This window comes from Streptomyces sp. NPDC002467, from assembly GCF_042889825.1.
Classification (GTDB): Bacteria; Actinomycetota; Actinomycetes; order Streptomycetales; family Streptomycetaceae; genus Streptomyces.
Genome location: NZ_JBIARJ010000007.1, coordinates 339513 through 383440 on the forward strand (window position 1 = coordinate 339513; position 43928 = coordinate 383440).

Consider the following 43928-nt stretch of genomic DNA (forward strand, 5'->3'; position numbering starts at 1 on the left):
GGATCCCGGGAGGGGGACGTGGAGGGGCCGGGTCCAGTGGGCGGGGATCGCGTCGAACCCGTAGTACGCCCCCGCGAGGCCTCCGGTCACCGCGGCGACGGTGTCGGTGTCACCGCCGAGGTCGATCGCCGCGCGTATCGCGTCCTCGAAGCCGGTGGTGGTGCGCAGCGCCCAGACGGCGGAGCCCAGACAGGGCCAGACGGCGCCGTTGAACTCGGTGGCCTGGTCGGGGTGCCAATCGGGAGCGAGGACCGTGGCGTAGCGGTCGCGGTGGTCGGGATGTACCAGAGCCAGGATGCCCGGGAGTGCGCTGAGGGGGTCGGTGTCCTGGAGCGTGACGCGGATGAGCTCGTGGAAGATCGCGGTGCCTTCCCAGGCGGCGCGGTCGCCGTGGGTGAGGGCGGCGATGCGGCGGGCCGCGTCCATGGTGGCTTCTTGGCCGGCGGGCGCGAAGTGGACGGCTGAGGTCGATGCCCGCATCAAGGAGCCGTTTCCCGCCGCTCGCTGGTTGACCTGGAAATGGATCGTGGCGGCGAGGTCCCAGGGCATGCCGTTGGTCAGGACGTCCTCGGTCTGCAAACCGATGTCCTTCGGCTCCGATGCCGCCCACCGCTGGAAGCGCGCGAAGATGTCGGGCAGGTCCAGTCCGCCCCGATCCAGAAGGGACTCCGCGACCAGGACGGCCATCTGCGTGTCGTCCGTGGCCTCGCCGGGGTCCCAGCCGCCGCCACCGCACATCTCGCCACCGGCACCGGGCGCCGGAAACCGCGCGGAGAACGCTCCCCGCGGACCGAACTCGAACGGGCCGCCCAGAGCGTCGCCCACCGCTGATCCGACGACCGTGCCGGCGGCCCGCTGCATCCGCTTCATGCGCGCAGGCTATCCGCGCCACGCCGGTCGCCGCGCGGCGCTATTCCTGCTGCGGCTCCCCGAGCCATCGGCGGCGAACGCGTCCCTACGCCGCGCATCCCCCCTGGGGTCATCCCCGCGCGCACGGGGGGCAGTTGGGGGTCTCCGTGTCAGCCCCGTCTCAGATCACCGGCGGCCGCCCCAGCCGCGTCATCCGCCACACCGTCCGCCACCGCATCGGCCTCCGCGGCGGGCACGGGACCCGGAGGCCCTCGAAGAAGCCCGCCCACCACGCCCTGAGCCCGTGCAGCGGCGGGCGTTGCGTCAGCGTGTATGCCGCCCACGTGGCCAGGTAGATCGGTACGAGCACCGCCGGCAAGTGGCGCTTGGCCAGCCAGACCCGGTTGCGGGCGGTCATCCGGTAGTAGACCGCGTGCCGGGCGGGCGAGGTCTTGGGGTGCTGGAGCACGAGCGCGGGCTCGTAGAGGATCTCCCACCCGGCGTCGAGCGCCCGCCAGGCGAGGTCGGTCTCCTCGTGGGTGAAGAAGAACGCGTCGGGCCAGCCGCCCGTCCGCTCCAGCATCGGCATCGACAGGGCGTGGCCACCGCCGAGGAACGTGGTGACCGGTCCGCGCCGCATCGGATCCTTCGCCCGGAGCCGCGGAATGTGCCGCCGCTGCGTCTCGCCCCTCTCGTCGGCGATCCGGAAGCTGACGATGCCCAGCCGCCCCGCCCCGGCCTCGTACAGGTCGGCGATCCGCCGCACGACACCGGCGTCGACGAGCAACCCGTCGTCGTCCAGATCCACCAGCACGTCGACGTCCCCGAACTCCCGCAGCCGCCGCCAGGCGACGTTGCGCCCGCCCGCGACACCGAGGTTCTCGTCGAGCTCCACCCCGACCACGCCCTCCGGCAGACCGGGCAGAGCGCATCCGTTTCCGACCACGACGATCCGTACGGCGGCCTCGTCCTGCTTGGCCACCGAATCCAGCAGGGCCCGCAGTTCGGGCATCCGGTCGCCCCTCGTCAGCACGGCCACGCCCACGCGCGGTCGGGTCACACCCATCACGTCCTTCCCTGCACCAGGTAAACGGCGAGCGTACCCGCCGCCCAACCCGCGGCCCACTCTCCGAAACCCCGTACGGCAGCCTCGACGCCCACGACCTCGCCGACCTCCTTGCCCACCGGCCGAGCTCCACCGCGAGGCGCTCGCCGCCTCGGGGAGGCGGCCCGTATCCACCCGACGGCACTCGTCCGCCCCCGGGCGATCGTCGGGGACGACGTGATCAGATCGCCGGCGCGCGGGCGCACCTGTCCGCGGCAATCAGAGTGGCCGCGATCAACCTGTGCGACGACATGCGCACCCCGGACCACGAGGTCATCACCCGCACCAGTACTGGCCTACACCGCTGCGGCACCGCGCAGTTCGGTGACGGCACCAGACCGACAACAGCATCAGCCTCGGCCCAGGCGGAGCCATCGGCCGCCACACCAGCATCGCTCGGCCTCGGACGCGGTCGGTGTGTGGGGCGTTCCGTTGCACACGCCGCGCCGCGGCGAACACACCGAGGGCACCACCGTTCGAGCTCACGCAGCGGAACCCGAGCCGCGAGACCGCCTGGGTCGAGAGACGGCTCCCTCCCGTTGTCAGTGGCGATCACTAGGCTCGGCGCACTTGATCAACTGAGGAGCGCGGACCCATGAGATCTCCGGCCGAACTGGACGACGTGCCGTGGCACACCCTGACCCACGCCTACGGCTCGGCCGAGGACGTGCCCGAGCTGATCAGGGCGCTCTATCAGGACGATGAGGAGACGGTCGACGAGGCGATCCACGAGCTCTACGGCAACATCCACCACCAGGGCACCGTCTACCCGGCCTCCGCCCCCGCCGTCCCCTTCCTCGCCCACGCGGCCCACCACGTCCCGGCCAAGCGCGAGGACCTGCTGATGCTGCTCGCCACCCTCGCCGACAACGCCCCGGGGGACACCGAGTCGCCACGCTGGCCGGGCAGTTCCGTCGCCGCGATCTGCGCGGAGCTCGCCCGGGTCCTCCCCGAGCTGCTGCCCTGCCTCGACGACACCGATCGCGGCGTGCGACGGGCCGTGCTCCGCGTGATCGCCGCCGTGGCCGAGCTGCTCCCCGCCGAACTCCGGGCCGAGGTACTGGCCCGGATCGGCGGTCTGTACGCCACCGACCCCGTCGCAGCGGTACGAGCGGACGCGATGGTGGTGCGGGCCCGGTCCGGCATCAGTGAGGTGGAGGCCCTCGACAGCCCGCTGCCCGAGGTCCGCCTGGCCGCCGCGGTGCTCGCCGCCGAGCGGTCCGGGCCCCCGTACGCACCCCGACTCGTGGAGGTCCTCACCGAGGACGGCGCCGACCCCGACCCCGGGGACGACGGCTTCCCCTGGCCCGGCACCGCCTCACCGGACCAGCACCTCACCGACCTGCTCATCCAGGACCCGGACGCCGCCCTCACCGTCGCGGCCGGCTGGATCGCCAAGGGGGACATCGGATCCCGCGGGTCCTGGATCGCCCGGCGGATCATGGAGACCTGGCGCGACCGCGAGCCCGAATCCCTGGACCTGCTGCTCGCCGCCCTGCCCCACCGGCGCGGGGCGGGCACCCCCGCACACGGCCTGAGCACCATCGGCCGCTGGATCCGGCACGTCCCCGAGCCGCGCACCGAACTCCGCGACGCACTGTACGAGTACGCACGCACCGAGCAGGAGGAGAGCGCCGGACCCGCACTCCTCGCCCTGACGCACTCCCGCGACCCCCGCGCCCTGGATCTGGTACTTCGCCGCCCCGACCCGCAGACGCTGACGGCAGCCGCCCTGTCCTTCGCAGAAGCCGGCGACAGGCTGATACCCGCGATCCGGAGCGCACTGGCGGCAGGCGCGACCGGCAACGAGGCCATCGACCTGATCGGCGCCCTGGAGCGGTTCGGTACGGCGGCCGGGCAGGCCCAGCCCGAAGTGATCGACTGCCTCGACACCGGCCGCGGTGCCGTCGTCGCCGCCCGCCTGCTCGGGCGCATCGGCATCCCTGGCCCGCAGGCCACCACCGTGCTCCTCAGAGCCGCCGCGAGCACCGACCCCTCGCTCAACATCGCGGCGGCCGTGGCCCACTACCGGCTCACCGGCGAGGCCGAGCCGGCGCTGCGCACCTTCGAGACCCTGCTCGCGACGGCGAAGGGCCCGACCCACTGGTACCTGGCCGGCCTCACCCCCCTCGGCCGTGCCGCCGCCCCGCTGCTGCCGGTCATCGAGCCGCTCCTGACCGCCCGCTACGACTGGACCCGCATGGCGGCCGCCGAAGCACACCACGCCATCACCGGATCCCCCGACCGGGCCTTGCCCGTTCTCGCCGACCTGCTCTCCGCCACTCCGGTCGGGCTCAGTGCCCTGAAGGCCCTCGCGGGCATCGGCGAGGTCCCCGAGCACCTCCGCCCCACACTCCGGGCCTTCGCCTTCTCCCCACTCCGCCTGCTGAGCGACACCCCGTTCTCGGAGGACACCCACCCGGACGAGGAACTGCGAGCCCTCGCATGGAGGTTGCTCACCGCCGGGTAGACCGGCCCGACTTTTGTCCGCGGACATGAGTCCGCGCCTCAACCCGGGCTCCACGCGCACGGCGTGCCGCGCTTCAGCGAGCCCCAGAGCCGGCTCACCCCTGACATGCCGGCCGCCGAAGTCCGCGGCACGGTCGACCGGCTGAACGAGCGGCCTGATTCCAGAGGTCGCTGCCTGGCCGCCGTCGATGCCTTCCTCGCCGATCGGACGGAGGACAACCGGGCGGCAGTCCGCGCCGCGTTCCTTGCCATCCCGCTCTCGCGGCGCCGCTCCGCGCTGGGCCCAGGGCCCTCGCGTACTTCGAGGAACGTGCCCGCCGGGTGGCCGAAGTGGAAGAACGTGTCCTGTCAGACGGGCCGGCAACTGCGCATGCTCCGGCAGTCCACCTCTTCCCGTCGTTTCCGAAGGAGCCGGTGGCAGACCCGGGGCTGCTCGGCCTGCGAAACGACTACCCCGCCCCGATCACGGTAGGGAAGGCCACCTACCGCTCGTTCAGCCCGAAGCCCACGACGCGGTCGCAGCGGCGGACGCCGCTGCCGCCGCCCGCGATCTCGCGGCCGGTACACCGCGCCGCCCGCCGGTTCCGTGGCCCTTGGGACGGATCAGGAGAGCACCCATTGGGGTGGGTGTCCCAGGTCAGCCGGGCAGGTGAAGACGTGCAGGTCCCGGTCACGGCCGAAGCGGAGTCGGGTGGGTTGGGCGACGGACTGGCCGCCCCGGATCGAGGCCATCCCCTGTAGTGACGGATCGCGGTCCTCCAGCGGCATCCAGCTGTGCGAGTCGGGGTCCATCTCTTCGCCTCCGGCCGTCAGCAGGAGCCGCATCGGGGTCTCGCACGTCGCGCACGCGATGTCCAGCGGGCCTGTCGACGCCCAACTGGGATAGCCGCCAACCCGCCAGCCGGGCGGGATCGAGAGGGCGCCCTGGTAGTTCGGGGCGTACCGGCCGCCGGCTGCCGTCTGAGCGTCGTCCCAGGCGTCGATGCGGGCGATCAGAGCCGCAGGCAGCGTGTCGTCCTCCGCCCACGGATAGGTGTCCACCTCCTCGGGGTGCACGACACAGGGTTCGGGGAGTTCGTGCTCCCACCGCAGCAAGGGAACTTCAGGCGCTGCAGGAAGGAAGCGGTCGGCACGTTCGGTCTGCGCGGCCGGCCTCCACCTCAGGAGGTACTCCCGCTCCAGGTACGGGCCGTGGGTGCGGGGGCAGCGGAAGAGCTGCACCAGATCCGCACCGCCGGGACCGGCGGCAAGGCCGGGGACGTCCCTGCCGAAGAACTGGGCGAGCCCCACGAAGGGCGTCGGTCCGCCCTCGCCCGGGCCGCCGGCGCCGGGCCATGGACGGCTCCGAGGCCACACCCCCGCCGCCCGGGCGGCGCGGATCTCCTTCGGTGCGTACCCCTCGGTCTCGGGCGCGTGCGGTTCGCGGCAGACCGGCCACGGTTCGTCGATCGGCCACAGCATCGGTCCGCCGACATGACTGTCGTGCCGTCCGGGCCGGCCCGGCCGCGGGTGCAGGCGGGTCGTCCGCCCTCGATACGCCGCCAGCTCCGGGAACACGGCCTCCACGGCAACCGGCCGGGCCGGCGTTGTCCTGGTCATACGCGGAAGGTACGTGGCCGGGGCTTCGTCACGCGAACGGGTTACCGCGGACCCTGTCGCGAGGACGTCACGTCCGGGTCCGATCAGGGCACCCCAAGCCGAGCACAACCACGGCCCTACACGCGCCTGTAGGTGTTCCCCGATCTCGGCGGCATCACTTCCCGGAGGAGGAGAACGTTCGTCATTCATGGGGGCCGACTTTTGTCCGCGGACAAGAGTCGGCCCCCATGAACGTGTGCGTTCCTTGGTCGGAGCGCATTTTCAGGCGAAGGCCGTTTCCACGTACGGCGGATACCGAACCGAGTGATCAAGCGGGACACATCGTTCGAGGAAAAGCGTCTACCGACGGCGCAGAGATCCGGACCCGCAACGAGTGGACCAATCCCCGGCCGGCGAGCGCCGCACGCCACTGGCCTGTACGACTACGAGGTCGCCGTCTTCGAAAGCGACTCGATCGCCGGCAGCGAGGAAGAGCGGGCTCGCCAACTCGAAGGTGTACGCGTCGTCAGTCTCAAGGTCCTTCACCAGCACCAACCGTGAGGTCGGCGTGACTCCGTCAGCTATCAGGCGCATGCCGAGATGATCCCACGCAGCCTCAGAAGACCTCGACCTCATTCAGTGACTGACCCAGGGCGGACGGGGACGAGATCGTGACGGTTTCCACCTCGCCGTACTGGGTCACGACGCCGGACGGGCAGGACGCCTTCACCGTGAGGCGAAGCCGGCTCATCCCGTAAGTGCAAGGTTGTTCACCCTTGCTTGCGACGCCCGACATCGCGTGGCGCACGCCGGCTCGAAGGACAACCGGACCGTTGCTCCGCGGTGGTTGGAGGGCGTGGGTGGCGGGGAAGCGGCCGCGTACCTGCACGTGCGGATTCCGGCGGACGCCCAGGACGTGAAGGGGGCGGGCGTGGACAAACTGGGACGCCGACAACGGCCGAGGCCATCGCCGCCGATCTGCCCCTCGAAGAGCCGTCGAAGGCCACGCCCCACAACCCCCGAAAGACCATCCGTCCCCGGTGTCGTTCGAGCACCTGGGGCTGCCCAGCCCCGAACACCGTGCCGAACGCCCGCACGGGCAGCGTCTGCCCTCCGCGCTTCGGGGACAAGCGCCGGTCCAAGCTCCAGAGCATCGGCATCACCCTCCAGGACCTGGGAGGCGGGATCAGCCGGGTCTACCTCGGGGGGCGGTGAGCGCGAACGACCGTGGTACCGCCGCCAATTCCTGGGGCTCCTGATCTCGCCGGGCACCAACTCTTTCCATGGTGTCCCGACTACGCTTGCCATGATCATGGCCAAGATCGAACGAGGGGGGGCACACCCATGCCGTACGAGACCGGCGCGAAGGTGAAGCTGACCAGGGATGTCCAGGTCACCGCGAACGACACGCCGGGCAGGGTCGGCTTCGCCGGCCCGCTGTGGCTGGCCGAGGGCCTGCAGGGCGTCGTCACGGGCTCGGCAACGGAAGCCGGCAGCATGACCCAGCAAGCGCTGGCGGAATTCGAACAGCAAGTACGCGGCGTCCGGTTCGACGGCTTCACGGCCGGCGTGATCGACAACCTCCGTCAGCAGATCATTCAGCACGGAGGGCTCGGCGCCGGAGTCGGCGCTCAGATCAGGTACAAGGTGCGCTTCGAGAACGGGTTCGTTCTGGGCGGTCTTGAAGAAGGCTGGCTGACCCAAGCCTGAGTACCTGCCACCGCGCCCCCGCCGGCCGGCGGGGGCGTCGTGGTCTCTGTAGCCGGCTACGCGGGAATCGGTCTGGCTGGTGCTGGTCGTACGCAGACCGACTCTGGTCCGGCGATGCCACGTAGACGGATTGCCAGGCTTCTTCGTGAGGAGGGGAGCGTTCCTGCCACCGGGCGAAAGACGTTCTCGAACGCCAGTCCCTGACTCAACTCGCCGGGTGCCGGCCCGAAGCCAAAGCCGTGGCAAGCCGTGCGACGGGATCGCCCGCGAAGTGGTGGACGGAGCCACCGGTCGGCCAGGTCGAGATTCCGTCGTTCATCCACCGCGGCACCACATGGAAGTGCAGGTGGGGCACCGACTGCTCCGACCCCGGACCGCTGGCGCTGAGTATGTTCACGCCTGAAGCGTTCAAGACGGTACGAGAAGACTCGGCCACGCGCTGGACAAGTGCCATGACCTCGGCGAGGACGGCGGCCGGGGTATCGAAGACGCCGGCGTAATGGAGCGTCGGAACGACCAGAGTATGACCCGGCGCCAGCGGGTCCAGCGGCGCAAAGGCACAGGCCACCTGGTCACGCGCCACCCACCTCGCGGTGTCTTCGCGGATGAGCTCGCAGAAGATGCAGTTCATACGACGAACCCTGTCAGAAGCGGGACGCTGCTCGCCTACCGGTTCAGGGCGGGGTCGGTGGCGAGGACGACCCGCAACTTCGCAGAGGCGGAAGTCGTGCCGGAGCGGAAGCCGACCTGCACAGCCACAACGGTTTTCTGATGGTTCGTCGGTGCCTGGTGAGTCGTGGCCGCGTCGAGGCGATGTCGACGGTTGGCCTCGGACGGCGGTCGTCGCTCGTGCGGAGTGGGTGGGGACGGGCACCCCGGGGCGGTTCACTCCTGGGCCGGTGACAGCGCCCCAGGCCGGCACGGACGGCGAGGGCACCGCGGTGGAGAGGTGGAGCCGGTGAGGTGGAGCCGGTGAGGTGGAGCCGGTGAGGTGGAGGCGGGCGACGGCGTCGGACGTGCACGGGTGTACGGCGTCCTCGGCGGCGGCGCGGGCCTGGGAGGTTTCGCTGCCGGATACGAGGCGAAGCCGGGCCGGACGTGCGGGACATAGGACCGTGCGTTGCGCGGACGGCACCGCCGTCGCGCACGCGGAGGGGAAGCCGACCCCACCTTGCCCTCGTGGTTCGGGCGGGCAGATCATCATGGCGACATCTCAGGGAGGTCGTCTGTCCTGAGTGTCGGTCTTCCAGCCACGCGGGTGCTCTTCGACTTCGCGGTCGAGTTGTGGGTGGGCCCGGTGCATGACGGTGCCACCGTCATCGGCCCCCGCCCGGACTGAGGCCGACGGCCGGACCCGTCCGTCTGCGGGTGCGGCCGGCGGGTCAGGGAGCGGGGACGGGCCCGCCGGGGCGGAAGCGTTCCACGCCGACGACGTGTCGCACCTTGACGGGGTTCACGATCACGGCGACCCGCCGTTCCCCGGGCATCATCCACTCGTAGCGTTCGGAGCCCAGGTACTTGCGGGCCAGTCGGTCCATCCGCTCGCGCGCCTCGTCGCCCTCGACGAAGCGGGCCACGACACCGCTGATCTGTACCCGGTCGTACGGATCGGCGGCGTCCGCGTGCGAGAGGTAGACCCGCGGATCGTTGCGGAGGTTCTCCTCCTTCACCCGGCCCACCGACGTGTTGAAGGTCAGCTGCGCCTCGCCCTCCATATCCACCCACATGGGGCTGACCTGGGGTGCGCCGTCGGCGAACACCGTTCCGACGTACCAGATGTTGGGGGCGAGGAGGCGGGCGCGGACTGCTGCGTCGAAGGTCGCGGTCATGCCGCGAGACTACCCACCGCGATGCGAGGACGGGCCTGCCGGATCCGTACCCGACAGGGTCTCAGTACCCGGCAGGGCCTCGATTCTCCGTGGGCATCTCGCCCACCTCCTGGGACAATCACCCGGTGAAACCGGTGAAAGAAGCCCCCGCCTCGCCCGTGCCCGTCGTCCTCGGCATAGATGACCTCCGCCCCCTGCCCCGGGCCACGCGGATCGCCCGCACCAGCCGCGAAGGGGTCAGGCTTCTGGAGGAGCACCGTGACGGCTTCATCGACGAACTGTGGCTCGACCACGACCTCGGCGGCGACGACACCATCATGCCGGTGGTGACCCTGATGGAAGAAGCCGCCTTCGACGGACGGCCCTTTCGGATCGGGGCGGTCTTCGTCCATAGCGCCAACCCCATCGGTGCCGAAACCGTCGTCAGGTCACTCGCCCGCTGGAACTATCCGGTCCGGCGGGCGACGGCTTGAGAGGTTCGCCTATGTCGGTTCACGAGATGAGGCTCGAAGTCACTTGCCGCGGGAGCCGTTCGCGGTGCCGACATCGTCATCGTCTCCATCCCGGCGCGGACCCTGCTCGAGAACCTGACCCGCTGGGCCCCGCTGTTCGCGGAGGACACCGTGGTCGTGAGCCTGATGAAGGGGATCGAGACCGGTACGGGGATGCGGATGAGCCAGGTGATCACGGAGGTGACGGGGATTGCCTCCGACCGCGTGGCCGTCCTGTCGGGTCCGAACCGGGCCCGGGAGGTGGCCGAGCGACAGCCTGCGGCTTGCGCGATCGCCTGCGCCGGCGAAACCGTGGCAGCCCGGCTCCAGGCCCTCACCCGCACGCCGTACTTCCGGTCCCACACCACCACCGACGTCATCGGATGCGAGCTCGGCGGCGCCCTCAAGAACGCGATCGCGCCGGCCGTCGGCCTGGCCACCGGCATGCGCCTGGGCGACAACTCCCGAGCCGTCCTCATCACCCGGGACCTCGCCGAAACCGCTCGCCTGGGCCTCGCCCTCGGGGCCGACCCCCTCACCTTCTCCGGCCTCGCGGGAGTCGGCGACCTCATGGCCACCCGCACTCCGCCCCTCTCCCGGAAACGCACCTTCGGCGAACATCTCGGCCGCGGCCTCACCCTCGCCCAAGCCACAGCCGCCACCCGCCAGACGGCCGAAGGCGTCAAGTCCGCGGAATCAGTGCTCCGACTCGCCCGCCGACATGGCGTCGAGATGCCGATCACCGAGGTGGTCGTCAGCGTCCTGCACGGCCGGATCACCACCATCCAGGCCGCGGGCCCGGCTCATGGAGCGGGGCCCCCGGAGCCGAGCGGTACACCGCGCACCCGGGCGGCGCGGATCCCGGCTGAGGAATTGCCACGACTGCGAGAGGGGACACCCGTCCGAGCCGTGAGCCGGCGGGAGGCTGCTCAGCGCCTCGTCTCGTACCTGGTCAGGACCACGCCGCCGGGAAGCGTCCGCGTCTCCAGCAGGTTCAGGTCCACCCAGCCGTCCAGCGCGCTGAAGTACGGCGTACCGCCGCCCACCAGCACGGGATGGGTGGCGATCACGTACTCGTCGATCAGCCCGGCGCGCATGGCGGCTCCGGCGAGCGTCGCACCACCGATGTTCATCGGGCCGCCGTCTTCGGCCTTGAGTCGGGTGATCTCGGCGATCGCGTCGCCCGTGACCAGGCGGGTGTTCCAGTCGACCTTGTCGATCGTCGACGAGAACACGACCTTCGGCGTGTCCCGCCAGTTCCGCGCGAACTCGACCTGCGCCGGAGTGGCGTTGGGCTGCTGGTCGCCGGTCGGCCAGTAAGAGCTCATCGCCTCCCACAACTTGCGCCCGTACAGCGACAGGCCACTCTCCCGCTCGTGGTCGAGCCACCACTGGAACAGTTCGTCGCTCGGCGATCCGCCCCAGCCGATGTCGCCGCCGGGCGCGGCGATGTAGCCGTCCAGGGTCAGGTTCATGCCGTAGATCAGTTTCCGCACGGGCCGGCCTTTCGTCCGTGGATGTCTTGCACGTCTTGGACGTCTTGGATGTCTCGGATCTCCGGAGTATGGACCAGCGCGGCGCTGGAGACTCGACGGTGCACGATGCGGGCTCGCCGGCACTCCTTGTTCTCGGGGCTCAGCGTGGCGCACTCGGCCGACACGGGCAGGCTGCATGATCTCGACCTCGGCCGCGTGAGGCCGTGGGACTGCGAAGAGCACCCAGGCCGCGCGAGACCGACACGCCACGAGCGGGGAGACCTCACACCGCGCACTCGGCGGACCTGCCCGATACCGAGGTACACCCGGATGGAGGACGGGCTGCCGCTGGCCAATAAATTCGAACAGCTGCTCTAATTAGTGGATGACGTCCATCCGCTTCCCCGACGACCTGCTCGACCTCCAGGCCGCATGGCTGCGCACCTACGCCGACCTGGCCCGTCAGCCCGCACACACCGGTACCACCACACTCCGCCGCCGGCTCATCACCCTCTCCTGCACCATCGCCGCCCACCCCTTCTGGACCGTCCCGGGCCGCTCCACGGCCGCCCGCGTCGAGCTCCGGCGCCGCGCCCGAAGCCGTATCTGGGCGACGGCGGCGTGAGCGCCGACCCGGGCGACCCGCCACCGGCCGCCGGGTTCCCGGACGACCTGGTAGCCCTCCAGTAGCAATGGACGAGGATCTTCAACCGGCTGGCGAGCAGCCCCCGGCGGACGGCCATGCCATGCGCATGGAGCTGCTCCGCCTCAGCCTCCGCCTGGACTCCCACCCGCACTGGGCGACCACCGAGTTGACCGTCACGACGACGACATCGCCCTCGCCGGCGAGTCGCCGGGCGCCGCCATCACCGGCCGCGGCTCGGCGGCGGCGCGTGGGGCGGTGACATTCACGAAGAGGCAGTCCTCGTCGTCGGACCGGCTGCCGACCGGTGGGATCGAGCCGGTCTGGGGGCAGGCGGCTCCCGGCTCGGTGGCATTGCGGATGCCGTGTCACCGTTCGGCGGGCGCCGGGGGCGCCCAGGGCGAGACCGCCGGCGACGGTGGCGTGTGCTGTCCGCCCCAACATGTAGACAACCGTATGAACCCGGTGATCCTTCGAGCATCCGGTCAGCCACCGACCGGGGGGCTACCCCCATCCCTGGCCTCCGTCCGCGCCCGCCGCCTCCCCCGTGTGGGGGAGGCGGATGCCTCCTGTGGGGGACGTATCCGGGCCGCTGAGGCCGGATGCTGGAATTCCTGCTGATGGAGGGGGAGTTCGGGTGGATCGCTGGGATCAGGTCGGGCGGAACGCGGCGTATGGGGCTGCTCTGGCGCTGTCGCCGTACTTGCTGATCAAAGTCTCGTGGGTGGTCGGCTCTCTCGTGGGGGTGCTGCCGATCGGCAATGGGTTCGGACTGACGGAGTGGGTGGTGCTCAACACGGTCACGGTCGGCATGGCGGTGATCGGGATTGCTCTGGCGCTCGCGCTGGTGCGGCCGTGGGGGATGCGGATACCGGGGGTTCTGGTCGCCTTTTGTTCCTGGGTGGGGTCGGGGTTCCTCGTTTCGGTGCTGCCTTTCGGTCTGTTCAGTGCGCTCCTGAACGTGGGCGGTGACGCGCGGGGCGGCGCCGGTGACGACCCGGCCATGCCTGTCTGGGAGGGCGTGCTGGTCGAGTTCGCCTTCGTGGGGATGGGGCTGGGGCTGGCCCTCGCCGTCCCGGCGTATCTGCGGCGCCGCTGGCCGGATGCGTTCATCGGGCGCGTCGGTGACGGGCCGCGCACGGTGCCGCCGTGGGCGGCTGCCGTCGGTGCCGTAGTCGGCCTGGTCTGGCTCTACTGGGCGGCCGGAGGCACTCTGGGAATCGCCCACCCGGCCCAGCGGAACACCGACTGGTACGTGCTGGCCGCTGTCTGGGGATTCTGGGCACTCGCAGGATCAGCCGGCATCTGGACGGTCACCCGGGCGCGTCCCGCCGGGTTGCCGCGCTGGCTCCCGCTGACACTGGGGTGGGTCGGATCAGGCTCACTGTTCGCATGGAGCGCCTGGAAGCTGCCCCTCATGCTCTATGTGGCGATGGCGGATCCGGCCGATGTCACGCCGCCGGAGAACATCACCGTCGCGGTGGTGCTGCATCTCTGCGCCGTGGTGGCAGGCGCGGCGATGATGCGAATACTCGTCCGCACGCGGATGGGCGTCGCCGAGTCCCACGCCCTGAGCGGGATTGCCACTCGATTGAAGGACTGACTGCCTCGAACAGGCCAAGGCTGCTTCCCCGAAGGCCGGCCGTTCTTCGTGCTGGTGGTCGTCTGAAATTGGTCCTGCGGTGATCGTCATGGCGAGGGGTGAGTGCCCCGGTCAGTAGGCGGCCAGTCCCGTCATGTGGTCGGGGTGGTGGGCGGCGACGTCGTGTGCGGCTTGGACGAAGGCGGCGACGGCCGCGGATCGCGAGGTCTCCGGCCAGGCGACCATGACCTCACTGGGACTGAGACCGATCACCGGCCGGTAGACGATGTCCGGACGCTGGTGTCGCTCGGTGGTGGAGCGTGCCAGGAACGCCACTGCCTGCCCCAGCGCGACCACTTCCAGGAGTTGCTCGACGCCGGCCACGATCGGCCCCTCGTGAGTGTTGTCGGCGGACGCCGAGCCCGCGTGGCCATCGCCTGCTTCCGCTCCGTCGTATCCGGTGTAGTAGGCGGTGTCGCGGGGGGCGGCCCCCTGCCAACGCGGGATCGGTTCACCCTTGAGGTCGCTCAGCCGCAGTCGCCGGCGTCCCGCCAGGCGGTGCCCGGCGGGGAGGACGGCCAGTCTCGGCTCGACCACGAGGGTCTGGCAATCCAGCCCTTGACCGTCGAACGGGCTGCGCAGCAGCGCTACGTCGGCACGACCGTCCCGCAGCATGGCGATCGGCTCCCCACTGCCGCCGACGACGACTTCGGGCGGCGGCAGATGCGAACCCGTTCCCCGGTAGGCGGCGAGGATCTCCCGCAGCAGCCCGGCATCGCCTGCCGGCTTGACCGCCACGACGAGCCGGGGTGTCGGCTGACCGGCCCGGCGTGCTCGCCGGGCCGCCGCGTGCACCGCGTCGACCGCGATCCGGGCCTGGTCGAGCAGCACCTGACCGGCGTTGGTCAACCTCACCTGCCGGGTGGTGCGCTCCAACAGGCGTACCCCGAGCCGGGACTCCATCTGCGCGATCGCCTTCGACAGCGGGGGCTGAGCCATACCCAGGCGCCCAGCGGCCCGGCTGAAGTTCAGTTCCTCGGCGACCGCGATGAAGTACCTCAGCTCCCGCACTTCCAGCTCATTCATATCCGTGGACTATAGATCCAGAGCCATCCGGTCTTTCCCTGACGCCCATGGGCGAGGGGAGGGTGGGTGCCATGACGACTTCACAGAAGACCGCTCTGATCACCGGCGCGAACAAGGGCATCGGCAAGGAAACGGCACGCAGGCTCGCGGCCCTCGGCATCACCGTGCTGATCGGTGCACGCAACGCCGAGCGTGGCGAGGCGGCAGCCGAGGAACTCCGCGCGGGCGGCGCCGACGTACGGTTCGTACCGCTGGACGTCACCGACGAGACCTCGGTCCAGGCCGCCGCCCGGCACATCGACGCCACGTTCGGCCGCCTCGACATCCTCGTCAACAACGCCGCGATCGCCCCCGGACCACAAAAGCCGAGCGAAACCGTCGCCACCACGGTCCGGCAGGTCTACGAGACCAACGTGTTCGGCGTCATCGCGGTGACCCACGCGATGCTCCCCCTGCTCCGCCGCTCCACCGCCGGACGCATCGTCAACATGTCCAGCGAACTCGGCTCCCTCACCCACCAGGCCGACCCGGGCAGCCCATGGGCCGACTACACCTCGATCCTCCTCCCCTACTGCACCTCCAAGAGCGCGCTGAATGCCATCACCGTGCTCTACGCCAATGAACTGCGCGCCGAAGGGATCCTCGTCAACGCGGTGAGTCCCGGTTACTGCGCCACCGACCTCAACCGCCACAGCGGGATACGCACGCCGGAAGAGGGCGCGTCCATCGCCGTTGACCTGGCGACGGCGGGCGAGGACGGCCCGACGGGCGCCCTTCTGGCCGAGGACGGGCCGATTCCCTGGTGAGACCACGCCGCTCCGTCTCCGCCCGCAGCCTGACGGGGTGTTCCCCATCCCCCGCCGTTCGGAATCAGAAGCGAGAAACGGCGGGATGCCGTCCACAAGCCTGACACAGGGGTTCAGCAGTCGTAGCGATGGGTGTACGGGGTATCCGGGCAGGTGCGGCAGACGAAGAAGTACATGCCGCCGCCGCCCAGGTACATGTGGTGTCCGAACGTGTCGAGGGCGGCGGGGTCCGCCTCGGCACGCCAGCACGGGGTCGCGGCGTGGTCCTGGCCAGGGTCCCGCTCGTCCAGGGGAAGCCAACGACCCATGCCCACCTCGGTCGCGGTGACGCTGAGCAGGTGCTCCATGCGTGTGCCGCAGCCCGTGCACTCAGGCCAGTTCGGCGGCTGGGTCCAGCTTGGATAGCCGCCGATCTTGCTCTGTTGGGTGGTGGCCACCTCGAAGTAGTCGAATCCGCGTTCCGCCCGCAGGCCTCGAAGCGACCTGAACCCGCTCGGCCGCCACAGCTTCACTGCCGGCGTCCCGGGACCGCCGGCGCCCGGCGCCCGCTGCGCGACCCGGAAGCGCGGGCGGCACGACCCTTCGCTGTCGGCAGCAGCGAAAACGGACGACCGCCCGAGAAGTGATGACCCCCGGGTCCCCAGACAGGGTCCAATCCGCGCGCTCCTCGGCTACGTACGGCCCGGCGACACCGTGCGCATCTCCGACGAGCTCGGCTGCGGGTACGCCTAGCGCGCCCCGGTATCGGTGCCGCGCCGGGCGCGCCGCAGCGCGGAGTGGACCAGCCGGCCCGCGGCGGCGCCGACCGCGTACCAGGCCAGGTCGGGCGCGTTGAAGGTGGAGCCGAGTACGAGCCGGGCGAGGGTGCTGCGCCGCGAGAGCTCTGCGGGCACCGGACTGAGCTGGAGGAACTCGACCGCCCAACTGGCGGCGAGCGCGATCGCGGCGGCCCGCGCGGGCGACAGCCGCGGGGCGGCCGCGACGACGAGCGTCAGGAGCAGGACGGTGTACAGCGCGTCGCCGCCGTACTTGGCCACGTCTCCGGCCGCCACCGCCCTGAGCCCCAGCCCCGCACCGACGGTCAGCGCGGCGGCCGCCACCGCCGCCGCGCGGGTGCTGGCCGGCCGGGCGGTGGCGCGGTCCGGTGTGGCGGGGTCCAGGGTTTCGCGGTCGGGGTTCGTGGGTGTGTAGGCCATCGGGTCATGGTGCCGGATGCCGGGCCCCGGCCGGCCGGGGCCCGGCAGGATCCGAAGGGAGACGGACTGGCCGAGGCCGTTCCCCTCAACCACATTCCCAGTGACGCAGGGGTGAGGGCCGCCCTTCGGCAACTCGGCTGATCCTGGTCAGGGGGTCGGGAGGACTGCCCGGAGCGAACGCGGGCCAAAGCCCGCCCGGCGCACGGAACCCGCCGCGATACTGGAGACCATGACGAACACCCCTGCCGCACCCGCCCCGTTCTCCCGGATCAAGATCCGGACCGGGGCGCTGGTGTTCTGCGGCAATGACGTCGCCCTCATCCGCCGCGACCGCGCCGATTCCACCCACTACACCCCGCCCGGCGGCAACGTCGAAGACGGCGAGGACCTCATCGCCGCCCTCGCCCGCGAACTCGACGAAGAACTCGGCCTCGACACGGCGGCGGCCGAGGGCGGGGACCTGATCTGGATGGTCGACCAGCGCGTCACCCGCCCCGGCCCCACGCCGTCCCCGCGCAAGCTCCACCTGATCTACCGCTTCCACATCACCCCCGACATCCGAGCCACCCTCGCCGAGCAGGAGCTGGACGAGCTCCCCGACGGCAGCCACGAGGTCGGCGTGATCGAATGGATCGACTACCGCAAGACCGCCGAACTGCCGATCTTCCCGCCCATCGGCCCCGCCCTCGCAGCTCTGACCGACCCCCGCGCCACCGTCACCGACGCCGCCCTGGACGCCGTCACGGATGCGAACTACACCTGGGTCTGACCCCCCAGGCCTCGTGACACCCCTGCGAGCCGGCGACTGATCCACGCCCGATGAACACCGGCCGGTCTCCCCGCAACCCTGGGGGGCGGGCCGGCGGCGTGGCTGCCCGCCTTGGCAAGTGTCAGCCGGTGAGTGCGGCCGGTTCGTTCAGGTGCGCGGCCGCGGTCCGCCACGCACGGGTCACCTCGGTCCGGGCATGGGCCGTACGTTCCAGGTGGTCACCGATCAGGTGGACCGGTACGCCCACGTGCACGTGCAGGCCGGGGCGTCGCAGTGGTGCGGTGGCCACCCCCGCGAGTTGCTTGGCCACGCTCCCGGACGTGATGCGACGCGCACCGGCCTGGCCCACCGGGACGACCTGCGCACCGGTGCTCTCGGAGAGGCGGGCGAGCCCGCTGCGGAAGGCCTCGGGGGCGGCCTCGGCCGCATCGGCGCGCCGCGGCAGTCCGCCCTCCGCGTAGATGAGCACCAGCCGGCCCCGTCCGAGGGCCTCCGCGGCCGTGTCGAGCGCCGCCGAGGCCCGCCGGTCCCCGCGGAAGACGGGGATGTGCCCGCCGCGCGCGAGAGCCCGCCCCAGTACGGGCACCCGCCACAGACCGGCGGCCGCCATCACGACCGGCTCCACGCCCAGCCTCCGCAGGGCGGCCAGCACGATGGCGGGATCGGCGAGCGACGTGTGGTTCGCGGCGATGATGCTGCCGGGTCGGAATGCGCTCCCGGCATCGATGTCGCTGGTCACCGACAGCCGCCCGAAGGCGGGCAGCAGGGTGTCGGCGATGGTGCTGAGCATGAGACGGGTCCCTCCCGGTCCGACGGTTCGGCTTCCATCGTCTTGGCCGGCCGCCCGGAAGGCGTGAGTCGCCGTACTCGGTGCTGGTACTCATCCCGGGCGCCGCACTGGGGGCGAAATCACCCAGGCCGGCCCACGGCGACTGCCCTACTGGTACCAGTCGTCCCCGCCTTCCGCGAGCGAACGGCCCAGGTAATCCCTCAGGTCCCCCGCCACCCACCGGCGGCTGTCGGTCTCGTGTTCCCAGACGAAGATGTCCGGGCGCCGGGGTGTCTGCACGAAGGCGAACTGGTCCCCGCCCCCGTTGTCGCCGAAGAAGAGGAGAGCGTCGAAGGGCATGTACAGCTGGGCGAAGGAGGCGTCGGAGCGGAAGAGAAGGTTCTGTTCGACGATCTGCTCGACGGGCCACACGGTGTCCACCGCGGTGTGTCCGACGATGCCGTTGCTCTCCAGGAGCAGTTGCCTCAGCTCGGCGGGCAGCCCGCGTCCGAGATGGTGATCGGCGTCATCGAGGGCTGCCACCTGCGCGGGACTCCGGAACTCTGCCTCGGGAAAGGCCTCAAGAGCCGCTTCTCTCCACATGATCCGCAGCCTACCCATGCGAAACCCTCGCCTGACGCGGGCGGGGGTGAGGCTACGGGCCAAGTGACCCCGGGGCGCACTCGACCTGAGGCTTCGCCGTTCGGGCTACTCGGGTTGGTAGGCGGGTGATGGCGGCGGCCTTCGGCTTGCCGAAGGCCATGTCACCGGACGGGATCCGGCCGCCCTCGAGGGAGCTGACCAGCTTGTCCTCGTCGAGGCAGGCGCGAATGGAGGCTGCGGCAATGCCGACGAAGGCGAGGAAGTCTTCGGCCTTGCGCTCATCGCGACGGTGGAGTCGGCGGCAGCCTGTGAGCCACCCGAGTGGCGGTCCCGTCCGCTCTGCAGAGCGGACGGGACCCTCGGTGTTTTCGCCGCCTTCCGCAGGAACCCGCAGGGGCGGCACGCACAGGCGTGCCGCCCCTGCGGTGTCCGGGGCCCGGGCTCAGTCCCACTGCTCGTCGGCCAGCGAGGTGACCGGCTGCGGCTTGCCGATGACCGCGAGCGCGATGAAGAAGCCGATCTGGCCGATCGCGATGGTGAGCGTGGCCAGCGCCTTCTCGTCGTAGTGCTTGGCCACCTCGGCGTACAGCTCGTCCGAGACCCGCTCCCGGCCGTGCGGGGCGGGCTGGAGGGTGGCCTCGACCAGCGCGAGCGCGGCCCGCTCGGCGTCGTTGAAGTAGGGGGCGTCCTGCCAGGAGGAGACAGCGGTGATGCGCTCCTCGGACTCCCCGGCCTTGCGCAGGAAGGCCGTGTTCAGGACGGTCAGGTAGGTGTTCCCGACGATCTGCCCGGCCCGCAGGTGCACGAGGCTCATCGTGGCGCGCGGCACGGACCTGTTGCCCGTGGCCCGGAAGAGGGCGGCGCTGATGTCGGCGAGCTCGGGGACGAATGCGCCGGGGTTGGGCATCCGCGAGATGTGGGTCTTCGTCATGGCTGCTGCTCTCCTTCTGGCCGCCGATCTGGCGTCCGCACAGCACTGACCCCTCGGATCGCGGGAGTGTGACAGGAATCCGGGAGAAGTTTTCCGGCGGCCCTCCGGCGCTCTCCCGGCGTTTTCGAAAACCGCTGGAACTGTGTCCGAGGGTCACTGGATCGCGCGCTGGGCACTGGACGGCCTGGTCAAGCTCGTGATCACACCGGTGCCGCTGCTGGACGGCGTGCCGATCGTGGTCGATGTCTTCATCGCCCGCGCCGCTCCCGCACGGCGCAGGCCGTGAGGGCGAAACCGCGCGGGCCGCCGATCCTGGTGGCGGCCTCCCTCGGGCACGTCGTGCCGGCCGCCGGCGGGGTCGCCGGCATGCTCCTGGTCGTCTCCGTCTGCAGGGTGGACTCCGTGTGGCCGGTCCTGGCGGTCCTGGCGGTCCTGGGGTGCGTCGCCGTCGCGGGCCGGGGTGCCACGTTCGTCCGGTACGCCGCGCCCGCGATATCCCGGCACATGTTCCGCAGGGTGGAGGTGCACCAGGCACTCCAGGCCCTGCTGACGGTCGTCCTGGCCTGGGAACCGGTGGTCCAGGGCTTCCGGCCTGGTAAGGGCTGACGTGCCAGGCGACAGGCCGGTGCGGCGCGCGAGATCGCTGTCCGGGCTCAAGGGATGATGACGACCTTGCCGCGAACTCTCCGCCCGCGTGCCGGGCCGGCGCCGGGACGACCTCGTATCCGTGCTCGGGGGGCCCCACGCCGTATGGCCAGACAGTGGTGCGGGCGAGTGGGCGGGTTCTGCGTCGGCTGTGGCAGCCGACGCGGATCCGTCGCGTGCCGGTGACGGTCGGCCTATCGCCCTGAGGGCCAAGGGGTGTCGGTCTCGACCGGGTTTTCGTAGTCGGTGCCCTCCACGCCCCATCCGTAGAGTTCGCGGACCTGGCTCATGAACCAGGCGGCGCCGGCCTGGGCTTCTTCGAGGCCTCGCTCGGGATCCGCCCACAGGGCGCGGACCCGGTCTTGGACGTGGTCGTCGAGTTCCCAGCCATCCAGGCGGATCCGTCCCGCGTCGTCCAGGACCAGGGGCGTGTGGCCTTCCAGTTGGTCCCACAGGTCGGAGGCCTGTTCGGTTGTGGTGCGGAAGCCGTCCTCGCCGAGGACGGTGCGGAGGAAAGCGGTGTAGAGGGCGATGGAGGGGATCGCGCTGGAGGCCTGGGTGACGGCCGCTCCTGCCACGACCGTGAAGGCACGCCCGTCCTTCTCCTTCAGGAGGGACGAGGTGTTCAGGTCGCGGGCGGTCTGCTCCAGGTGTTCCTTGGCCGCGCCGATGGTGCCCTGCCGGTAGACCGGTGCGGTCACCTCGGATCCGACGTAGGTGAGGGCGACGGTGGTGAAGTCCTGCGCCAAGAGCCCGCGTGCGGCCAGGGCGTGCACCCACATCGCCCAGTCATCGCCGCCCATCACCGCGACCGTGGCCCGGGTCTCGTCTTCGGTGCCGGGTTCGATCCGGGCCCAGGCCACCTTCGGGTCGTCGGCGGAGAAGTCCAGTGCCGGAGCCTCGTAGGCGTGGTGGAGCGGCTTGATCACCGAGTGGTGGACGTCGCCGGTGGCCGGGTCGGTGCGGCGGGGTGCGGCCAGGCTGTAGATCAGGTAGTCGACCGGCCCGTAGTGCTGCTCCAGGAGGTCCGCGACATGTGTTTTGGCGTCGATGGAGAAGGCGTCGGTGTTCACGAAGCGGATGTCGTGGCCTTCGGCGGCGGCGAGCCGGGCGGCGGCCGCAGTGCGGTACCAGCCGGCGGTGGCGGTGCGGCGGCCGGTGTCGGGGGCTTCGAAGGCGACACCGATGCCGCGGATGCCGTGCCGGCGCAGCCCGGTCAGGAGGGTGGCGAGTCCGTAGCCGGCGGAGTGGCCGAGGACGAGCGCGACGGGGCGGCGGCCATCGGTGCGGGCGGGGGTGTGGGCGGGGGTGCTCTCCCACATGCGGCGTACGGTCTGCGCGGCGCCTTCCGGATGGGAGTTGACGATGAGGAATCCGCGTTGCTTGGGCTCGATCTGTCGAAGGCTCACGGGGTGTCCGTTCCGTACGGTGCGAGGCGGCGAGGAGGGCGCGCGGGTCCGCGATGGTGCGCGGGCGCCCGCTCTCCTCGTCCGGGATGACGACGGACAGCTGCCGTTCGAGGTCATAGACCCATTCGGCCAGGACCAGGCTGTCGATGCCGAAGTCGCGTACCGGCCGTCCGTCTTCGGTGATCGTATCGACGGTCCCGCCGGCTGCTCATGACAGTGCGTCACGCAGAATGCGGCCGGTCGTTGTGGCCTTCGGCATTGACACCCTCCCGGCCCTGGAGACGGATGCTGACAGCCTGACCGCCCAGCCTGTGTCCGTGCCCACGCCCTTCCGCCTCACAGCTCCCGCTACTGATTTCGTCCGGACCCGGTCTCGATGGGTCAGCGGGCGAGGGAGACGGCGAAGGGCTTGAACCCGTGGCGGCGCAGGATGTGGGGAACCATGAGGACCATGGCCTCGGTGGCGCGGGCTGTGGTGATGTCGCCGAGGTCTTCGATCCATGCGGGCTGCCAGCCCAGGTCGCCGAGCAGGCCGGTGACGGTCTTCTTCGCGTTCTGGTCATCGCCCGAGAGGTAGGCGGTCGGTGGGGTGGTCAGGATTTCGGGAGCGGTCATGACCGTGAAGAGCATGGTGTTGAGGGTCTTGACCACATGGGTTTCGGGGAGGGCGGTCTGGAGTTGCTCGGCGAGGCTGCTGCCGGGGTAGCACAGGTCGCCCGGCAGGCCGTCGTCGGCGTCGCGGGTGGCGTTGGAGACATCGACGAGGAGTTTTCCGGAGAGCTCGGTGCGCAGGCCAGCCAGGCGGTCCAGGGAGGTGTCGCCGGGCGTCGTGTTGATCACGATGTCGGCGGTACGGGCGGTGGTGCGCTGGTCGGCGAAGGCAATGTGCGGGGCGGTGACAGTGGCCGTGGCCTCTTCCGGGTTCCGTACGCCGAGGGTGACACGGTGTCCGGCTGCGGAGAGTGCGTCGGCGAGGTTGGTTCCGACGCGGCCGGCGCCCAGGATGCCAATGCTGGTCATGAGGTGTTGTTCCTTGTGGTGTGGGGTGGGTGATGAGTGGTTAGTGGTGGGTGGTCACTGGTGGGTGGTCACTGGTGGGTGGTGGGTCGCGGGTGTCCGGTCAGGCGATCGGCGACAGGACCTTGAGGGCGTCGGCGTGGATGCCGGGGGCGGCGGCCAGGAAGTCGCGGCTGCCCGTGTTCCAGGGCTCGCCCGCCAGGTCGGTGACGGTGCCTCCGGCCTCGGAGACCAGCAGCGCACCGGCGACCAGACCGGACCGGACGTCGGAGAACTGCCAGAAGGCGTCGGTGCGTCCGGCGGCGACGTGGATGAGCTGCATCGTGGCGGGAACGGACACGCGCACGACCAGGCCGTTGACGAGCATGGCGGTGACCGAGTCGCCGATCCGCCGGAAGGTGCGCTCGTCCTCGCCGGGCCTGGCCTGGCCGGTGCCGACGAGCGCGGCACCCAGGTCTGTCTTGGCGGACGCCTTCAGGGGCCGGCCGCCCAGGTGGGCGCCGCCGCCGGCGACGGCGGTGTAGGTGTCGCCGGTCAGCGGCAGGTGGACGACGGTGAGTACCGGCTGGTTGTCGCGGACCAGGGTGGCCGTAACGGCCCAGTCCTCCATGCCGTGAACGTGGTTGATGTTGCCCTCGGCGGGGTCGACGACCCACCACTCCCCCGACGGGAGCGCACCGCCGGCCAGTTCGTCCTCGGACCACCGCGATCCCCGCCGGGCCCGCAGCAGCGGCTCGCGCAGCACGTCCAGCACCGCATCGTCGTTGGCGTGGATCTCTGCGACGACCTCCTCCAGACTCACGCCGCGGGCGTGCGGGGTGTGCCGGTCGCGCAGGGTGAGGCCCGCGGCCTTGACCGCGGCGGTCACCTCGGACAGGAGCGTCGTGTCGGCGGCGAAGGGCATGGCTGTGCTCATGGTGGGCTCCCTGGATTCGATGTGTGCGGGCGGCTTGTCCCCTGCCTGCACTTCGAAGGTAGGCCTCCCGATCATTAACAACAAGTGCATGCTGTGCAGTTGTAGATTTACTTCCATGCAACTGGATCTGAACCTGCTCACGGCCTTGGACGCGCTCCTGGAAGAGGGCAGCGTGACCGGCGCCGCAGCACGCCTCCACGTCACCGCACCGGCGATGAGCCGGTCCCTGGGCCGCATCCGCAAGGCCACCGGCGACCAGATCCTGGTCCGCACCGGCCGCAACATGGTCCCCACCACCCGCGCGCTGGCCATGCGCGCCCAGGTCCACGCGCTCGTACAGCAGGCCCACCACCTCCTGACCACGCAGCAGGAACTCGACCTGGCAGCTCTGGACCGGGTGTTCACCGTGCGCTGGCACGACGCCCTGACCGCCGCCTGCGGCACAGCCCTGATCACCGCCGTCCGCCGCCAGGCCCCCGGCGTCCGGCTGCGTCTGCCGGCCGAACCAGGGACGGACGACGCCGAGCTGCGCCGGGGCGAGGTCGACCTCGAATCGAGTTCCAGCGCACCGACGCTTCCCGACATCCGCCACCGCCTCGTCGGCAGCGACCGGCTGATCGCCGCCGTCCGACCGGGTCACCCCCTCACCGAAGGCCCGCTGAGCATCGAGCGCTACGCCGCCGCCGAACACCTCACCGTTTCGCGACGCGGGAGCCTGCGCGGCCCGATCGACGACGCCCTGACCAGCCGCGGCCTGGAGCGACGCGTCGCCGCCGCCGGTCCCACCGCCGCCTTCGCCCTGCAACTCGCCCTCGACACCGACCTGGTCGCCACTCTCCCCGACGCGGTCACCCGCGCGGCTCGCGACCAGCTCGGCCTGGTCACGCTGCCACTGCCACTTCCGCTGCCGGATGTCCCCCTGTACCTGCTGTGGCACCAGCGCTACGACGATGACCGCGCCCACATCTGGCTACGAGACCTGGCCACCGAAACGGTCCAGGCGCTGTTCGCGCCACCCACCGCCTCCGAACAGCCGCCCACCAGTCGGACCATGCGCTGAGGGACCCGCCGGGGCGCGGGCCTGCGGCAGGCGGCTCCCGTTCTCGGATCCTGGCTCATTACCGGGCGCGGTGACCGCGCTCCCGGGCGGAAGTCGTTTCGATCAGGGAGCGGGAAGTCGGGTGCCGCACCGGGCGCAGTAGCGGGCGTCGCGTTCCGCGGCCAGGCGGCCACACGCGTCGCAGACCAGGTTCAGCAGGCAGGCCGGCTCCCCGGCGTCCGAACCGGGCTCCGGGGTGATGTTCAGAGGTGGGCGACGGCGGTGCGCGGTGGTGTACGTCAGCCCCTCGGGCCCCGCGTGGACGGCCCGAACGGTACCGGCCGGCAGCCAGGCCACGGATCCGGGCGCCAGCGGAACAGTGCGGTCCGGCGTACGGAGCTCACCCGAGCCGGCGACCACGACGAGCAGGACCCCCAGGACCGTCTCGGTGTGCTCACCGATGAGGGCCCCCGCACCCAGCCGCACCAGGTTCGCGTCCAGGTCGCGGCCGCCGTCGCGCAGCGCCCACACGACACGGGCCGCCCCGGCACCCACCGGGCGGGCGTCCGACGGCCCGGCGTACGGCGGGGCGAGGAAGACCGGCACACCGGGAACAGAAGCACGCATACCTACTCCACGAACGGACGGGAACCACGGTTCACGACCAGATTCCCATCGGCTGCTCGCCCGAGCACCTCGCCGACCGGGCCCACCACGGTGCCGGCGGAGCGCGGGCTCCCGGCCCGCACGCCCTGCGGCCATCTATCGCACACCTCACCCCGAGAGGGCCAGTACCTCGTACGCTGCAGGAGCGGAAGTGCCGGAAGCGGGGGAAGAGGATCTCCATGGCCTTGCAAAAGGGTGCCAATGTGCCGGTGGCGAGTACCAGGGTCCGGGTGGAGCTGGGTTGGCACGGCGGCCCCGGAGCTCCTGATGTGGACGTCTCGGCCCTGTTGCTGACGCCGGCCGGAAAGGTCCGGTCGGACGAGGACTTCGTCTTCTACAACCAACCTGTCCATCCGAGTGGGGCCGTTCGTCACGAGGGCAGGCGCCAGGACGCCGAGGGCACGCGCGAGACGATCGACGTGACGCTGTCCGCGGTCGAACAGGACATCGGCACCGTGGTGGTCGCAGCATCCACGGACCGCACGTTCGGTCAGGTCTCCGGCTTGTTCGTACGCGTGTTGGATGCGCAGAGCGGCCTCGAGACGGCACGGTTCGACTCCACGGGCGCCACATCGGAAACGGCGTTCGTGCTCGGGGAGCTGTACCGACGTAACGGCGCATGGAAGTTCCGGGCAGTGGGCCAGGGATACGACTCCGGCTTGGCCGGTCTCGCCACCGACTTCGGCATCACCGTTGACGAGCCCGCCACGCCTCCGCCCTCGCAACGGCCAGTGCATCCGCCGGCGGCTTCCGTGCCTGCGCAACTTCCCCCTGCACCGCAGGCTCCGCCTGCCGCCCGCGCCCGGCCCGAACCGCCGTCAAAGATCACCTTGACGAAGACGGCACCCACCGTTTCGCTGACCAAACAAGGCGCCACCTCAGGAGGCATGCGGGTCAACCTTTCCTGGAGCGCCGCCGAGCCGCCGCAAGGTTGGATGAACAAGGGAAGGGACGCCAAGCGGCTGGAGGAAATCGACCTCGACCTCTCCTGTCTGTGGGAGCTTCAGAACGGAACGACAGGGATCGTCCACCCCATCAACAACCAGTTCGGCTCGTTCGATCAACCGCCGTACATCCGGCTGGATCAGGACGACCGGACCGGCGCGAGTGAGGCCGGCGAGAACCTCGTGATCAACCTCGATCACGCGTCCGAAATCAAGCGCATCCTGGTGTTCGTGTCCATCTACGCCGGGGCGTCAAGCTTCGCGGGTCTACACGGGGTCGCCACGCTGTATCCGCCCACCGGGCCGTCGATCGAGGTGCGTCTGGACGAGTGCACCGTCGCCTCGCCTGTCGCTGCGATCGCACTGATCGAGAACGTGGGCGGGGAGTTGACCGTTCGGCGGGAGGCCAAGTACATCCTGCCGTCGCCCGGCATCTTCAATCAGCAGGCCGTGGATCTCCAATACGACTGGGGGATGAGCTGGCAGGCGGCCGGCAAGGACTGAACGCCTTCCGGTGATGGTGTGCCATTCACCGCGATGCGGATCCAGCCCGCAGAGACGCCGCGTACTGGGCGCCGCAGGGCCGGCCAGTAGTCCGCTCACGCCTGCCGCCGCACCGCCGGCAGCGCGAGGCCCAGGTTGTTCGGCACCCTGCCTTCGCTGTGGCGGTCGCCGAGCCTTCGGCAGTGGCGATGTCTTGGGCGTGGGCGCCTCGAACCGCCGATGACCGCCGATGACCGCCACCGGGCTACGCGCAGAAGACGCGGCTCGACGGCAAGTAGTGGTCGAAACGGCAGCCGAGAGGGGAAACCACGAGTGTGCGTCTGCGAGGGTCCGCTTGGTTGCCGGTCGGCGCGGTGAGGTTCCTTGCGGTGCTGCCGGCGGTCGTCCTCATGTCCGAGGGCGATCAGCGGGATGCGCTGAGAGCCGCAGACGTGGAGGGGACGTGGTCCGCTTCGAGCGGGGAACGTCTCACGGTCCGAGCAGACGGCTCCGCGGAGCCGGAACGGGTAAGGGCGCCCGAGGGGAGCTGCGGCCAGTACTCAGGGCCGTCTCCCCGGACCTATACCGGCCCGGCTACCCGGGAGTTCGACGCCTACCCCGACAAGGCGCCGGGGATCAGGCTCGACTTACCGGGTACCAGCACAGGTAAGTCGTGCAAGGTCCACCTCGTCGTCTTCCCCAAGGAAAACGCCGGTACGGGCTTCCTCGCGAACGACGATGACGTGCACTACGTGCGCTCGCCCGGACGCCCGAAGGCGACCGGCCGGCGGTGCGTCCAGCACCCTATCGCCCAGTTTCGCGCTTCTTGCGCCGCTCCGCGCGCCCTCGGGCGCGTGTATCCACACAGGCCTCTCGGGGCAGACGAGCGTCCCGCTTTGCGTACGGACCGGCGGGCCATGACAGGCGACCACAATATTGAACACGTTCAACACTTCTGCCAAGATGGACCTCGCACCTGCTGGAGCAGCGAACACACTGATCCGCCCTGCCCCGTGACAGGGTGACACCAATCTGGAGGCCGTACGCCATGCTGATCGTCTTCGCGCTCTGCCTACTGCTCGCCCTCCCCTTCCTGGCCATCCCGGGCGCCCTGCTCGGCTTCGGCTGCATTGCGGCGAGTCGGCGACTGGCGCGCCCCGCCAGGATCGCGCTGCTACTGGCCCTCGGGGCGGCCGGCGCAGCGCTGTGGTTGCCGGCAGTAGGGACCGACAGCAGTGGTGCCCTGCCGATCGCGGGCGTCTCCTTCATCGGAACGCTCGTCGCGGGGTTCACAACCCTGGGACGCGAGACCCGCAGACTGCTGGCCCAGCAGTACGAAGCCCTGCCTTGGCCGCAATGGCCGCAGGCAGGCGCCGCACGCCGGTAGTGCTCTGCCAGACGTCGTCACAGGGGGGATTACGGGTGCTCGCCGCAGCGGATTACGAGCCCTGGGTGGGTATCCGTGCGGGGCTGACGATCAGCCCCGCCGCCGGGGGCGGGACCGAACCCGGACACGACGTGCGCGTAGCCCCGCTCGCCGAACGACACCAAGGTCACCGGCCGTGCCTGGACCACGACTCCCGAATCGCTTCGCTCCGCCGTCTTCACACGCGTAGGCGAACTGATCCTGCTCCTGGTCGTGTTCGCCTTCTCGGGGCTCGTCGGCCATGGGACATGGCGGCACAGCGTCCAGCCGGCACAACCGGCGTGCGGGGATCGGCCACGCACTGACCTCGCGTCCCCCAGGCGGGGCACCGGCCGGTCGTGGTGTCCGTCGACGCCTCCCGGCCGGTTGACGGGGCCCTCGCCTCCCCACTCGTTCAGCGCGGGTCCAGTCCCGGGTAGTAGCCCCGCTGGTACGTCGACAGACCGGAGACGTCCAGCTCGCCCGCGCTCTGACAGATGGGGCAGACCCTCCTCGCGGCGCATTCCCCGCATCGACTCCTGCGGTGAGACCGGCCGAGCACCCATCCGCGGCCTCCGCATCCGGGACACCAGCCGAGGCCGTCGCATTCGTAGCAGAGGACGTATCCGGGCGTGACGGTCTCCGGCGTTCGCACCGGCTCCGGCGACCGGACCGGTTGTGGCGGGCCCAGTGGCAGTGCCGGCGTCTGGCCGCGGAACGCAACGGCCGGTGTGTCCTCGCTCGTGAGGATGCGGATGCGGATGCCCTCCTGGTGAGCGAGGACCACCGTCCAGTCGATCCCGTCGTCATGCTCCTGCGACGTGGTGACGTCCCAACCGGCGGTGCGGAGAAGGGACACGGCGCGGGACGCCGTTTCGGCAGCCGTGGTTTTCGCGGGACGATTGCCCTGGTACTCCGTCGCGTAGTGGTAGCGCAGCGGTTCGCGCGGGTCGGCAACCTCGGGTTCGTCGAGGGACAGCCGACGGAGGTGGACCCGAACCGTCAAGTCGGTGATCAGTGACACCAGTTGTCGGCGCAGGGACCGGCCCAGTCGGTCCAGCCGACCCAGCTCGTCATGGGCTTCTGAAGTCGTGTCCATTGTTCGACCCCTTGGTCCCGGAACCTATCAGCCAACCCGCGCTCGCGTGGGGAGCGAGGCTCCCGTTACAACGGAGTATCCGGATCGCCTCACGCAATCTCGCCGGTCCGTGGGCCCTCCGCATAGGCGAGTGGCGGCGCGATGGCCCGTACGTCCGTCTGCTCCGCCACCCACAGTCCGATGAACAGCGCGGCAGTCGCCTCGAGTAGTCCCGCGCGGTCCAGCCCGCCCGCGGCCACCGGCTCACAGCCCGTGTCGCGCACCAGCTCGCACGTCGCCGCGAGTGCCGCCTCGTCGTCCCCGCAGATCGGAACCCGGACGGTGGCATCGGGTGGACGGTGGCTTGGGGGGCGGTGCGCCCTGGTGGGACGTACGCGCCGGACTGACCCGGCCCGGCAAGTGAGTGATTGTCGTACCGGAATTCCGTGGCCGAGGAGTGTCTTCCGACCGTCGTGCCCCGCCGCGCCCGCAGTCTGTCAGGCATCAGCGTGAGCAGCGCCGTAACGGACGGAGCGTCATGTCAGCAGGAAACCGGGCCCTCGGGCTGGCCGTGGGCATCGTACTGGCCGCTGCTGGGTCCCCCACGGCCGTGGCCGCCGGGCACGGCGCCGGTCCCGGGGCGGCACACGCCCTGCGGGCCCCGCTGCCCAACGGTCTGGGGCCGTGCATCCCCGGTACGGGGCCCGGCGAAGCATGTCCGCCCGTCTGGCCGGAGCCCAACAACCTGCCCTTCACGGGCCGGGACAACAACATCAACGTCTTCGTCGGCGGCAACATGCTGGTCCGTCGGGGCGCCGCCGAGGCCGAGGGCAAGGTCGTCGTCCTCGGCGACTTCGACATGAACAAGAGTGCAGGCGGCAACGTCTACAACGTCGGGATCGCCGGAGTCGGCTCCCGGGTCCCCCCGTCGAACGGCTCGGACTTCCTGACCGCCGGGAACGGCGTGCGCGTGGCCTCGGGTCAGCGGCTGCTGGCCGACGGGGGCGTGATCCGCTACGGGTCCACGCTCACGGGAACCGCGACCGGTACGCTCACGCGCGATCCGGACGCGGCCGCCCCGTACGCCGTCCTGCGGGACCGCCTCACCGCCGCGAGCGACTGCTACGGCGACCAGGTGGCGACCGGCACGACCGCTTGGACCCCTCAGGAGACCGTCTTCACCGGCAACGGAACCTCCCCGTTGCAGGTCTTCAACGTCTCCCGGGACCTCTCCGGCCCGGGCACGGCCCAGCAGACGATCCGCTTCGCGGGCATCCCGGCCGGCGCCACCGTCCTCGTGAACGTCCTCGGCTCCTCCCCCACGATCCGCGTCAACAACGTGCTCCTGCCCGCCGGGCTGCGCGAGCGGCTGCTGTGGAACTTCCCCGACGCCGACACCGCAGAGATCGCGGGCTCGGCTCAGCTCGGCGGCAGCGTCCTGATCGGCCCCCGGACCTCCGTGGCCACGGTCTCCGTGATCGGCGTGAACGGCCGCTTCCTCACCGCCGGCAGCATGACGCACACCAGCCCGACGGAGACCACGGGCCTCGGAGCGGAACTCCACGCCTACCCCTTCAACGGCGACCTCCCCGAGTGCACGCCCGTGCCGCCCGTCACCGGGAACGTGACCGTGGTCAAGCACGACGAGGACGGCAACGCGCTGGCCGGAGCCGTCTTCGAGCTGTGGCGCGAGACGAACGGCACCGAGGGCCTGCAGACCGGCGGCCGGAACCCCGACTCCAAGGTGTCCGACTGCACCACCGGCACCGACGGCCTGTGCAGTCGTGAGGAGGAGATCGGCACGTACTACTGGCGCGAGACGGCGGCGCCCCCCGGGTACCTGCTCCCCGACGAGCCGGTCCGCCGGCTGGAGCTGACGCGGGAGAACGCCGGGAGCGGGGTCAGCGTCACGGCGGTCAACCGCTGGCAGACGCCGCCGGTTCCCACCGGCGAGGTGGTGCTCACCAAACGTGACGAGTCCACCGGGGCGGTGCTCTCCGGAGCCCGCTTCGAACTGTGGCGGGAGACCAACGGCGTGACGGGGCTCCAGACCGCCGGTGGCAACGCCGACACCCGGCTGTCGGCGGTCTGCGTGACCGACGGACAGGGCACCTGCCGGGTCAGCCTGCCGGTGCGGGAGACGTACTACTGGCGCGAGATCGGCCTTCCGGACGGGTACGAGCCCTCCGGCAATCCGGTCACGGTCTTCGCACTCGACGAGGCCGACACCGGGAGGGAGAAGGCGGTCACGATCACCAACCGGAAGCGGGAAGGGGAGCGTCCCGGCTCGATCCTCGTCCTGAAGAAGGACGCCAAGAAGGACCGGCCCCTTCCCGGAGCGGTGTTCCGCCTCTGGAGGGAGACGAACGGCACGTCCGGCCTGCAGACCGGATCCCCCGGCGCCGACACTCCCGTGGGTGACGAGTGCACCACGGACGACCAGGGCGTCTGTGAGTTCACCCCGCTCGAGAACGGCCAGTACTACGTGGTCGAGACGCACGTCCCCGACGGCTACGTCCCAGCGGGCGATCCCGTCACCGGACCGCTGACGCTGGACGCCGCCACGCCCGGCCACCAGGTCACCGTCACCGTCCACAACCAGCGGGACAAGCACGACAAGGAGCACAAGCCCGATGGGCACGGGAAGCCGGGGAAGCCGGAGAAGCCCGGCCATCAGGACTGGACCAGCCCTGGCAACTGGCTCGACGACGTCCTGAAGCCCGGCCACGGCGGGGGTCACTAGCCCGGCCGCGGGGTGCCCGGCCACAGCGAGCCCGGGCACTGAACGACGCGGTCCCTCAGACCGCGTCCACCGGCTCGGGACGGTTCGACTTCACCTGCTCCACGGCGACGGGCATGAACGCCGCGGCGCTGTCGGCCTCCGCCTGGGTCAGCGAGAGGACACTGCTGATGACGACGAGCGAACTCCCGACGCGTACGACCGTCGCGTCGGCGCCTTGCGGGTCGCCGCCCGGGGCGCTCGTCGTCACCACGGCCTTGATCACGAGGCTCTCGTCTCCGAGCCGGGGGCCTTCGGCGATGGCGAAGCCGGCGGTCGCGGCGGGCTCGCTCGGCGCGTGGGGCAGGTCCACGGTCCGGCACCGGCCCACCAGGTCCCGCATGGACTGCATCGCCCGGTGCGCGCCGTCGCCCGGGAACGAGTACAGCTTCTCCATGCCGGGGATGACGCCGTTGCCGACGGAGTGCCCACCGCTGAACATGGCCGTCGCGGAAGCGGAGGAGGCCGTCGTGCCGGCATCCACGACGGTTTGCCCGTCGAGCAGCCCCGTGCAGGACGGCGGTGCTGTCGACGCACCCGAAGCCGCGGCCGACTTCGGGTGCTCGTCCGTCGGATCGGCCACGGAGGTCCAGCCTCCCGGCAAGGCTGCGGGCAGGAGGTGTGTGCGCAGCTCGGCAGCCGCCATCGGTCGTTCAGGCTTCGTCGGGCTGCCACAAGCCGTGACCGACGCGAGCATCACGAGTCCAACCACGCACCGCATTCCGAAACCGGCCACCTCAGCGCCCCTCCCACCCCGAGTGATCAAATCGACCGAAGCTAACAGGGTGTTGTCGCATCGGCAAACGTGCCGACGGACCAGAAGGCCTCCTCACCGACGGGCCTCGCCGGCCCGACGATGAGGCCCGTCGATGAGGCCCGTCGGTGGAGGTCCCCGACCGATACCGACCGGTTCTTACGCCGTGCTCTCCCGGCCGTCGCGTACGACGAACTCCCCGGCTCCGTTCGACGTTCGATCTCCTGCGGGCCGGAATGAACAAGGACTCTCCGACGGCCACCCCGGCGCCGTCGGCCTGATCAGGAACGGGGACTCGGTCGGCACATGGAGGCCATCGGACGACCCGCCGCCGCGCTGAAGCCGCAGGAGGAGCCCCAGGCGGCACCGAAGAAGGGATGATGATCTGCATGAGCCAGCAGCACACTCCCGTCCTCCGCCACTACCTCCGCTCCGAGCCTCGCCCCACCGGCGAGACCACGGTCACGTGCCGGTGCGGCCTGGATACGGGCCTGGTCCCCAGCGACCAGGCTCGCCTCGCGTACGAGGTGCACCGCAATCTGATCCGGGACGAGATCGCGGCTCGGACGGACGGGTGAATTCCAGCCGCACTCGGGGGGTGTTGTTCAGGCCATCTCGGGCGTAGCGTGTGCACACCCGAAAGGGCGCGCCGGCCTCCTACCTCGCACCACGCCGACGCGCACCGACGAAGAGCCCTGCCGCAACGTCCCCCGTGCGCCAGGGCTCTTCGCCTTCCCGGCGTCACCGCGCCGCAGTCGCCCACCACGGCCTGAGCGCCCCCCGGATGGGACCGGGAGGCGCCCCTGCCCTGCCGGCTTGTCGGAACCGGCGGTTCTGGGGTTACCAACCTTCGCTCGGGGCCGCCCGGCCGGGCGGGTCCGGCTGCTGGACGGGCCGCGCGTCTTGGCGGATGCTCCGCGCACGGGGATGGTTGAGCCGGGAGTGCAGCGGGTGCAGTGGGCCGGGGAAGCCGATGGCTTCGGAGGAGGGTGTGTCCGCGGAGGCCGGAGGCGCGTGTCCGAATGGGTCGTATGCGGGGGCGGGGGCGGGCGCGGGCGGGGCCGGATCGTTCCCGGGGACGGGCCGGCCGGTGGGCGGGCGGACCGCGGAGCCCGTGCCGGGGAAGTCGATGGGGTCGGGGTCGGCTTCGGTGCCGTGGCCCAGGTGGTTGAGGAGGTAGTTCAGCAGTACGGCGACCAGGCAGCCGGCGGTGATGCCCGAACCCAGAACGGTGGCGGCGGGGGCCGGGAGGCGTTCGTAGAAGTCGGGGGCGACGACGGGGACGAGACCGAAGGCAAGGGTGACGGAAACGATCAGGCTGTTGTGGCCGGTGCCGAGGGCGGCCTTGGCCAGGGTGCGGATGCCCGCGACTGCGACGGAGCCGAAGAAGACCACGCCGGCTCCGCCGAGGACGGGTGGCGGGACGAGGGCGACGAGTGAGCCCAGGACCGGTACGAGGCCGAGGAGAACAAGGATCGCGCCGCAGAGCGTGACCACGTAGCGACTGCGGATCCGGCTGAGGGCGACCAGGCCGACGTTCTGCGCGAAGACCGTGGTGGTGAACGAACCCAGCACTCCCCCGAGGATGGTGGCCAGGCCCTGGGCGCGCAGGCTTCCGGTGATGGTGTCGCCCTGCGTGGGACGGCCGGAGACCGCGCCGAGGGCGAACAGCGAGGCCGTGGATTCGGCCATCGACACGAGCATCACCACCACGGCGGTGGCGATGACGGTGGGCACGAACTGCGGGGTGCCGAAGGCGAACGGCTCGGGCAGGGCGAAGAGGGGCGCGTCCGCGAGGGGGTCGAGGTCGACCTTGCCGAGCGGCACGGCGATCAGGGTGCCGACGAGCATCCCCAGCAGGACGGCGATGCGGCCGAGGAACCTGCCGGAGAACGCGCGGTGGATGGCCAGGGTGATGGCGAGGGTGGCCGCGGAGAGGGCCAGGTTTGAGGGTGAGCCGTAGTCGGCCGCTTCGGTGTTGCCGCCGCGGGCCCAGGTGCTTGCCGCCGGCAGGAGCGAGAGCCCGACGAGGGTGATGACGGAACCGCTGACGACGGGCGGGAAGAACCTGACCAGTCGACAGAAGGCAGGGGCCAGCGCGAAGCAGACGGCTCCCGCGATCAAGGTCGCGCCGAAGACCTCGGGCAGGGCGCCGGCCCGTGGTTCGGTGGCGGAGGCGGCCAGGACCGGGGCGACCACGGCGAAGGAGACGCCGTTGGTCAGGGGCAGCCGGGCACCGATGCCGAACGGGCCGAGGGTCTGGGCGATGGTGGCCAGACCCGATACGAGGAGTGCGGCGGCGAGCAGGACGGAGAGCTGGGCGGACGTCAGCCCGAGGGCTCCGCCGATGATCAGGGGCGGCGCGGTGAGGCCGGCGTACATGCCTGCGACGTGCTGGAGTGCGGCGGGCACCAGACGGCGGACGGGGAGGATCTCGTCGACCGGGTGCGTGGGCGCACCGGGTGTTCGAGCCAGATCTCGGGGCGACAAGGCGAGTCCTTGGGACACCGCCCGGGAGTGGGGGTTCCGGGGCGTGCGGGCGGAAGGTGGGCGGCCGGTGCGGGTGGACGGCCCGGCACCGGGGCGTTGCAGGCGGCGCGGTGCCGCAGGGGTGGCAGCACAGCACCGCACGTTCCGCATCACGGAAATGTTTTTCCGTTGCGGACGGGACGGGACTCTAGGTAGCGACTCGGCCACTCGTCAACTCCCCCAAGTCGTCGGACCAGTTCGGGATGAACTTTGGAGGAACCGCCAGAACGGCGGCTCGCAGATTCCGTTTCGGGGGACCTCGGAATCAGAAAATGTGCACGTCAAAGGCGTGCCGTCACGGACAGGACCGTCGGCCGTTCGCAGGGTGTTGCGCCGGGTCCGGCCGGGCGGACCGAGAGGGGTCGCGGATCCGACGCCTTGGCGAAATCGCGCCCCGTCCCTACGGTGTGCCGCTATGTCCTACGCCGAGGATCCATCCGCACTGCCCCCGTTCGAACCGGCCCGCGCAAGAGCGACCCGCGACCTGCTCGGAATGACGGTCGGCCAGGCGGCCCACGCCATCACCGCCTACCAGGGCAGGACCTTTCCCCCCGCACGCCTGGAAGCCTGGGAGGCCGGCACGGCCGTACCCGCCGACAGCGAGGTCAGAGCACTGGCCGCCGCGCTGTGGTGCTCACCCGTCGACCTGGTGGGGGAACCTGCGACGCTCGCGCAGTGCCGCACTGTCGTCGGGCTGTCGATCAGCCGGACCGCGAGCGCGCTGGGAATCACGCGAGTCCGCTGGGAGGACGCCGAACGCCGCAACCGCTGGCGGGGGACGGCCGCGCAGACCGACGCCCTGCTCCGGGTGCTGAACCCGCCGCCGGCCTGCTTCGTGGCCGCCTGCGGCACGTCCCGGCAGCTGAGGACCTTGCTCACGGAGGCGGTGAACGGCTGGTGGCCCAACCACGTCACCGCCATCGCGGGCATCCTGCCCGTCGAGGCGGTGGTGGTCCGCGAGGCGCTGGAGCGACTTCACCTGACCTACCACCGACTCGAAGCAGACGTCGGCGCATCGCCCCGTACCGCCGCCGCGGCCGAGGCGCAGGCGGCGGACTTCCTCGCGCACATCGACCTGCACCTGTGGCGGCAACTGCGCACGGTGGGAGAACCTCTCGATTCGGGGCCCGACTTCCACTCCGGACGACGCTCCGGTGGCAGCAGCCGGAGCGCACACAGTTCCCCCGATCCGGCCGAAGGCTATTGACGAACCAGCCGGCTCTTTCTAGGTTTGGGTGCGCCACGCACGGAATCTCACTTTCGAATCGTGGAAATCATGGGGCGGGTCCTGTTCTCGCAGGCTCCGTCAGGTGGACGACGAAACCGTCGCCCGCCAGGGTCGTCCCAACGCCACCGCGCTCCTCTCGCAGCCCGGTGTACGCTCCCGGGCCCGAAGCCACCGACAGGTGACTGGAAGGCCGAGAATGCACAGCCGGAGAGCGTTTCCGGAACCCACGACGTCCCGACACCTCGCGTCTCGACACGTCGCGGCCCATCGCTTCGCCGTCGCGCTCCGGCACGTCGCGAAGGGGCGCGGTCGATCCGCTCCCCCGGAGCGGCTCCTCGCCTCACCCCCAGCGGCTCGACCGCAAGCACGTTGACCGCGCGGCGCTCGCTGACAGCGATCGCCCGGCCTCACACAGGCCGAGGAGGGCCGTGCCACACCGCCTTCCGCCAAACGGAGTCGACCAGACCGCCACTCCCCGAGCCCCAACGGCTCCGCGAAGCCCCACCGAGGTGACCCACGTGTCCACGCTCCCCTTCTCTCCCGTCGAAGCCCGCGCAGCGCGGCTGCGGATGGGGATCACCCGAGAACAAGTCGCGGCCGAAATGGCCAGGTTGGGAGTCCATCTACGGCCACACCGGGTGAAGGCTTGGGAGCAGGGCGCGAGAGTGCCGTCGGAGGCCGAGCTCTTCGCCCTCGCCGACGTCCTGTGGTGCCCGACCCCCGTACTGATGTCCGTACGCCCCGGGACCCATCTCGCGCGCCGCCCGGCGGGGCGGCCGACCCGCGAACGGTTGGCCCACCGCATCGGCATGGAACTCCACGCGTACGCCGCGGCGGACCCCGAACACCTCCGGCACGGCGACGAACGCCGGATCCGAGCCCTGGCACGCGCGTTGGCCATGACTCCCGAACACCTGCGGGAGTTCATCGGTCGGAGCGCGGAACTCATCCGACTGTTGGCACAGGCCGTCGAGGAGCGTTGGAAGAACCAGGTCGTGCCGCTCGCAGAACTGGCCGAGCTCGACGAGCGGCGGGTGGAACACGTGCTGCGCCTGCTGCGCCAGGAGTACACGCAGACCACCGAGCTCTACATGGGCCACGTCATGGCCGGCAGCCCCGAGGCGAGGCTGCGGGAGATCGCCGACGCGCGCGCCCGGTGGCTGGGCAGCCTGCCGGAGCACTTCTGGCAGTTGGTGGGCCCCGGCGACGACTCTCCCCGCCCTCTCCGCCCGGGCACCGCTCTCCGCCGCACGGCATGCCGCACGGAGAGCCACTCGGAAAGTCGCGAGAAAAGGTGACGGAATCTGTCACCTTTGGCGTGCACGGTGGTGACATGAACCAGGACACCGACACCCAGCACCCCGACCCGAACCACCCGCTCGCCGGCCGGATCGCCCTCGTGGCAGGGGCCACCCGCGGCGCCGGACGCGCCCTCGCCGTCGAACTCGGCCGGGCCGGCGCCACGGTCTACGTCACCGGCCGCACCACCCGCGAGCACGTCAGCGAGGTCGGCCGGGCCACGGAGACCATCGAGGAGACCGCCGAGCTGGTCACGGCCGCCGGAGGCACCGGCATCGCCGTGCCCACCGACCACCTGGACGAGGACCGGGTACGGACCCTCGTGGACAGGATCGAACGCGACCACGCACGGCTCGACATCCTCGTCAACGACCTCTGGGGCGGCGAGCACCTCATCGCCGGCTCCGTCTTCGGCAAGAAGAGTTGGGAGACCCCGCTCGCCGACGGACTGCGCGTCCTGGAACTCGGGGTGCGCTCGCACGTGATCACCGCCGCGCTCGCCCTCCCGCTCCTGGTCCGCTCGGACGCGCCGCTGCACGTGGAGGTGACCGACGGCACCGCGCGCTCCAACCGTCGCTACCGCGAGAACCTCTACTACGATCTCGCGAAGAACGCCCCGATCCGGATCGCCTTCGGTCTGGGACAGGAGCTGGAGGAATACGGGGGCACCGCGATCGCCGTGACCCCGGGCTTCCTGCGCTCGGAGCAGATGCTCACCCACTTCGGCGTGACGGAGGACAACTGGCGCGAAGCCATCGCCCAGGAGCCGGCCTTCGCCATCGCCGAGTCGCCGCACTACCTCGCCCGCGCGGTCGCCGCCCTCGCGGCCGACCCGGACCGGGCCGCCCGCTGGAACGGCAAGTCCACCTCCAGCGGCGAGCTCGCCAAGGTCTACGGCGTACGGGACGTGGACGGCAGCCGGCCGGACGCCTGGGCGTACTTCGAGGACGTCGTGTACGGCGGCAAGGACGCCGCGCCCGACGACTACCGCTGATCCTCCGGCTCCGCGCCGTACAGGGCGGCGAGTGCCTGCGCGTTCTCGCGGAAGCGGGCGCGCAGGCCCGGCGGTCCCAGCACCTCCACGTCCGCGCCCAGCCCGGCCAGCTGGGCGAAGGCGACCTCCTCCGACTCCACCGGCAGGTCGAGCGTGACGCGCCCGGCCGTGTCCGGGACGGTCGCGGACGCCAGTGCCTCGTCCACGCCCGCCGGATCCGCCACGGTGGGCAGGCGCCGCAGACCCGCCTCCGTCAGACGTACCGTGGCGGTCGCGCGCAGCAGCGCCCGGGCGAACCCGGCGGCGTGCTCCTGCCAGTACGCGGCCAGGTCGAACGACGGCTCGCGGACGAAGGGTTCGGCGGCGCCGGGGGCCGGGGACAGCGCCGTGACCCGGTCGACGCGATAGGTACGCCAGGCGCCGGCCCGGCCGGGCCTCCCCTCCGGGACACGGCCCACGACGTACCACACCCCCGCCTTCAGGACGAGGCCGTACGGTTCCAGCAGCCGGCTCACCCCGCGCGGCGCCGCGCCGTGCCGACCGGGCCGCGCGTACTCCAGCTCGACCGTGCGGTCGGACCACACGGCACGGGCCAGCTCAGGCAGCAGCTCCGGCGCCGACGGCTCGCGGAACCAGGCCGGGGCGTCGAGGTGGAACCGGCGCACCGACGACTCGGCCGCCGCCCGCAGCGAGGGGAGCAGGGTGGCCGACAGCTTCAGCCGGGCCGTGTCCGCCGGCCCCGACAGCCCGAGGTCGCGCAGCGCCTCGGGCAGACCGGAGAGGTAGAGCGTCTCCGCCTCGCTGGGGTGGAGGGAGGTCAGCCGCGTCCGGTGGCCGGGCGCCAGACGGTAGCCGCCCGTGCGTCCGCGCTCGGACCGGACCGGTACCCCCGCCTCCTGGAGCGCCTGGGCGTCGCGGATCACGGTGCGCTCGGACACGCCCAACTCCCGGGCGAGGGCGGCGGCGGTCAGGCCGGGGCTCGACTGGACGAGAAGGGCCATGCGGATCAGGCGGGCGGCACGCATGCCCCAAGGATCAGGCATCCGCCCGCGCCCCCCCCCGGGGATGTGACCAAATGATGATTGCTTCGTTGTCCGCAGCGTGGGACAACGTCAAGGCTCCGGAGACGGGCTGCGCCAGGCTGAGGCGATCATCGTCGAGCGCTACCCCCAACTGCTGCGTCTGGCCTATCTGGTGCTGCCGCCGGACCTCGACCGGCACACGCGGCTGCTGCGCGCTCACCGTGCCGTCCAGCACTCCCTGCGGGCCGCGGGGCGGCGGGCACGGCAGGGCGGGGATCCACTGGCGGCCGTACGGGCCGAGGTGGTGCGGCGCGCGGCCGGGCGGCGGCGCGGGCCGTTCCCGCCGTGGGTGTGGGGACTGCGGATGTGGCCCACCGCCGAGGGGCTCGACGAGGCGGCGCGCGGACTCGCGGGGCTGTCCCCGTACGCCCGGGCGGCGCACGTGCTGTGCCGGTACGACGGACTGGACGAGGACACCGCGGCGGAAGTGCTCGCGGAAGCCGGAGCCGGTGATCCGGGCGGCGAGGTACGGGCGGCCCTCGCGTCCGGTGCCGGACCGGGGGCCGCGGCGGGGCCGGAGGAGGGCTCATCCGGGGGCGTGGGAGCCGACGCGGGCGCCCGGCCCGACAGAGAAACGATCTCGCATCCGGCGGACGTCCACACCCGTCCCACCGACCTGCTGCTGCGCCGCACCCGCATCCGCGCCGCCTGGGGCGTCGCCGCCGTCCTGCTGCTGGCCGCCGGGCTGACCCGGGCCACCGTCGCCGGGCCGGACTCCGGGCCCGCCGTCGCCTACGCCGGAGCCCCCGCCGCCCGCGCCGTACTCGATCCCGCGCGCCTGGTCCGGATTCCCGCGCAGGCCTGGGCCGACACCGGCCGGGTGGACTTCACCGCCTGGCCCGCCCGCGGCACCCGCACCGGGGACCGGTCACTGCTCGCGCGGGCCCTGGGCACCTGGGCCGCGCCGCCCTACGGTACGGCCGTCACCGTCGCCCCCTCGGCCTCGGCGGAACCGCCGGGGCACCCGCCGCAGTTGCTGTTCGCGGGCGATCCCCGGCCGGGGACTGCCGTGGTCGTGTTCCGCGACGCCGACCGGGTGGTGCGCTACACCGAGCAGGGCGGCCGCCGGAGCCTGGACATCGCCCGGACCGACGACGCCAACGTCACGACGGCGGCCTCCGTCACCCTGAGCCGGGACGGGGGCACGGCCCGTCGGCTCCTCGCGCCGTGGATCGCCACCGCCGGGGTACGGGACCTCGCCGCCCCCGCCACCGCCGCCCGGCCCCTGACGATCGGCCCCGACGGGACGGTCACGACCGAGTTCCCGCGCGAGGACGCCGACCGGCAGGGGCCGGACGCCGACGCGGGCGGCGGTGCGGGGGGTGGGGGCTGCGGACCGCGCCCGGTCCTGGAGGTCGCCTCCTCGCCGCGCATCGTGGAGAAGCACGCCTTCCTCCTCGCCGACCGCGGCGGGCTGCTCCCCGTCCACCTGACCTACACCCCGCCCGCGGAGGGCGCCGACGCACCGCCGGCCCGCCAGCCCCGCGAGGCCACTGGGCCCGCGGCCCTGGCCCGCTGGGCCCAGGAGGCCTGCGCGCTGGACGCGGTCGACGGGCGGGCGGTCCGGGCGGTCAACCTGTGGGACTTCGCCGTCACGGAACTCCCCGAGACCCCCGGCCGGGCCGTCTGGTCCTGTACCCGCGCCACCCACTGGACCGGGCAGGGCGACGTCCAGATCCGCCTCCGGCCGCCCGCGGGCGCCTCGCTGCCCGTGGCCCGGGCCGGCTCCACCGCCGCCTGCGGACGCTTCGGGCAGCACCTCCTCGCGACGACGGTCTGGCGCGCCCCGTCCGGCCGCGCCTACCAACTGGCCGCGGGCAGCCGGGAGGTGGCGGAGATCAATGCCACGGGATCCCTGCACTCCCGTACGCCCGGCCGCAGCCTCACCCTCCCGGCCCCGCCGGCCACCGCTCCTCCGGCCGCCCTGACCGCGACACTGCGCAGCGGCGCGGTGATCACCGCCCTGGACTCCCGGGGCGGCGGCCGGGACTGAAGGGGGCCGCCACCGCTGGGGCCTGTCTTTCGGATCATGCCGGGCTCGCGGGGCTCCTGATCCGGCCTGATCCAAGAGACAGGCCCTAGCCCTGCTTGATCGCGGAGATGTCGAACTCCAGGACGATCTTGTCTCCGACCAGGACACCGCCGCCTTCCAGGGCCGCGTTCCAGGTGATGCCGAACTCCTTGCGGGAGACGGTCACCGAACCCTCCAGACCCACGCGCAGGTTGCCGTACGGGTCGACGGCGTTGCCGGTGTACTCGAAGTCGATGGTGACCGGCTTGGTGGTCTCCTTGATGGTGAGGTCTCCGGTGACCCGGTAGTCGGTGTCGGACTTCTGCTCGACCGTGGTGGTGCGGAAGGTGATGTCGGGGAAGTTGGGGGCGTCGAGGAAGTCGTTCGTGCGCAGGTGCTGGTCGCGCTGTTCGACGCCGGTGTCGATGCTCTCGGTCTTGATGACCACCTGGCCGGTGGACTTGGCCGGGTCGGCGCCGTCCAGATGGGCGGTGCCCTCGAACTGGTGGAAGGCACCGCGCACCTTGGTCACCATGGCGTGACGGGCCACGAACCCGATCCGGGTGTGGGTGGGGTCGAGGACGTAGTCGCCGGTGAGCTCGACAAGGGACGCGGTCAAGGGTTCCTCCGTAGGACCAGGATCCGGGCACAGGCCTGCCGGGATCGTTCCCGGGACACGCTAGAGAACTCCCGGTCCCCGGCCTCGCCTAACACGTGTGGCCGCAACGAATTGCACTCTGACCGGTGACCCGGGTCCCACGCCTCCGCAACACGCCGGCGGCTGTTACACGGCGATGAACCCGCTTGGCGCAGCCGCTTTAACCAACGATGAACCGCGGGGCCGGTGCGGCCTGACGCTCCGGCCCGTGGCCCCCCTGGGCCGCGAGGGGACCTCCCCCGCCAGAGGGTCAACGCAGTCTTGACCCGTGCCCACTGCAAGAGAGGGTTACGGAAATGTCCGCATTGGGCAACACCGGCCGTTTTCGGCGTCTTCAGGGGTGGTTCGGGGTCAGGGTGTGGCTCCTCGGCAGGACGCCGGGACCGTTCGGAGCCCGTCCGGCCCGCACCAGGTCGGACCGGGCTGACCGTTGAAGGAGTCATCCGCATGTCCGCTTCCCCCGCAAACGCCACCCGCCGCGCTCTCGCCGGTCTCCTCGCCGCCGGCGCCCTGATCGGTGCCGCGGCGGTGCCGGCAGCCGCCGACGATCACCGGCACGACCACCGCGGCTCCCACTCTTCCATCGTCATCGGTGACGTCCAGGCGGCCGGCCGCGGACACGACAACCGCGCTCTGAACCGCGAATGGGTCGAAGTGAAGAACACCGGCCGCCACTCCGTCGACCTGCGCGGCTTCACCCTCACCGACAAGGAGGGCAACCGCTACCGGTTCAACGGCTTCCGCCTCGACGGCAAGTCCAGCGTCAGGGTCCACACCGGCCACGGCCGCGACACCGCCCACGACGTCTACCAGGGCCGCCGCCACCAGGTCTGGGACGAGCGCGACACCGCCACCCTCCGCGACAACCGCGGCGACGTCATCGACACCGAGTCCTGGGGTCGCCGAGGCCACCACCACGGCAACTGACCGCCGCCACACCCATAGGGCAGGGGAGGGTCGCCGCACCAACGCGGCGACCCTCCCCTCCGTTCCGGTCGGGGTCGGGGTCGGTCAGGACGACATGATGAAGCGCAGGGCGAGGCCGGAGGCCGGGATCCAGTAGGTGACGCGGGCACCGTCGTCGAACGCGACCTTGCCGGG

General features: G+C 71.3%; 43 protein-coding genes and 3 pseudogenes (1 of these 46 only partly in view). 21 read left to right on the forward strand and 25 right to left on the reverse strand.

What is annotated here, in order from left to right; translation table 11 throughout:
• Together ACFYYJ_RS17765 and ACFYYJ_RS17770 are read right to left on the reverse strand one after the other, a co-directional pair.
• Nucleotides 1-870, reverse strand: the 5' portion of a protein-coding gene (locus ACFYYJ_RS17765) for an ADP-ribosylglycohydrolase family protein (RefSeq protein WP_389133416.1). Its footprint begins 162 nt before the window's first position; 870 of the gene's 1032 nt are visible here — the first part of the coding sequence; its start codon is at nt 868-870; its stop codon lies beyond the left edge, outside the window.
• 160 nt (nt 871-1030) lie between these two features.
• Nucleotides 1031-1915 (reverse strand): glycosyltransferase family 2 protein, encoded by an 885-nt coding sequence (locus ACFYYJ_RS17770; protein ID WP_389133418.1) that lies wholly within the window; start codon nt 1913-1915, stop codon nt 1031-1033.
• A gap of 634 nt (nt 1916-2549) precedes the next feature.
• Between ACFYYJ_RS17770 and ACFYYJ_RS17775 the strand changes: the two genes are divergently transcribed.
• Nucleotides 2550-4424, forward strand: coding sequence for a hypothetical protein (locus ACFYYJ_RS17775; protein ID WP_389133421.1), 1875 nt, complete (start codon nt 2550-2552; stop codon nt 4422-4424).
• 602 nt (nt 4425-5026) lie between these two features.
• Here the strand turns inward: ACFYYJ_RS17775 and ACFYYJ_RS17780 are convergent.
• Nucleotides 5027-6022, reverse strand: coding sequence for a hypothetical protein (locus ACFYYJ_RS17780; protein WP_389133423.1), 996 nt, complete (start codon nt 6020-6022; stop codon nt 5027-5029).
• A gap of 595 nt (nt 6023-6617) precedes the next feature.
• Nucleotides 6618-6752 (reverse strand): hypothetical protein, encoded by a 135-nt coding sequence (locus tag ACFYYJ_RS17785; RefSeq protein WP_385366118.1) that lies wholly within the window; start codon nt 6750-6752, stop codon nt 6618-6620.
• Nucleotides 6753-7081: 329 nt separating this feature from the next.
• On the opposite strand from ACFYYJ_RS17785, the gene ACFYYJ_RS17790 reads away from it, so the two are divergent.
• Entirely contained in the window at nt 7082-7216 is a 135-nt protein-coding gene (locus ACFYYJ_RS17790) for a hypothetical protein (protein WP_389133426.1), read from the forward strand.
• Nucleotides 7217-7345: 129 nt separating this feature from the next.
• Nucleotides 7346-7711, forward strand: a complete 366-nt coding sequence (locus ACFYYJ_RS17795; protein ID WP_389133429.1) for a hypothetical protein — start codon at nt 7346-7348, stop codon at nt 7709-7711.
• A 205-nt stretch (nt 7712-7916) separates the two neighbouring features.
• Here the strand turns inward: ACFYYJ_RS17795 and ACFYYJ_RS17800 are convergent, their stop codons facing one another.
• Both ACFYYJ_RS17800 and ACFYYJ_RS17805 read right to left on the reverse strand, forming a co-directional pair.
• Nucleotides 7917-8342 (reverse strand): HIT family protein, encoded by a 426-nt coding sequence (locus ACFYYJ_RS17800; protein WP_389133433.1) that lies wholly within the window; start codon nt 8340-8342, stop codon nt 7917-7919.
• 751 nt (nt 8343-9093) lie between these two features.
• A complete protein-coding gene (locus tag ACFYYJ_RS17805) occupies nt 9094-9540 on the reverse strand; it encodes a TIGR03618 family F420-dependent PPOX class oxidoreductase (RefSeq protein WP_385366115.1) in 447 nt (148 codons plus the stop codon).
• A gap of 89 nt (nt 9541-9629) precedes the next feature.
• Between ACFYYJ_RS17805 and ACFYYJ_RS17810 the strand changes: the two genes are divergently transcribed.
• On the forward strand, nt 9630-10013 hold the full coding sequence (locus tag ACFYYJ_RS17810) for a cyclic-phosphate processing receiver domain-containing protein (protein ID WP_389133435.1): 384 nt from the start codon (nt 9630-9632) through the stop codon (nt 10011-10013).
• Between the two features lie 45 nt (nt 10014-10058).
• Nucleotides 10059-10799 (forward strand): annotated as a pseudogene (locus tag ACFYYJ_RS17815) (NAD(P)H-dependent glycerol-3-phosphate dehydrogenase); the annotation flags it as partial.
• A gap of 161 nt (nt 10800-10960) precedes the next feature.
• Here ACFYYJ_RS17815 and ACFYYJ_RS17820 read toward each other — a convergent pair.
• Nucleotides 10961-11527, reverse strand: coding sequence for a dihydrofolate reductase family protein (locus ACFYYJ_RS17820; protein WP_385130096.1), 567 nt, complete (start codon nt 11525-11527; stop codon nt 10961-10963).
• Nucleotides 11528-11891: 364 nt separating this feature from the next.
• Here ACFYYJ_RS17820 and ACFYYJ_RS17825 point away from each other — a divergent pair, with 364 nt between their 5' ends.
• The gene (locus tag ACFYYJ_RS17825) at nt 11892-12131 is read left to right on the forward strand and encodes a hypothetical protein (protein WP_389133437.1); all 240 of its coding nucleotides are present in this window, start codon (nt 11892-11894) and stop codon (nt 12129-12131) included.
• 194 nt (nt 12132-12325) lie between these two features.
• Here the strand turns inward: ACFYYJ_RS17825 and ACFYYJ_RS17830 are convergent, their stop codons facing one another.
• Nucleotides 12326-12511 (reverse strand): carboxylesterase family protein, encoded by a 186-nt coding sequence (locus ACFYYJ_RS17830; RefSeq protein WP_389133528.1) that lies wholly within the window; start codon nt 12509-12511, stop codon nt 12326-12328.
• Nucleotides 12512-12786: 275 nt separating this feature from the next.
• Between ACFYYJ_RS17830 and ACFYYJ_RS17835 the strand changes: the two genes are divergently transcribed.
• Nucleotides 12787-13752 carry a hypothetical protein gene (locus tag ACFYYJ_RS17835; RefSeq protein WP_389133439.1) on the forward strand — a complete coding sequence of 322 codons (966 nt, stop codon included), beginning with the start codon at nt 12787-12789 and terminating at the stop codon, nt 13750-13752.
• Nucleotides 13753-13863: 111 nt separating this feature from the next.
• Here the strand turns inward: ACFYYJ_RS17835 and ACFYYJ_RS17840 are convergent, their stop codons facing one another.
• Nucleotides 13864-14817: a LysR family transcriptional regulator gene (locus ACFYYJ_RS17840; protein WP_389133443.1), complete on the reverse strand. Its 954-nt coding sequence runs from the start codon at nt 14815-14817 to the stop codon at nt 13864-13866.
• Between the two features lie 71 nt (nt 14818-14888).
• On the opposite strand from ACFYYJ_RS17840, the gene ACFYYJ_RS17845 reads away from it, so the two are divergent.
• Nucleotides 14889-15623, forward strand: a complete 735-nt coding sequence (locus ACFYYJ_RS17845; protein WP_385130091.1) for an SDR family oxidoreductase — start codon at nt 14889-14891, stop codon at nt 15621-15623.
• Between the two features lie 113 nt (nt 15624-15736).
• Here ACFYYJ_RS17845 and ACFYYJ_RS17850 read toward each other — a convergent pair whose 3' ends face one another.
• On the reverse strand, nt 15737-16135 hold the full coding sequence (locus tag ACFYYJ_RS17850; RefSeq protein WP_389133446.1) for a hypothetical protein: 399 nt from the start codon (nt 16133-16135) through the stop codon (nt 15737-15739).
• Between the two features lie 216 nt (nt 16136-16351).
• On the reverse strand, nt 16352-16819 hold the full coding sequence (locus ACFYYJ_RS17855; RefSeq protein ID WP_389133449.1) for a DUF2809 domain-containing protein: 468 nt from the start codon (nt 16817-16819) through the stop codon (nt 16352-16354).
• Between the two features lie 229 nt (nt 16820-17048).
• Between ACFYYJ_RS17855 and ACFYYJ_RS17860 the strand changes: the two genes are divergently transcribed.
• Entirely contained in the window at nt 17049-17588 is a 540-nt protein-coding gene (locus ACFYYJ_RS17860) for an NUDIX domain-containing protein (protein ID WP_389133452.1), read from the forward strand.
• 121 nt (nt 17589-17709) lie between these two features.
• Here the strand turns inward: ACFYYJ_RS17860 and ACFYYJ_RS17865 are convergent, their stop codons facing one another.
• From ACFYYJ_RS17865 to ACFYYJ_RS17880, 4 genes and pseudogenes are all read right to left on the reverse strand, one after another.
• On the reverse strand, nt 17710-18378 hold the full coding sequence (locus ACFYYJ_RS17865; protein WP_389133455.1) for a lysophospholipid acyltransferase family protein: 669 nt from the start codon (nt 18376-18378) through the stop codon (nt 17710-17712).
• A gap of 147 nt (nt 18379-18525) precedes the next feature.
• A complete protein-coding gene (locus ACFYYJ_RS17870) occupies nt 18526-18900 on the reverse strand; it encodes an SMI1/KNR4 family protein (protein ID WP_389133458.1) in 375 nt (124 codons plus the stop codon).
• A gap of 286 nt (nt 18901-19186) precedes the next feature.
• Nucleotides 19187-19276: pseudogene (locus tag ACFYYJ_RS17875) on the reverse strand (IS5/IS1182 family transposase); the annotation flags it as partial.
• A gap of 126 nt (nt 19277-19402) precedes the next feature.
• Nucleotides 19403-19891, reverse strand: a complete 489-nt coding sequence (locus ACFYYJ_RS17880) for a carboxymuconolactone decarboxylase family protein (protein ID WP_385130079.1) — start codon at nt 19889-19891, stop codon at nt 19403-19405.
• 142 nt (nt 19892-20033) lie between these two features.
• Between ACFYYJ_RS17880 and ACFYYJ_RS17885 the strand changes: the two genes are divergently transcribed.
• Together ACFYYJ_RS17885 and ACFYYJ_RS17890 are read left to right on the forward strand one after the other, a co-directional pair.
• Nucleotides 20034-20177: a hypothetical protein gene (locus ACFYYJ_RS17885; RefSeq protein ID WP_389133461.1), complete on the forward strand. Its 144-nt coding sequence runs from the start codon at nt 20034-20036 to the stop codon at nt 20175-20177.
• Nucleotides 20174-20497 (forward strand): hypothetical protein, encoded by a 324-nt coding sequence (locus tag ACFYYJ_RS17890; protein ID WP_389133463.1) that lies wholly within the window; start codon nt 20174-20176, stop codon nt 20495-20497. Before ACFYYJ_RS17885 ends, ACFYYJ_RS17890 begins: the two co-directional genes overlap by 4 nt.
• Nucleotides 20498-20730: 233 nt before the next feature.
• Here the strand turns inward: ACFYYJ_RS17890 and ACFYYJ_RS17895 are convergent, their stop codons facing one another.
• The 3 genes from ACFYYJ_RS17895 to ACFYYJ_RS17905 all read right to left on the reverse strand — a co-directional run bounded on the left by ACFYYJ_RS17895 (nt 20731) and on the right by ACFYYJ_RS17905 (nt 23878).
• The gene (locus ACFYYJ_RS17895) at nt 20731-21945 is read right to left on the reverse strand and encodes an enoyl-[acyl-carrier-protein] reductase FabV (RefSeq protein WP_389133466.1); all 1215 of its coding nucleotides are present in this window, start codon (nt 21943-21945) and stop codon (nt 20731-20733) included.
• A 381-nt stretch (nt 21946-22326) separates the two neighbouring features.
• Nucleotides 22327-22965, reverse strand: a complete 639-nt coding sequence (locus tag ACFYYJ_RS17900) for an NADPH-dependent F420 reductase (protein ID WP_389133468.1) — start codon at nt 22963-22965, stop codon at nt 22327-22329.
• Between the two features lie 100 nt (nt 22966-23065).
• A complete protein-coding gene (locus ACFYYJ_RS17905; protein ID WP_385130070.1) occupies nt 23066-23878 on the reverse strand; it encodes an inositol monophosphatase family protein in 813 nt (270 codons plus the stop codon).
• Nucleotides 23879-23993: 115 nt separating this feature from the next.
• On the opposite strand from ACFYYJ_RS17905, the gene ACFYYJ_RS17910 reads away from it, so the two are divergent.
• A complete protein-coding gene (locus tag ACFYYJ_RS17910) occupies nt 23994-24938 on the forward strand; it encodes a LysR substrate-binding domain-containing protein (RefSeq protein ID WP_389133471.1) in 945 nt (314 codons plus the stop codon).
• Nucleotides 24939-25040: 102 nt separating this feature from the next.
• Here the strand turns inward: ACFYYJ_RS17910 and ACFYYJ_RS17915 are convergent, their stop codons facing one another.
• Nucleotides 25041-25544, reverse strand: a complete 504-nt coding sequence (locus tag ACFYYJ_RS17915; protein ID WP_389133473.1) for an AraC family ligand binding domain-containing protein — start codon at nt 25542-25544, stop codon at nt 25041-25043.
• 218 nt (nt 25545-25762) lie between these two features.
• Here ACFYYJ_RS17915 and ACFYYJ_RS17920 point away from each other — a divergent pair, with 218 nt between their 5' ends.
• Together ACFYYJ_RS17920 and ACFYYJ_RS17925 are read left to right on the forward strand one after the other, a co-directional pair.
• Nucleotides 25763-27031: a TerD family protein gene (locus ACFYYJ_RS17920; RefSeq protein WP_389133476.1), complete on the forward strand. Its 1269-nt coding sequence runs from the start codon at nt 25763-25765 to the stop codon at nt 27029-27031.
• A gap of 1000 nt (nt 27032-28031) precedes the next feature.
• On the forward strand, nt 28032-28397 hold the full coding sequence (locus tag ACFYYJ_RS17925; protein WP_385366754.1) for a hypothetical protein: 366 nt from the start codon (nt 28032-28034) through the stop codon (nt 28395-28397).
• Between the two features lie 433 nt (nt 28398-28830).
• On the opposite strand, the gene ACFYYJ_RS17930 is transcribed toward ACFYYJ_RS17925, so the two are convergent.
• Nucleotides 28831-29514 carry a hypothetical protein gene (locus ACFYYJ_RS17930; protein ID WP_385130061.1) on the reverse strand — a complete coding sequence of 228 codons (684 nt, stop codon included), beginning with the start codon at nt 29512-29514 and terminating at the stop codon, nt 28831-28833.
• 89 nt (nt 29515-29603) lie between these two features.
• Nucleotides 29604-29828: pseudogene (locus ACFYYJ_RS17935) on the reverse strand (NADP oxidoreductase); the annotation flags it as partial.
• Between the two features lie 203 nt (nt 29829-30031).
• On the opposite strand from ACFYYJ_RS17935, the gene ACFYYJ_RS17940 reads away from it, so the two are divergent.
• The gene (locus tag ACFYYJ_RS17940; RefSeq protein WP_389133479.1) at nt 30032-32236 is read left to right on the forward strand and encodes a choice-of-anchor A family protein; all 2205 of its coding nucleotides are present in this window, start codon (nt 30032-30034) and stop codon (nt 32234-32236) included.
• 55 nt (nt 32237-32291) lie between these two features.
• Here ACFYYJ_RS17940 and ACFYYJ_RS17945 read toward each other — a convergent pair whose 3' ends face one another.
• Complete coding sequence (locus ACFYYJ_RS17945; RefSeq protein WP_389133481.1) at nt 32292-32855, reverse strand: hypothetical protein; 564 nt, start codon at nt 32853-32855, stop codon at nt 32292-32294.
• Nucleotides 32856-33415: 560 nt separating this feature from the next.
• On the opposite strand from ACFYYJ_RS17945, the gene ACFYYJ_RS17950 reads away from it, so the two are divergent.
• Nucleotides 33416-33604, forward strand: a complete 189-nt coding sequence (locus ACFYYJ_RS17950; protein ID WP_385130056.1) for a hypothetical protein — start codon at nt 33416-33418, stop codon at nt 33602-33604.
• A 262-nt stretch (nt 33605-33866) separates the two neighbouring features.
• Here the strand turns inward: ACFYYJ_RS17950 and ACFYYJ_RS17955 are convergent, their stop codons facing one another.
• A complete protein-coding gene (locus ACFYYJ_RS17955) occupies nt 33867-35516 on the reverse strand; it encodes a nucleobase:cation symporter-2 family protein (RefSeq protein ID WP_389133484.1) in 1650 nt (549 codons plus the stop codon).
• A gap of 454 nt (nt 35517-35970) precedes the next feature.
• Here ACFYYJ_RS17955 and ACFYYJ_RS17960 point away from each other — a divergent pair, with 454 nt between their 5' ends.
• The 3 genes from ACFYYJ_RS17960 to ACFYYJ_RS17970 all read left to right on the forward strand — a co-directional run bounded on the left by ACFYYJ_RS17960 (nt 35971) and on the right by ACFYYJ_RS17970 (nt 39076).
• On the forward strand, nt 35971-36762 hold the full coding sequence (locus ACFYYJ_RS17960; protein ID WP_389133486.1) for a helix-turn-helix domain-containing protein: 792 nt from the start codon (nt 35971-35973) through the stop codon (nt 36760-36762).
• A gap of 686 nt (nt 36763-37448) precedes the next feature.
• The gene (locus ACFYYJ_RS17965) at nt 37449-38081 is read left to right on the forward strand and encodes a transcriptional regulator (RefSeq protein ID WP_389133487.1); all 633 of its coding nucleotides are present in this window, start codon (nt 37449-37451) and stop codon (nt 38079-38081) included.
• 35 nt (nt 38082-38116) lie between these two features.
• A complete protein-coding gene (locus ACFYYJ_RS17970; protein ID WP_389133491.1) occupies nt 38117-39076 on the forward strand; it encodes an SDR family oxidoreductase in 960 nt (319 codons plus the stop codon).
• Here the strand turns inward: ACFYYJ_RS17970 and ACFYYJ_RS17975 are convergent.
• Nucleotides 39067-40101 (reverse strand): helix-turn-helix transcriptional regulator, encoded by a 1035-nt coding sequence (locus ACFYYJ_RS17975; protein ID WP_389133493.1) that lies wholly within the window; start codon nt 40099-40101, stop codon nt 39067-39069. The genes ACFYYJ_RS17970 and ACFYYJ_RS17975 overlap by 10 nt on opposite strands.
• Nucleotides 40102-40177: 76 nt before the next feature.
• Between ACFYYJ_RS17975 and ACFYYJ_RS17980 the strand changes: the two genes are divergently transcribed.
• Complete coding sequence (locus ACFYYJ_RS17980) at nt 40178-42151, forward strand: hypothetical protein (RefSeq protein ID WP_389133495.1); 1974 nt, start codon at nt 40178-40180, stop codon at nt 42149-42151.
• 85 nt (nt 42152-42236) lie between these two features.
• Here ACFYYJ_RS17980 and ACFYYJ_RS17985 read toward each other — a convergent pair whose 3' ends face one another.
• Complete coding sequence (locus ACFYYJ_RS17985; RefSeq protein WP_389133498.1) at nt 42237-42788, reverse strand: YceI family protein; 552 nt, start codon at nt 42786-42788, stop codon at nt 42237-42239.
• A gap of 486 nt (nt 42789-43274) precedes the next feature.
• On the opposite strand from ACFYYJ_RS17985, the gene ACFYYJ_RS17990 reads away from it, so the two are divergent.
• A complete protein-coding gene (locus ACFYYJ_RS17990; protein WP_385130042.1) occupies nt 43275-43754 on the forward strand; it encodes a lamin tail domain-containing protein in 480 nt (159 codons plus the stop codon).
• Nucleotides 43755-43928 lie beyond the last annotated feature (174 nt).

Excerpts from the sequence above, each read along its gene's own strand:
- ACFYYJ_RS17960 (WP_389133486.1), top strand. The coding sequence starts at position 35,971 with ATGTCCTACGCCGAGGATCCATCCGCACTGCCCCCGTTCGAACCGGCC.
- ACFYYJ_RS17825 (WP_389133437.1), top strand. The coding sequence starts at position 11,892 with ATGACGTCCATCCGCTTCCCCGACGACCTGCTCGACCTCCAGGCCGCA.
- ACFYYJ_RS17880 (WP_385130079.1), bottom strand. The coding sequence starts at position 19,891 with ATGACGAAGACCCACATCTCGCGGATGCCCAACCCCGGCGCATTCGTC.
- ACFYYJ_RS17865 (WP_389133455.1), bottom strand. The coding sequence starts at position 18,378 with ATGCTCAGCACCATCGCCGACACCCTGCTGCCCGCCTTCGGGCGGCTG.
- ACFYYJ_RS17840 (WP_389133443.1), bottom strand. The coding sequence starts at position 14,817 with ATGAATGAGCTGGAAGTGCGGGAGCTGAGGTACTTCATCGCGGTCGCC.
- ACFYYJ_RS17805 (WP_385366115.1), bottom strand. The coding sequence starts at position 9,540 with ATGACCGCGACCTTCGACGCAGCAGTCCGCGCCCGCCTCCTCGCCCCC.
- ACFYYJ_RS17775 (WP_389133421.1), top strand. The coding sequence starts at position 2,550 with ATGAGATCTCCGGCCGAACTGGACGACGTGCCGTGGCACACCCTGACC.
- ACFYYJ_RS17905 (WP_385130070.1), bottom strand. The coding sequence starts at position 23,878 with ATGAGCACAGCCATGCCCTTCGCCGCCGACACGACGCTCCTGTCCGAG.
- ACFYYJ_RS17940 (WP_389133479.1), top strand. The coding sequence starts at position 30,032 with ATGTCAGCAGGAAACCGGGCCCTCGGGCTGGCCGTGGGCATCGTACTG.
- ACFYYJ_RS17795 (WP_389133429.1), top strand. The coding sequence starts at position 7,346 with ATGCCGTACGAGACCGGCGCGAAGGTGAAGCTGACCAGGGATGTCCAG.
- ACFYYJ_RS17930 (WP_385130061.1), bottom strand. The coding sequence starts at position 29,514 with ATGGACACGACTTCAGAAGCCCATGACGAGCTGGGTCGGCTGGACCGA.
- ACFYYJ_RS17780 (WP_389133423.1), bottom strand. The coding sequence starts at position 6,022 with ATGACCAGGACAACGCCGGCCCGGCCGGTTGCCGTGGAGGCCGTGTTC.
- ACFYYJ_RS17900 (WP_389133468.1), bottom strand. The coding sequence starts at position 22,965 with ATGACCAGCATTGGCATCCTGGGCGCCGGCCGCGTCGGAACCAACCTC.
- ACFYYJ_RS17990 (WP_385130042.1), top strand. The coding sequence starts at position 43,275 with ATGTCCGCTTCCCCCGCAAACGCCACCCGCCGCGCTCTCGCCGGTCTC.
- ACFYYJ_RS17860 (WP_389133452.1), top strand. The coding sequence starts at position 17,049 with ATGACGAACACCCCTGCCGCACCCGCCCCGTTCTCCCGGATCAAGATC.
- ACFYYJ_RS17855 (WP_389133449.1), bottom strand. The coding sequence starts at position 16,819 with ATGGCCTACACACCCACGAACCCCGACCGCGAAACCCTGGACCCCGCC.
- ACFYYJ_RS17920 (WP_389133476.1), top strand. The coding sequence starts at position 25,763 with ATGGCCTTGCAAAAGGGTGCCAATGTGCCGGTGGCGAGTACCAGGGTC.
- ACFYYJ_RS17845 (WP_385130091.1), top strand. The coding sequence starts at position 14,889 with ATGACGACTTCACAGAAGACCGCTCTGATCACCGGCGCGAACAAGGGC.
- ACFYYJ_RS17970 (WP_389133491.1), top strand. The coding sequence starts at position 38,117 with ATGAACCAGGACACCGACACCCAGCACCCCGACCCGAACCACCCGCTC.
- ACFYYJ_RS17915 (WP_389133473.1), bottom strand. The coding sequence starts at position 25,544 with ATGCGTGCTTCTGTTCCCGGTGTGCCGGTCTTCCTCGCCCCGCCGTAC.
- ACFYYJ_RS17910 (WP_389133471.1), top strand. The coding sequence starts at position 23,994 with ATGCAACTGGATCTGAACCTGCTCACGGCCTTGGACGCGCTCCTGGAA.
- ACFYYJ_RS17975 (WP_389133493.1), bottom strand. The coding sequence starts at position 40,101 with ATGCGTGCCGCCCGCCTGATCCGCATGGCCCTTCTCGTCCAGTCGAGC.
- ACFYYJ_RS17770 (WP_389133418.1), bottom strand. The coding sequence starts at position 1,915 with ATGGGTGTGACCCGACCGCGCGTGGGCGTGGCCGTGCTGACGAGGGGC.
- ACFYYJ_RS17785 (WP_385366118.1), bottom strand. The coding sequence starts at position 6,752 with ATGAGCCGGCTTCGCCTCACGGTGAAGGCGTCCTGCCCGTCCGGCGTC.
- ACFYYJ_RS17800 (WP_389133433.1), bottom strand. The coding sequence starts at position 8,342 with ATGAACTGCATCTTCTGCGAGCTCATCCGCGAAGACACCGCGAGGTGG.
- ACFYYJ_RS17950 (WP_385130056.1), top strand. The coding sequence starts at position 33,416 with ATGAGCCAGCAGCACACTCCCGTCCTCCGCCACTACCTCCGCTCCGAG.